The following is a 42,220-nucleotide window of genomic DNA, read 5'->3' on the forward strand; positions in this document are numbered from 1 at the left end:
CATAATACCCTCGACACCAAAATTCTCGATTCCTGTACTTGAACTTCAAATCTCCAAATCGCTCATATAGCATCAGGCTACTTTTTCCTTTCAAATACCCCATAAATGATGAAACACTCATCTTCGGTGGTATTTCTAAAAGCATATGAATATGATCTACGCAGCACTCCGCTTCAATAATATTCACACTTTTCCATTCACATAGTTTTCTAAGTATCTCGCCTACTGCCCTTCGTTTCTCACCATAGAACACCTGCCTTCGGTACTTAGGTGCAAAAACTACATGATATTTACAATTCCATCGCGTGTGCGCTAAGCTCTTTTCGTCCCCCATTGGGACCCCCTTTCAATTCTTAATTAACTCTTGCAGTTGCCAGACCACAAGACGTTTTTATCAAATTGAAAGGGGTTATATAACTGACTTATAGCTGTAAGCTTTACGGAACCCCCAGCCTAGCTGGGGGTTTTCTCGATACAAAAAAATACCAGCCAAAGGGCTGGTATCTCACATCAAGGTAAATAACGCCTAATCACTCTTGGTCGTCTTCATCTTCTTCATCGTCGTATAGCGCATCTTCACCTTCGTAGTAAGTGCCCCATCCGTCGTAAATAATGTCATATTTTTCAGCAAGTTGAATAAGCTTCACTGCCTGTTCATCGATCGCTTCGGCCTTCAGTACCGATTGCATAGTCGCGTCACAGCACAATAGTTTATTGCCGTCTTCATCTTCTGTTTCTTCTGCTTCAAGCACTTCAAAGCCCATTTTAAAGGCTTCAACAACCGCTTTTTCTAGCGTGTCAAAATCTTCAGCAAATAGGTGGTGCTCTATCTCATATAACGCATCTGGATCACTGCCATCTTCGAGCAGGGCTTGAATGATGTCGCGAGTATCTTCTTTTTGAATTTCGATTAACTCTTCAACGGATACGTAGTCATCTTGCTGAGGTTGAGACATAAGGTGCTCCAGATTTGGCTAAATGTAGACTATACTCCATCAACTTGGCGTTGCAGATAGGCGGCAATTAAGTTCATCCCCATGAACATAGATAAACTATGTGACTGGGGTGAGCAAACGTAGCCAGCACCGCTGCAACTTCACGTCGGAAGGGTATAAATGAATTTCGACGAAATATGGCATGGTTCGCCTAAAATTGCCACCAACAACGTACCGCGATCTTTATCTTTCTAAAGGATCACTGCTCAATCAAGTACAGATCAAATAAAAAACACTTTAATTTAACAATTTATTTTCATTTTGCTAATTCAGTAGATTATCTGCCTGATGATTTGCTCTTTCACCGCATTAAACTGCCTGTTTATCAAACATTCATGCATAGCAAAAAAGGTCGCTTTGGTTAAACCTGCCCGCATTATGCACTTTTTATGTAAATAAGCGCATAGAAAATCACTTATTCTTCATGCTTAATTCACCCTCCTCTGAGCCAAAAACGCATAACAAAGCACTTTGTCGTTATTAGGCTTATTTGGCTGGTTTTGGAGTTATTTTTTAATAAGTGCACACTTTAAAGCATACACAACTATAAGTTCACAAAATAACAGCTAATATCACCACTAAGTAGACTTGCATCGTTCGCTTAAGCTTGTCATAAAGAACATGAGAAATAGAAGAGTAGGGATACAAAATGAATAAGCTGTACGTTGGATCTGAAGTTGGGCAACTGCGCCGAGTATTACTCAATCGGCCAGAGCGTGCCTTAACTCATCTCACACCGTCGAACTGTCATGAACTGTTATTTGATGATGTGCTTGCCGTAGAAGATGCAGGAAAAGAGCATGATGCCTTTGCCAACACATTGAAGGACCAAGATGTTGAAGTGCTGTTGTTGCATGATCTCTTAGTCGAAACCTTAGCCGTTGCCGATGCCAAAGCGTGGTTGCTCGATACGCAAATTTCTGATTTTCGCTATGGTCCCACTTTGGCGCTCGATCTGCGCTGCTATTTAGCTGACATGGATAACGAACACCTCGCCACTCTGCTACTCGGTGGTCTTGCTTATTCCGAACTGCCCATCCACTCCTCTTCGATGCTACCTAAAATGCATCGTCCGTTAGATTTTGTGATTGAACCGTTGCCTAATCATCTCTTTACCCGCGATACCTCTTGTTGGGTGTATGGCGGCGTATCACTTAATCCGATGATGAAACCAGCACGCCAACGTGAAACCAACCATTTACGCGCCATTTATCGTTGGCATCCTGTATTTGCAGGAGAGAATTTTATCAAGTATTTTGGTGATGAAGATCTACACTACGATAATGCCAATATTGAAGGGGGCGACGTACTGGTGATCGGTAAAGGTGCAGTGTTGATTGGTATTTCCGAACGCACGACGGTGCAAGGGGTAGAAAATTTTGCTGCGAGTTTATTTAAACATGGGCAGGCCAAAGAGGTGATTGCCGTTAACCTGCCTAAACACCGCTCCTGTATGCATTTAGATACGGTGATGACACATATGGATGTCGACACCTTTTCTGTTTACCCCGAAATTATGCGTCATGATTTAGAAACATGGCGTTTAACGCCGAAAGGCGATGGCGGGATGAACGTCGATTCAATGCCAAGTTATGTTAATGCGATTGAACGCGCGTTAGGTTTGGACAAACTCAAAATCATCACCACTGGTGGTGATAGCTATGAGGCTGAGCGTGAGCAATGGAATGACGCCAACAACGTGCTAACGGTTAAACCCGGAGTTGTGATTGGCTACGAGCGCAATGTCTACACTAACGAGAAATACGATAAGGCGGGCATCAAAGTATTAACCATCCCCGGCAATGAACTCGGCCGAGGCCGAGGCGGCGCGCGCTGCATGAGCTGCCCGATCGAGCGAGATGATATTTAACCTTTTCAATTCAACGCAGTGAATAAAAGAGATAAAAAAGCGGCGCATCAAAACGCCGCTTTTTATTTGCTTACACTGCGCGATACAAACCACGTCAGCTCTGAGCGAGTAACAACGTTATTCGGTGCCACCAACAGTGAGCGAATCTAGCTTAAGCGTAGGTTGCCCTACTCCAACAGGCACACTTTGTCCTGCTTTACCGCACACTCCAACGCCGCGATCAAGGCTCAAATCGTTACCCACCATCGAGACTTGTTGCATTGCCTCAATGCCAGAACCGATCAAGGTTGCACCTTTGATTGGATAAGTAATTTTTCCGTTTTCAATCATATAGGCTTCAGAGGCAGAGAACACAAATTTACCCGAGGTGATATCCACTTGTCCACCGCCAAAGTTGGGCGCATAAACGCCTTTCTTCACTGTTGAAATGATCTCTTCTGGCGTATGTTCACCCGGCAACATGTAAGTGTTGGTCATGCGCGGCATCGGTAAATGTGCGTACGATTCACGACGCCCATTACCCGTAGGGTTCACCCCCATCAAACGTGCGTTGAGTTTGTCTTGTATGTAGCCTTTCAACACGCCATTTTCAATTAAGGTGTTGTATTGACCATTGACACCTTCATCGTCGACATTGAGCGAGCCACGCAGATCTTTCAACGTGCCATCGTCAACAATCGTACAAAGCGTTGAGGTTACTTTCTGGCCAATTTTACCGGAGAAAACAGAAGATCCTTTGCGGTTAAAATCACCTTCTAAGCCATGCCCTACCGCTTCGTGAAGCAAGACGCCCGGCCAACCAGAACCAAGCACAACAGGCATCGCGCCAGCGGGAGCTGCGACAGCTTCAAGGTTGACTAAGGCTTGTCGGATAGCTTCATCGGCAAACTGAAACGCAACTTTACGGCCATCTTGTTCGGTGAGGAAAAAGTCATAACCAAAACGACCACCACCGCCAGAGCTGCCTCGCTCGCGGCGATCACCTTTTTGTGCTAACACGCTGATCGACAAACGGACCAACGGGCGGATATCGCCTGCGTAAGTCCCATCGGTTGCAGCAACTAACATCTGTTCATGCACACCACTTAAGCTCACCGAGACTTCTTGGATCAACGGCTCTTTGGTACGAATGTAAGCATCCAGCTCTTGCAGTAATTCTGTTTTTTGCTTTTTTTCCCAACTGGCTAGTGGGTTATCCGCCGCATAATAGGCTTGATTATCGCTACGTTTAAAGGCTTGAACACAACCACGTTTGCCTTGCTGCGCAATGCCTCGTGCGGCTATTGCACTCTGTTTCAAACCTTCTAATTGGATTTGATCTGAATAAGCAAAACCCGTTTTTTCACCTGTGATGGCACGCACACCAACACCGCAATCGATATTAAATGAGCCGTCTTTAATAATGCTGTCTTCGAGCACTAAAGATTCATGCCAGCTCGACTGAAAATAGATATCGGCATAATCAATTTGACGAGTGGCAATTGTCGCTAGTGTATCCGCAATATCTTGCTCGGTTAATCCTGCAGGTTTTAATAGTGCATCTTCAATGCGGTTAATACTCATAGTTTGCTCTTATTATCTATAAACTGATTGGTGAATCGGGTGTGTGCAGCAATGGGCATTTTTTGTCGAACTTGCTCAACGTAAGCCAAGTCAATATCGGCGACTAAATTCCCCACTTGCTGGTTTAAGCTTGCAATAACCTCACCCCACGGGCTGATGACCATCGAATGACCCCATGTCTCGCGCCCACATGGATGAAGCCCAGTTTGCCCAACCGCAACAATCCAACACTGATTCTCTATCGCTCGGGCTCTTAACAAGACTTCCCAATGTGCCTTTCCGGTCACCGCCGTAAAGGCCGCAGGAACCACTAATATCTGAGCACCCTGCACTCTTAATTGGGAATAGAGGTGCGGAAAGCGCACATCATAGCAGATGGAAAGGCCAATTTGACCAAATGGTGTCGACGCAACACTCAGCTTTGTGCCGCAGGTAAAAGTTTCCGATTCTCGATAGCGCTGGTGGCCGTCAGCGACATCTACATCAAACATGTGTAATTTGTCGTAGTGCGCGACAAGATCGCCATTGGCATCAAACAGCAAGGAGGTAGTCGTTACCCCAACCTCACGACGGATAGGCATGCTGCCCACCAACAGCCACACCCGATGAAAGCGAGCCATAGCAGCCAATTGGCTCTGCAAGGGCCCTTGCCCCAATGGCTCGGCATGTTGGTGGTACTGTTGTCGCGTGCCAAACACCAGTGCATTTTCCGGCGTGACAATCCACTTCGCACCTTGCGCCACAAGTAGTGACACTAGCTGTTCGATATAGGCCAAATTCTGCGCAGGTTCAGAGCTTGACGTCATTTGAATAAGTCCAACGCGATCCATGCCTACTTCCCTATTTTTCAGTCAATTTTCTCAACTTTTCTGGCAATTTAAACTCGCCCCTACTACGTGAAAGCTCTTTAACAACCGGTGAATTAATTGGTCCTTTAACCTCATAGTTGACTTGTGTAAAGACCTCAACCACAGGTGCAATCACGGTCGTAATAGCTAGGACATACAGCGCTGTTTGCGGTGTCACCGCAAAAGCCGTCAAGACGGGAATTCCTGATGTGATGTCTGGTACAAAATTCACCTCAGCATCAACAGTACGGCTATTGAGATCCGCTAAGCCTTTAATGGTCATTTCACCGGCAACAGCATCCATTTTGATGTTGTTGGTAACAAAAATCCCTTGCGAAATTTCACCACTGCCCGTAATTGAGTTAAAGGCCATTCCTTTATCAAACACGTCACTAAAATCGAGCTGCATTTTACGGATAATGGAATCTAAACTGAATAATCCGAGTAAACGAGCGGCACCGCTGACATCAGAAACGACACCTTTACCCATAGTCGTCTCTATCTTGCCTTCTAAGCTGTCGATCTTCATTGACCAAGGCGCGCCATCCCATTCGGTTTGACTCGACATTTCAAATGGCGCTCTTTGGATACCGGAGCTGATGCCAAAGCGCTCCATCAAATCGCTATTATTGTCACCTTTCATGGTGAGATTCAGTTGAGTATGGCTACGCTCATCACCTTGTGCGTCTTTATTCAACGTCCAAGCACCATTGATAGTCACTTGGTTTGAACCACTACTGATATCAATCTTCTTCCATTGCAAAGTATCACCTTGCCGTTGGAAGTCCATATTCATCTTGCCCACCTTGTAACCCTGCAACCAAAGATCATCAATGGCCAAAGTTAAGTTTGGCACCAATCGATGAAACTGTCGGTCAAAACCAGTAATAAGCGGCTCAGACTGGCGATCTTGATCAACCAACAGTGATTTTTTGGAGCTGTCCTCCAGCTCAGGAATGTAAACGTGCAAACGTTCAAGCGAGACGGACAAATCATAAGGTTCAATATAACTCGCTTGACCTTTTGCTTCTTGGCTCTCGAGCTGTGCGTACCAACCGAGATTTTTACGTCTGGCATTAAAATCAACATCGTGCCATTCAATTCCCGCTAGTAGAAGTGCTTTGACGTTGATGTCCACTCTCTCTGGTGGTGGGATCTCGGGAGTATTCATCTCCGCTAGAGCTGATTTTTTCTTCGGCTGAGGCTCGTTGGCCAAACTCAACCATTCATCCAAATTAAAGGTATCGCTGCGGATCTGCGCATGGTGGCCAACCACTGGACTGATTTTGAAATTGCCGCTCCCTACTATGAGATTGGTGGCCGTCAGGCGTGGTTTTTTCGATGTGATATCGATTTCAGCTTGGTATTTCGCTTGTGGTAATTGTAGACGAGCGGTGATCGACTCTTGGTTACCCGACGCTTGCAAGTGGGCTTTGCCTGCCACGTTGAAGGCTTTTTTTAGCGGGTAAGGGTAATCACTTTCTACCATTTTTAAATCGGCTAAGGTGTCGATTTGATAAGTGAAACCGACATCATTGAGCTGAATATCAACGCCCATTTGCCAAGGAGCATGCCCTTTTAAACGGTTTAGCCAACGCTCACCGACAAAAGGCGTCAGGGGTTTAATATCCCAGTCTCCCACCACATCAATATTCACCGCGTAACCTTGGCTGGCATTTTCACCTTTAAAATCAATCGCGATCGGTTGAGTCAGCAGATCAGCCGACAAACCGGCTGCCGTCACAACGTCATTATCAAATTCAATTTTGCCAGAGACACCCTCAAGCACCATTGGCGGTGCATCAATTTCCACGTGGTTATTATTTAAATTCGCCCAACCCCATGCTCGGGGTTCCTGTTCACTATCAAAAGGAATACGAAGCTGAAATTCAGATTGCACTTCGCCACTGACTTGGATCGCCGTTAACGCCGCTCCCACCGAATCCACTAAAGGCGTTGAGGTCATATAGTCGCGTACGGCATTGCCTTGGGCTGTTGCACTGGCTTCGATTTCGATGTGTCCACCTTCGGCTAGCTCAGGTATTCGCCCTGTGATCCGCTGGGCAGTGACATCCATTAAGGTCGCAGAGTGTGAATCAAGGTACATCGCATCGTTTTCAAACAGCAGATCGAGTTGCAAATTGGTGATCGGCGGCCACGCCGTATCAAAACTAAATTTCGCCTCTTTTAAACCAACCCAAGCTTGGAATACACCATTGTTTTGTTGGTAGGGAAAATCGCCAAGTTCACCATACCAAAGCAGTTTAGCAGTGTTGGCTTTACCGCCTTGAATCGCAGTAGAGAGATAGTCTGTTAACTTGCGCCCCAATGCTAAGGTGGGCAAATAACGCCAAGTTTCACCTGCATTGTATAAGTCCGCTTCCGCATAAAATGAAAGTAAAGGGCTGCGTTTTTCAGGAAAATCGAGACGAAATGATCCAAGCACTTGTAAGTCAGGCGTCGCCGCAGTCACTTTACTGGCCCACAATGACCAGCCATCGTCTTGCTTTTGCCACACAACATCGGCTTCACCTTGACGAATATTCAATGGTGCTTGGAAAACATCACCATAAGGTAACACGTCATCAATCAGCGTTACTTTGGCGCGGGCACTCTCCATGCTACCTGCAATGGAGGCTTTGAGATGGTGTACTTGTGGCAATAACTGCCATTGCGCCATGGCGCCATCACTGAGTTCGGCAGAATAACGAAGCGATTGCAGGCTATCTCCTTTGCTGAGCCGAATATCTTCTAGGGTGCCCCCAAAATCCAATTGCTGCAAAAGCTCGTTCGTTTTGCTGGAATCGGGCATCATTTTCACAAAGGGAAGCAAAGTTTTTATGTCTAACTGCGACAAGTTCAAACGCCATTGCGTCGGTTGCCATTCAAACGCGACATCAAGTTTAGGCCACACTTCGTCATCCGTGCGCAACTGAAGTGAGTAAGCGTTAACTTGCCATCCTTGTTCAATAGGTAACAGTTTGATGATTCCCGACTCTAACAACAGTTCATGCTGACGCTCTTCACCCCAAACCAGTTCAGAGGGCTTAAGTTCGACATAGCTATCTTTGGGTTGGTTATGTTCTAAGGTCAGCCATGCATTAAAACTCACCTGTCCTTTCTTAATGCCGGTTTCGTCTTTGAGATAACGAGTCAACCACGGGTTTATTTTGATATTGTCAGCGCTAACATAGAAGCGACCTGAAATATCGCGTAGTGAACCATGATCTTCAAAGTTAGCACTCACTAACAGAGAGTTAATACTGGTATCAGCGATGCTCACCACGCCTTCAGCTTTATGTTGCTGAGCGTTATTTTTCCACCGAAGACGTTCAATATCTAACTGGCGAATCTCCCCCGCGACAGATTGATAGAAAACCGTCGAGTCGAGTAGCGCAAAATCATCCAATTGCCGCAACAGTAGGTTGTCTAAACGTTGAATGACATTGCCTTGTGTGCGGCTCTGTTGGTTATCTTCAGCCTGTAGATCAAGCCAGTTTACCGAGCGAATATCCAATTTGAGTTGATGAATACTGAGATCCGCGACCACAGGTTGCATTTGCAGTATTGACTGAATGAGGTCAAATTCAACATCGATTTGCTGCGCAGAAAAGTGAATTTGCGATCCATCAGGTAGCTTTGCTTTTAGCCCCTTAAGTGCAATTGACGGGTGAGTATTACGCCAAAAACCAGTGACCTCACTTAATTCAAATTCAAAACCTGAATTTTGGTTGATCAACGTTTGTATTTCGCCTTGGAAACGATTCATTTGTGGCAAAAACACACGCAAGGTGGTGACAGTAACAGCCAGCACCACTAGTACGCTAACGATAAACCACAATACTATTCGCCAAAGGCGCGTAAAAGTTGAGATCACAAAAGCCCTACTACATCATCACAACGTCAAATTGTTCTTGAATATAAAGTGGCTCCGCTTGGATACGCACTTCTTTTCCAATAAACACTTCCAACTCAGCAAGAGCATGAGACTCATCACCTTGCAAGGTTTCTGCCACCGCAGGGGATGCGTAAACCACAAATTTATCCGCATCGTAAGCACGGTTGACACGCGTGATTTCACGTAAGATTTCGAAACAGACGGTTTCAACGGTTTTCACACTGCCGCGGCCTTCACAGGTTGGACAACTTGAACATAACACGTGTTCAATACTTTCACGGGTGCGCTTACGCGTCATCTCCACCAAGCCTAACTGCGTAAAACCATTAATATTCGTTTTGACGCGATCTTTAACCAGGGCGGCATCTAAGGAGTTGAGCACTCGCTTACGGTGCTCTTCAGACATCATATCGATAAAATCAATAATGATGATGCCCCCTAAGTTGCGCAAACGTAACTGACGGGCAATGGCTTGGGTCGCTTCAACATTGGTATTAAAAATGGTTTCTTCGAGGTTACGACGGCCAACAAATGCGCCAGTATTGATATCAATCGTGGTCATGGCTTCGGTTTGGTCGATGATAAGGTATCCACCAGACTTGAGCTCCACTTTACGCTCAAGAGAACGCTGAACCTCGTTTTCGGTGTCGTACATATCAAAAATAGGCTTGTCACCTTCATACAGTTCAAGCTTATCGGTTAACTCAGGCACAAACTCTGAGGTGAACTCTTTGAGGTTCTCAAATTCAAGGCGCGAATCGACTAAGATCCGCGTCAAATCGGTGCCGACAAAATCTCGTAAAATACGCTGAGCTAAACCCAATTCGCCATACAGTGTCGAGCGTGTTTTGTATTTAACTCGACGCTCCAACACTTTCAGCCATAGCCGTTTAAGAAAGGCGGCATCTTGTGAAAGCTCTTTCTCATCAGCCCCTTCAGCGGCGGTACGAATAATGAACCCACCGTGCTCATCACAATAATGAGCCACGACTTTTTTGAGACGATCACGCTCTGATTCACTTTCAATGCGTTGTGAGACACCAACATGACTTGCGCCGGGCATAAAAACGAGATAGCGCGAAGGTAGGGTAATATCTGTCGTTAAACGGGCGCCTTTAGTGCCTAATGGATCTTTGACCACTTGCACCACGATATCTTGGCCTTGACGAACTAGCTCTGAAATATCACGAACTTGAAACTGCTGTTTTTCGTTCTCAGCCACACATTCAGTATGAGGAACAATGTCAGAAGCGTGAAGAAAAGCGGCCTTGTCTAAACCAATATCGACAAAGGCGGCCTGCATTCCGGGAAGAACTCGGCTGACTTTTCCTTTGTAAATATTGCCCACAATGCCGCGTTTCGCTTCTCGCTCAATGTGGACCTCTTGAAGAATTCCGCCTTCAATCATCGCCACTCGAGTTTCACTCGGGGTGACGTTTAGTAGCAACTCTGCACTCATGAGTACACCTCAATGTTTTTAATTATATAAATTCGTGCAAGAGCTGGTCAGTTTCGAATAATGGTAATCCTACAACAGCGTAATAGCTGCCTTCGATCTTCGTTACAAATCGTCCACCCAATCCTTGAATGCCATAACTGCCAGCCTTATCGCAAGGTTCACCCGATTGCCAATATTGTTCTATTTCTTCATCTGACAAAGGTTTAAACCATACATCCGTCGTTACCACGACGGATTTAGAATGATCATGTGTTGCTACGGTTACGGCTGTCATCACTTGATGTTTTGTACCAGATAAGCTGCGTAACATCTGTTGTGCTTGAGCAAAATCAGCAGGTTTTTCAAGTACTGTTTCACCTTGCACGACTATGGTATCAGACCCAATAACTATCGAAGCAGGGTTGGATAAAGCAACACCAGCCAGTGCCTTATCACGTGATAAACGTTCAACATACGCTGCTGGGGCTTCATGCTCATTACGGCACTCTTCAACGTTGGGCACCACAATATCAAACTGATAACCCAGTTGAGTCAGTAACTCTCGTCTTCTTGGCGAGCCAGAAGCTAATACAATTTTTTTATTCATCATCTAAGGTGCCAGTGGCGTCGCACACGACGAAGCAGTAGGAACATCCAAGGCCATAATATGCAATTGATCATACCAACCCATAGCGAGAGCGGGTTAAATGTCACATCTTGAATTAAATATTCGCCGCAGAAGATCAGCACTTCAAGCAACATAGATAACACGCCAATGATTACGGCTTGTTGCCATAACGCCATATTACGCAGCACTAAGAAGTTAATCGCCACTAAGTAGACAACAATGGCCATCATCATGCCACGAATGCCCAATGTTGAACCAAGCAGCAGATCCCATAACAAACCAAGGATCAAAGCCGACCCTACGTTGACTCGATGCGGCAACGCTAAAACCCAATAGCATGTCACCAGCAGTAACCACGATGGGCGCAGTAGATCCAGCTCACCCGGCCAAGGGATAGTTTGTAAAACCAGAGCAAAGAGAAATGATGCACCAATCACCAATTTACTTTTCACGACACTACTGGCCATCGGTTGCTTCCTCTAACATTTTCTCTGGCGTAACTTGCAATACTTTCTGCTGCCTATCTTCGTTAGGCCAGATCAACAGCAAATAGCGTAGACGATCAAAATCCACCACGGGATCGGCGGTGATCGACGCAAATTCACGCTGGGTATCTTTGTCGACCACCGAAACGTGTGCGACAGGATAACCTTCAGGATATACGCCCCCTAAACCTGATGTGACGAGCAAATCGCCCACTTCAATATCGGTGCTGGTGGGAATGTGTTCCAATTGAATACGATCCACCTGGCCATTCCCTGAAGCAATCACTCGAATATCATTACGAATAATTTGCACTGGAATCGCACTATTGGTGTCAGTCAGCAACAACACCCGGCTGTTATGCGCCGCCACAAAAGTCACTTGGCCAACAATACCTTTGTCGTTGATAACGGGTTGCCCTTCGTAAACGCCATCCGTTCGCCCTTTATCAATCACAACTTGATGACGATAAGGTGAGGTATCGACCGCCATCACCTCAGTGACAACCTTCTTTTCATCACGAACAAAAGAAGATCCAAGCAATTTACGTAACCGTTGGTTCTCTTCGCGGTATTGATCAAACAAGATCAAATCACTTTTCAAGGTGATCGCTTCTCGTTTTAAACGTTGATTCGATTCAATCAGTTTTTGATGAGTGGCGAATCGCTCATACAGATCATCAAACATGCTGCGCGGTAAATCCGCCATGTATTGAATGGGAGCCACTAAGCTATTAAGAAAAAAACGAACGTTGGAAAAAGCACCTAAACGACTATCAGCCAGCATAAGACTGGCTGATAAAATCACGGCAAAAAAGAGACGTAGCTGAAGAGATGGTCCTCGACCAAATATTGGCTTCATTCTATAAAAATCCTAGATGTCATGATGGGAGCTTTACGGCTCCCAAAGCCATTATTCTTCGCTAAATAGGTCGCCACCGTGCATATCGATCATTTCCAACGCTTTACCGCCACCAAGGGCAACACAGGTTAGAGGATTATCGGCAACCACGACTGGTATTCCCGTTTCTTCGGTCAAGAGGCGGTCGATATCTTTGAGCAGCGCTCCACCACCGGTTAATACCATACCATTTTCTGAGATATCAGAAGCAAGCTCTGGCGGACACTGTTCAAGCGCAACCATCACCGCAGAAACAATACCGGAAAGCGGTTCTTGCAGTGCTTCTAAGATTTCATTGGAGTTAAGAGTAAAGCTACGAGGAACCCCTTCAGCAAGGTTACGACCACGAACTTCAATCTCCATCACTTCATCGCCGGGGTAAGCCGAGCCAATTTCATGTTTGATTTTCTCTGCGGTCGCTTCACCGATTAAGCTGCCGTAGTTACGACGCACATAATTGATGATCGCTTCATCAAAACGATCACCGCCGATACGCACAGAGGAAGAGTAAACCACACCGTTCAAGGAAATAACGGCAACTTCAGTCGTACCACCACCGATATCGACCACCATTGAACCCGTTGGTTCAGAAACACGCAGACCAGCACCGATGGCCGCCGCCATAGGCTCATCAATCAAATACACTTCACGCGCGCCAGCACCGAGTGCTGATTCACGAATCGCACGGCGTTCAACTTGGGTGGAGCCACAAGGCACACACACAAGAACGCGAGGGCTCGGTTTGAGTACACTGTTGTCATGCACCTGCTTGATGAAGTGTTGCAACATTTTTTCGGTCACGTAGAAATCCGCAATCACGCCGTCTTTCATAGGACGAATTGCAGAAATATTCCCCGGCGTACGACCAAGCATCTGCTTAGCGGCATGACCGACAGCAGCAACGCTTTTTCCACCACGACCTTTATCTTGGCGAATAGCAACAACGGAAGGCTCGTCGAGGACAATACCTTGTCCTTTAACGTATATAAGAGTATTGGCGGTACCTAAATCGATCGATAGATCGTTGGAAAACATGCCACGCAGTTTTTTGAACATATTCTTCGCTCGTCCTGCAAGAATTAGAAGATAGAAAATTGCACTAAATGTACCAATGCCTTGCGATCACAGCAAGGCGTTGACGCATAAACATGGACTGAAACACGCAATTTCTAACAGATTCCTAACTTAGGTAGAAAAATCTCCATGAATTTGTGTGAATTATCCGGTTAATTTTTTTCACGCCACCAGATTACCCGGTCGCTGCCTCGGTACAATCCAAACTGTACTCGGCCTGAGATACTGTCTTCAAAGCTATCATTAGAATCAGCATCAACACGTAACCAAGGTAACAAAGTTGAAAGATTGTAGCTGTTCACGACAACACCAGTATTCGCCGAACCTGGCGGAGTATAATCCACACTGCTCTCTCCAGAACTTAAATCACCAGCCAATGTCACTTTTACTTCTGGCGGTATCGGTGTGCCATTTTTCAGCACAGTAAAATCAGAGGAATTGAAAACAAAATCATCAATTGTGGGGAGACTGGTACAACTGTCAGCTTTATTTAAAACAAAGCTATTTGAGGTGAAGTATTCACTGGTAATCGCTTGACTTAAGCCACTCGTTTCTGGGCCATAAGTGTCGTGGATCACCAGTTTTCCCCAGCGCTGATTCTGACTCTCTGAAGATGGAAAATCATAGCCAATACACCCCGAACCAGCGCTGGTTTGATAACACACACCGTCTAAATCTTTCGTATCATCAATTGAGAGGTGTAAAATCACTCCCTCAGCGATAGGCTCTACCGGAACGTAAGGCTTGTCATAGCGAATTTGAGCATTTTCAAGCCGAGCAATAAAGTTACTTGCATCAATCACCACACTTCCCGACCAAGCAAATCCCTCTTGCGGATTTAATAATCCCGGTGTTTCAGTATCAGTAATATTAAAACCTGAACTTTGCGCTGAAAAATTTCGATAGAGCCAAGGATTACTGTATCGCCACCAGCTACCAATCTTATAATTCTCCGTCTCACCTTCGCCATTAGTACCCAATTCATCGTAAAATCGCCCTGCTACCGCAACTTCAGGTAACCGATCAAATTTCATTGCCTGCCCCAAATAAGTGAAAGTGCTACATGCTTGAGAAAAACTAGGAGTATTACCCTCTATATGTAAATAATAAGGAGTAAAACGGCCGATAGACCCCGTTGAGGCGACCGAGATCGGCAAATTAGCCGCAGTTAAATCTAAGCCAAGATAGGATGTGGGCGGGACTAATAAAAAATCAAACACACCAACTTCAGTCACACTCTGTTGAACGGTTGTAACCTCTCCCAGCTCATGATCGTAATTCAGTGTACCAATAGAACCAGCAGAACCACTAGCTGGCTCTCTCAGTACATGATCCAGAGTTATTGATTGCTGTTGGTAATTAGTTAAACCCAAATTATTGGTAAAATCATTATCTTCATTGGGCTCAGCCGCAACTGCTTTAATATTGAGATCAAAAACCTCTCCAGCTCTGGCAAATACAGTACAACTGGTATCCGCACTTAAGCATTGCCCATCAGGTGGAGTGGCGTCAAATCGCTTATCCGTTCTTAACACCAACGCACGAGGAACTCGTATAAAAGTCGTTTGACCTGTTAGTTGCAAATCCTGCTCATCACCACTCCCCGTTAAACGAGCATTCAAAGCAAGGCTACCAGCCTCACGATAGGATACGTTAATGCTCGCCTCACCATTTTGGTTGAAATTGAGCACCACTGGCATCGCAGTATTGGATGACTGCCCTACCGTCACACTATTCACACCAACCGATAAAGCGCTAAAACCTTGTCCCCCATTAGGGCTCAAGTAATCACTCCAAAAGGAAACGGGTTTCTGTACATTTTGAAAACTAGGCAAACACAGTTGTGAAGCGTTATCTTTTCGTACCGCTTTAATGGTCCCAGTTACCGATTGATTGGCATAGGAATTAGGTACATCCAAAATGAAGCCACTGTCAGCAAAGTTCATCGTGCAGTTACTGGCCAAAAAGGGGCCGGCATTCCCATTGTGGCTGCATAAAGTGTTATTGAAAGACATAGCCGTGGGAACGGAACCAGAAACATCAACGGTGACATTACCTGCGCTATTACGCCTAAGTTGGGTGTTACCAACCCCATTGCTAAATGAGATAGTTGAACCATTCACCCAACCGCCCGTTGCACTAGGTAGAGAGTTAGGGACTAAATAAGCAATAACCGGATCGGTAAATAAGTTATTGCAATTTTCATCGGCACACGCCGTCACAGACACGTCAGAGGCAGCACAAGTTAAACCTTGTGCTGGCAAAGAGATGCGAAAGTGATTAATTTGCTCACCAACTGGACGAGAATTGAGCGCACAGACTTCGAAATTATCAATTTCATGGTTATTAGTCGAAGAGCCTGTAGAACCTGTGATGGACATAAACAGATCCGTAGGAACATTTTGTTGCGCCGCAAATGACATCACATTAACTGGCCCAATTAAAGTTTTCCAACTGTCAGTGCCAACTTTACGGCTTACGGTCACCAGCGACGTTGAAGCTTGAGTTGAGTCAATAACAATTCGGTAGCGGTGCTGAGGATTACCATTGGTATTGTCTACCCTCGGATTTAGGCAATCTCCATTGGTATTGGTTGTGCCGTTATTACACGTGCCTGCTAAATAGTTATAACCGCTATAGCCGGAACCAGAACCTCTTAATACAACAGCTTGCCGCCTGCGGCCTGGGCCATTCCCGCCACCTTCAATCGAATAATTACCATATTCATCCAATCCAATGCCTAACCAGCCGCCCGCAAATCCGGGTTTTTGCTCATTGACTTTATAACCAAAACCTAAAGGACCACCAAATGCTCCAACTTGAGGAGTGACAGAGGCATCAGAAAAAACAATCGCCACCCCATCAGCACCATTACCGCCATAGGCAAAATAGTCAAATTCAACCTCTACACGGTTCCCTGCCGCAGGGAAAATGCGTTGGAATGTTGAAGCGGTGGCTTGGTTTTGCACCGCTTGTGTTAATCGCATGCGATTATTGGTGATTGAAGGCGTAAAGTTACCACTGCTACTGAATACTCGCCACTGCTCATCCAATGGCTGACTTTGGAAATCATCGCTAAAACATTGCAGCCCTGAACTTTGGCACAGATGGCGTTCGTTATACAGATTGACAATCTGACTATCAGTGAGAGCTTTATTATAAATAGCCACCTCATCAAGCCTTCCGGAGAAAGTTCTGTTGTCGGAATTGTAATCTCGACCAATCTCCAAATTCACTGTATTGGTTTTGAGTGGTTGGTTATCGCTGTTTGTCGCCGCAACCACACCATTAATATAGATTTTTTGTCTCTCATTACTACTTGCTGAGCGGTTATAGCGAATGGTGATATGAGTCCAAGTATTTAGCGGAATAACATTGGATGTGGTTAGTGTACTGGCACCGCCAGAACTTCTCTCCCAATACCAAAAAACTCGCCCTTGGCTATCAAGGTGGAATTCGTAGTTAGTATCTTTCGCCACTATGGTATGCAAGCCACCATTCGCCGGGCGACTGACGGGGTACACCCACGCAGATATCGTTAGCTGGTCCGAGAAGGATAACTGGCTATCATGAGCCACTTGTACATATTGGTTTTGGTTGGCAACAAACTCGCCATAACCACAAGTACCGTAATTATTAATATTGGCGGGTAGCGCCGGTGATTGAGAGCTGGTAAGCGCTCCATTCATTGCGCGGCCGTTAAGAGAAGAGCCAAACGCATTCTTGACTTCATTGAAAGCCCCACTCCATTGCACTTCATCAAAATGATAGCGCGCTACAGGAGAGGGATCACAAGCATTCAATGGATTAGATATGGGGGAACATGTACCAGTAATTGAACTATTGTTGACATTAACTTGGCCACCAGCATTATTAATTGCCGCATTAAAATCACCATAAGCCGTTGAGTCATTTAAGGTGATATCGTTAGAGGTAGTACTAATACTGACCTGAGAATCAGGCCTTCCTAGCTGGCTATTGTTTGCCGTGAAATGACTTGCCCCTGATACAGAACCGGAAGTCATATCCACCGAATTAAACGTCACAGAGTTATTAGAGGTCATCGTAATATTGCCGCTATACGCACTTCCTGTAATGACAATGCCTGATTGCGCCGTAATATTACCAACCACGTTTGCTCCAGTAATAACAACCGTTCGATCATTACTGGTTAAATTACCCTGCACGCTACCACCGTTGATAGTGACGTTTCCTCCCGTCGTGACATTACCAATTAAATTGGTGTTATTGAAAGTTACGTTGCTGCTGTTGGCTGAAACATCCCCATAAATCGTATTTTGAGAGCCTTGGCTGGCTATCGCTCCGTAGTTCGCTTGCAGACTTATCCTATTTGATGCGTTACCCACTTGGTTATTAATCAAATAAAAACCGTCATTGGCGATCAGTGTTGAGTCAACATCGGCGACAATCACATCACCATCATTTAACGTCACTTGACCACTACCGCTACAGGTATAAGTGTTGTCAGATTTTTGCCACGAGGTATTACAAGGAGGATATTGATTATTGGATAAATTATATTGTTGGGCACAAACCCCACCGCTCATGAGCAGTAAGCTAATCAGCCATTTATAGTGGATCACTTTTTCACCCCTACTTCAATAACTCGCTGCAACATCCAATCGCCAGACTGACAGCGCCCGGTTGACGTGAGTTGATGGACAGTACGGCCATCATCCATTGTACCCACCAAATTACATTTAACCTGTGCGCTACATTGCGCTAATCCTTCACCTTCAAACGTGAGTGATTGTACAGAATGAGTATGGCAACTCCCGCTAGGTGGCGTTTGATAAAAACGACTTAGTTCAACGTTGATCGCCGATCGCGCCGCCATTTCAGCCCTTGTCCCTAACACCATCGAAACCAATTGCTGGCTATTGCGCTGTTGATTACGGTTCGCGACCGATGCAACAAAGCCGACCACCACAATGATAAAGATGACCAATACTAAGCCGCTGCCTTGCTGTTTACGGCGTGTTGTAGATAAGCGCATCATGGTCAAACTTTACCTCCTCGCCGCGGTCGGAAAATGTCAGTTCAATTTTCACTAAGCCGTTGCGTTGTAGCTCTGGCTGCGTGACGTGAAAGTTGGCTTGGCTAATGTTTTCAGCCATCAATACTGGAGTACCAAGCTGTGCAGGGCTGAGCGCACTGCGATTAAGCGTGTAATCCGCGTAACGATAAATACGACTGTTCTGATAACAAAAAGCCACTGGCGTGCGATAAAAATAGACTCGCTTAGCTGGCGATTGAATTACAAACCCAGTCGGTTGTGTCAAGGTAACATCGACCATGCTTGTGTTGTTGGGTGGCGTAAAATCCACATCCGCATTCACTTGGGCTGTTTGCCCGCTGGCACTTGGCGTTTGGCGTAGCGAAGCGGCGTTGGTTGGGAACACGACCAGACGATCGCCATTAAGTACCTTTTTGTCGATCGGCAATAAACGCACCGCAGCCGAAGGCGATTGAACGCTTGGCAGCTCGCTGTAGATCGCGCTGTCAGTAATCGGTAAAAACTCAATGCAACCATTTTCCACCAACACGCTGTTTGGCACCGCTTCACGCAGTTCTCGGCTCAACCGTTCAGTAACAAAGCGCCCTTGTTGGATCAAAGCTTCGCGAGCGGTGGTATCAACATAAATACCCATACTTTGGCGGATCACAGAGCCTAAAAATAGCCCGACCACCGACAACAGAATAATCGCAATCACCATTTCAATCAGGGTAAAACCACGCATCAGAAATTGCCCTTAATCGCCGCAAACGGGTAGCGGTTGCCCTTCGGGTCAATGATCACCACAGAAACCCGTTTATAGTGAGTCAGTTGGTTAGCATTCACTCCGCTGAGTTGCCCACCACTATCTTGCTCATAAAATACTTGAATCTCAACGTTATAACGTTGGTAATCAGCACTGATATCAATGCCTAATACGTCTTTAACCGATCCCGTTAGGCCATGGAAATCATCCACATCATTGTACAAAGTATTATTGGTTTCACTAGATTCGGGACCAAGTTGCGCAATGGACGTACACATTGTTCGTCCTGATGTTGTCACTAATACACACTCAGGCAATCCGCCATTGGGGCCGGATTTTTCGTCAAAGGCTCGGCCCATTACTTCATCCATTACCGCGCGGCCTAACTCGGCGGCTTTTACTGCTAGCACCTGTTCAGCGCTTTGTTGCGAGCGAGGATAAAGCGCGGCCGTGATGCCTGTCATGGCTATTGCCGTTACCGTGATAACGATGATCATCTCAATGAGAGTAAACCCGCGCGGCGCGTTAACACGCATAAATGTACCCCTCGCTATTGATGCACACTTGGCGAGATTCACCCGATTGCAGATTATTTAAGGTAACGGTGCAGTTTGCCGTTAAGCACTGCGCGGCGCGACCTAAACTATCAAAATCTAAAAAATAGCTGCCATCGTTATTGGTTAACGTCAGGGTGATATCGTTCGCCGCAGCATCGACAAAACTGCTGTCTGCCAGCGTACTTGGTAGTGAAGTGGTGCAAGCACCAGCAGAAACGGAAGGAGATACTTGCTGTGCTTGATTATTGCTGACCAACCAGCGATTACAGAGGCCGGTGCGCTGCATGGCGCGGTTTTGGGTTAAACGCAGTGAGGCTAACACTTCGCTTTGTGTAGTCACGCTTGAAAAGCCAGACGTTCCAGAATAACGACTGGCGGCATAAGCAGATAGAATACCGAGCAAGAGAATAATGACGATCAGCTCGATTAAGGTAAAGCCCAATGTTCGACCAATGGATTGGCGCATCGCTGCCTCACGGAGTTGGAATCTTACGGAAAACGAAATTCCATTATAAATAACACTAATAAAGACAAGTGACTTAAACGGTCACCTGTCTTATCTACTCATAAACCGCATATTCTCTATTACTTAGCAACCAGAGAATACTTGGGTACTCGGAGCCGCTGATGAAGTCGCTTCTGTGTAGATTACATTGCAGGCAGCGCTAGTTGTTCCCCATTTAGTGTTACCTTTGAATGAATAATGTATTGATAGAGGATCAGTTGCGGGAGTTGGCAAGTGAGCCTCCCAGTCTGACTCAAGGCCAATAACTGCTTTACCAATACCTGCCGAAGTAGCAGCAGGATAACCATAAACCAAACTAATACCATCAACCTCTTCTCCTGACGGTTCAGTTTCCTTACCTGTCAATGCTGCTTTACCATAAACAATACCCGCAGCACCATCAATAGCGCCCTTCAATCCTTGCAAGGACGCTTTACGAGCATCTCCCTGAAAATTCAAAAAACGTGGCGCAGCGGTGACGGCGAGAATGCCGAGAATGACAATCACAACCACAAGTTCGATTAGGGTGAAACCGTTTTGTCTTTTCATAGTTACTTTCTCTCTATGTTTTAATCAATGCGCAGACTTACTGCAAAGTGACGGTCACACGACCAGTTTTTATCTCATACACAAACTGGTGCGCGGTTCCACCCTCTTTTTGCACATAAGTACAAGTGGCTTGACCGTCATCGGCTTGTGCTGAATATTTTACATTAGCGTTATTGGCTGCATTAGCGACTGTGTCAACTTTTGGTGGGTTTTGCAGCAAATTATCCATTAAATCAATACATGACTGATCCGTAATAGCCGCTGGATAACTGGTATTATCGGTATTGAGCGCCAATGGATAACCGTCCCTAAAACCTGTTGCGGCCCCGCTGCTATCTGTAGAGCGAGTCAGCCAGAAATTGACACCATCATAGTTGACGGTGTTTTGTTTTTCCGAGCCCAAAGTCACAGAGGTTCTTGCCTGAGCTTCCCACTGAGCACGCGCCGATAGAACACCAGTAGCAAAACCACCGGCAACCCCTTCGATGCTGGCTTTTTTCGCTTCATCGGTGACATCTAAAAAGCGGGGTAGCGCTGCAACGGCCAATAAGCCGACAACCACAATCACTACGACTAATTCAACTAAGGAAAAGCCCGTTTGTTTGTTATCCATGCTCTACCTATCTCTTTGTTATTACCGTGTATTATACGCACTTGTTCTCGCATCGCTACGGGGCGAGTGCCCATTTCACTGTTTATGTCGAAAACTCATGCTGAAAAATCGACGCTTACTGTAAACTTATCCCTTAAAAGTTCAATGGTTATCACCTGTTTTTGGCTGTAAACATAGCGACATTGATACTGATTTGCTTGATGTGCCGATTCAATTGAAATCACTTTGCTTTCAAGCAGTTGTTCATCTGGGTATAGCAGGCTTAACCAATAACGACAATCTATACTTGATTCATTCTCAGCCAATGGTAATACCCAGCCCGTTGCGCTCATATTGAGTAATCGACCATTCGCGATTAAAGTTGAGGGCCGCCCCTTTAATAACCAATCTTGCTTATAAAAATTGGCACTTTCTACGATTTTACTGCTCGCCATCGCTAATGCGGTTTGATTGGCTTCTTTTTCTATCGACTGCCATGCTGATAGCAAAGCCATCAAAAGAACAAAGACAATCAACCCCCAAATTACGAACTGAGAACGCTCTATCGCCGTTTTCATCTGACAACCTTTATCCTTTGATCGCGTCGAGCATTCCCCACATTGGCAAAAAGATGCCAAGTGCCAGCACCAACACCATAGCGGCGACAATCACCAATAAAATCGGCTCTATGCGCGCGGTGAGGGTTTTGAGATCGTAATCCACCTCTCTATCATAGAAGTCCGCGACTTCAAGTAGCAACTCATCAATGCGCCCTGTCTCTTCACCCACCGAAATCATCTGAATAACTAATGGCGTAAAAATATTGGCGTTTACCGCGGTGGTGGATACGCTTGTTCCCGCTTCAATGGCAGCTTTCATTTCTAACAGGCGAGATTCTAGAAATTTGTTATCCAACGCTTCGGCAGATAATGCTATCGATTGGTTTAACGGCACCCCCGCTTTCAACATCAAGGCAAAAGTTCGAGAAAAACGCGCCAATTGCGCTCGGTTCACTATGCCGCCGACAATAGGCATTCTTAAGCGAAACTTATCCCACTTTTGACGCCCTGCGGCTGTGCTCAACCAAGCTCTGAAAGCAAATAAACACCCAAGCAATACGCCTATCATCATCGGCCAGTAGTTGACAAAGAAATCTGACATACCAATTAAAATGCGAGTTGGCAGCGGTAAATCAACCCCGAAACGGCTAAACATGCTAGTAAATTGTGGGATCACTTTAACGTTGAGAATGAACATCGCGACCAAAATAAAGCTGATGACAAAACTCGGATAACGCATCGCCGTTTTAATCCGTTTACGAGTTTCGACTTCTTGCTCGTAGTAATGAGACAATTGCAGCAAGGCTTCATCAAGCCGCCCTGTGTTCTCACCGACGTGGATCATCGACACAAACAACGGGCTAAAGACTTTCGGGTACATCTGCATTGAGCTCGATAAACTGCGCCCGTTGGTTAGCTCATTACTAACCGCTTCCAATGCTTCTTTAAGCTGTTTATTAGCACAATTTTGGATAAGTCCTTTCATCGAGCGCAGCAGCGGCACACCCGCCTTGGTCAAGCTGTAAAGCTGACGACAGAAGATCACCAACACCTCAAGTGGCACACTTGGGGTAAACAGCGATTTCCAATCAATCGAAAAATCAGCCCCTTGGTCTGACGAAATTAAGGTCGGAATCACGCCTTTGTTAAATAGCGCTTCCGCCGCGAGCTCTTCCGTCGGCGCATCAACATGCCCCGAGGTTTTGCTACCATCTAAATTTCGACCCTGATAACGATACGTTGGCATGAGTAACCTTAACTATAGATAGATGGCTTGAATGATGCCGGATGAATCACCTTCACCTAAGCTCATCACTTCATCTAAACTGACAACCCCTTGTAGCGCCAACTCCATCGCCGAAGCTAGCAGCGGTTTGTACTGCTTCGACTGACGAGCGGCTTGCGCAAAACTAACCGCATCGTTGGCGCGCAGCGCATCCATCATTTCATGTTCAAGTTCGAGCATTTCAAAAACCCCAATTCGCCCACGGTACCCCGTCAAATTGCAGTTCTGGCACCCACGCCCACGCGTAAAAGCCGCTTCAACTTGATTTGGGAAACGCACCGTCAGCCACTGTTTACGGGCTTCATCAACCTCATCAACCGCTTTACAATCGGGGCAAACTTTACGCACTAAACGTTGGGCAACCACCGCCCGCACGGCGCTGGCCACTAAATAACCCGGCGCGCCCATGTCCATCATGCGCAAGGCGCTATCAACCGCATCATTGGTGTGTAAGGTGCTCAACACTAAGTGGCCAGTTAGGGCCGCGCGCAAACCAATTTCAACCGTTTCTTGATCGCGCATCTCCCCGACTAGAATAATGTCCGGGTCTTGACGCAAAAAGGTTCTCAGCACCGTTGAAAAATCAAGGTCAATTTTAGGGTTGATCTGCACTTGGCTGATGCGTGGCAATCGGTACTCAACCGGATCTTCTGCGGTAATGATTTTTTTACCGGGAACATTGAGCTCTGATAACGCGCCGTACAGCGTCGTCGTTTTCCCTGAGCCGGTTGGGCCGGTCACTAAGATCATGCCGTGTGGACGTTTAAGTTGATGACGTAAACGCTGTAAAATATCATCGGGAATACCTGACTCTTCCAGTTTACGAACTCCGGATGATTGGTTGAGCAAACGCATCACCACCGACTCACCGTATTGTACTGGCATGGTCGACATACGAATATCGACCGATTGGCCTTTGGCTCGGATATTAAAACGGCCATCTTGTGGGAGGCGTTTTTCTGAGATATCAAGATTGGCCATCAATTTTAAACGCAGCACTAAAGCCGAAGCGATGTTGGTTTCATTGAGTAGGGTTTCGTGTAATACCCCATCAATCCGCTGGCGTAAACGCAATACGTTAGCATCAGGTTCGATATGAATATCAGACGCCCCGACCTGAATCGCATCTTCAAATAGAGAGTTGATGAGCTTAACAACGGTCACTTCATCACTGTCATCATCACCGATATCGAAATCAAAGGCGGTATTGCCTTGGTGTTCCAGTTGTAGCTGCTCGGCAAAGGACGCAATCTCTTTGGTGCGGCGATAGTAACGATCAAACCCTTCAACCAATTGTTTTTCTGGAGCAATAACAAATTCAAAGCTGTATTGAGGCAATTGCGTAAGCAGTGATTCTTGAGCAAACAGATCCGCCGGATCACTCATTGCGATGCGCAGCGTGTCGCCATTTTTGCCAATGATTAAGGCGCGTAAACGGCGTGCATGTACTTCCGGGAGGATCTGCACTGCATCAATATCGACATTGGCTCGGCTGAGATCGATCAGCGGCAGCGAAAGTTGCTGCGATAAGAAGCTCAGCATCTGCTGCTCTGACAAAAAGCCGAGTTCGATCAGCGTGTCACCCAGTTTACGTCCACTGCGTTTTTGCGCAGCGAGCGCTTGTTCAACTTGATTTTCAGTGATGATCCCTTCTTCAACCAGCAGATCACCTAAGCGTTTTCGTAGCTTAATTTGCACTCGTACTCTCCTCTAAACTGCTTAGTACGACTAGGCGATCACGAATAAACAGTTGTGACTGGCTCGAGAGGCCAACTTTCGCAAGCGCTTGTTGGTAGGTATATTTGGCCGCCTGAAAATCCATCGTACGCTCTTGTGCTATCGCAAGCCCTAACCACCAGCGTGCGTTCTCAGCATCAAGCTTGACTAAGCGTTGATAGCTTTCTAATGCGAGTGAATCTTGCTTGGCTTTTTGTGCCAAGGCAGCCCTTAGCGAGAGATAATCGATCGAAGCATTGTCAGGTAAATGAACTAGAGGGGTTAACGCCGCTTCACTCTGCTTCTCTTTAATCAGCAATTTAGCTAACGCGATCCGCAAACTTTCTCCGTTATGATTGAGCTTTATACCGCTTTGTAAAATTTCAAAAGCTTTGCGCGCATCACCTTTGCCGTAATAGAGCGCGGATAATTTTTGACGGGCGAGTTCATTTTCTGGGGTAAAGCGTAGCACTTCACTGTACGCATCCAGTGCCTCTTTGAGCTCATTGCTGTCCACGGCTTTATCAGCGCGGCTCATTGCTTTTACCGCCAGTTGCTCTGGCGTCAAATCCACTTGTTCAATCAAAACACTTGAGATTTCTTGGTCACTTTCAGCACCGAGCGCGACCACACGGTTAGAATGCAACGGCTGTTGATTGGCTAAGGCCGAATCCTGTTTAACCGCCACTGTGGGCGTTGCTGAATTTGACGTTTTTTTGTCTACTGCAACAACGGCAGTTTGGTAAACGGGACGGTGAACCGGAACAATTTTGGTGGTCGGAGAAACAAGCGCAGGCGAAGAGCTTCGCTCATCAACCTCTAACAACAGGCTCTCAGGTTCATTCACTATCGCTTGATTGACCAGTGTCTGACTGACCACTGTTTGGCTGACCATAGTTTGGTCAACCGCAGCTTGGTTAACCGTAGCTTGCTGCTGTGACACCGCCCATCCACCGACCGCTAAGCTGGCAGCAAACCCGGCTACCATCCACAACCAAGCGCGGCTGCGTTTTACTTTCGCAACTTGCGCTGGTTGCAAGTTCACCACCGATTGGCGTTGCGCTTGTGCCAGTTTTGATAGTGCATCGTTCATCGCACTCATGATTGACTCCATCCCCACATAAAAGGGCGTTTAAACTTAGGCTTACAGGTATCAAACGTATCGTGAATCGCTGTAAATAGGTGCTGATTGCGAATCGTGCTGTCGTTTTGCGTAAAAGCCAGTAACAGAGCTTTGTGACACACTTGGTTAATCAAACGAGGGATACCATAACTGGCTCGCCACAACGCTTTTTTCTGTTCAAGATTAAACAGTTGCGCATTGCCTCCGGCTTTGCTCAAGCGGCTCTCGATATAAGCGACTGTTTCATCTAAAGAGAGCGGCCGCAGATAAGCGCTAAAAGTAATTCGTTGGCGAAATTGGCGCAGATGGTGCTGCGCTAAACGCTCATCGAGCTCTGGTTGGCCGATCAACACCAGTTGCAACAACTTTGTGTATTCTGTTTCTAAATTGCCGAATAAACGCAGCACTTCTAATGCATCGTCTGGTAACGCTTGTGCTTCATCAACAATCGCGACTACTCGTTTCCCCTGCTGCTTTAGCACAATCAATTGTTGCTGAATACGATCAACAATATCCGCATCATCTTGCTTACTAAGGCCTAGTTCGCTGGCGACAGCTTGGCGAAGTTCTCGACCATTAAGCGCTGGGTTGGGTAAATAAATCAGTGCAATATGATCATGTAAATGATTGATCAACATACGACACACCATGGTTTTTCCGGTTCCGACTTCTCCGGTTATCTTGATCACCCCTTCGCCTAAATCAATGGCGGCACTCACTGTCTGAATCGCCTCGTAATGTGGCGCTAAGCCTAAAAACAGTGATGTATTAGGCGTGAGATGAAAAGGCAGTTGCTCAAAACCAAAGTGCTCAAGATACATGATGTTTATTCTTCGTCTGGGAACCACTCCTGTAGTAGTTCACGCGAGCGTTCGAGCTCTTTTTGCCACGTATTAACACCCACAACCGTTGGTTTCAGCAAAATCACCAATTCGGTCTTCTCAGTCAGCTCAGAGGTGTTACGAAACAGATACCCTAAACCGGGTAAATCCCCCAAAAAAGGGACTTTAGATACTTGATTGGAGGTGTTGGATTTCATTAATCCACCAATCACCACCACGTCACCATCTTGTGCGCGGATTACCGAGTCTGATTCGCGGATCGTACTGCGCGCTAATGGCAACACAATTTGGTTGCCTGCATATTCAATTTGTTTCGTCTGCTCGTCGACTTCAATCACAGCGGGGTGCACGTGCAATAGCACATTGCCTTGGTCATCAATTTGTGGCGTCACGTCAAGCGAGATACCCGAGAAAAATGGCGTGAGTTGGATATCTGGTGCAACATTGGAGTTATCGCCATTACCAACCACACCCGTTACGTCAGTGACATAGTATTCATCAGTGCCGACTTTGATCACCGCTTTTTGGTTGTTAGCAGCGGTAACTCTTGGGCTGGATAGGACATTCAAATCCCCTTGAGTTCCCATAAAATTAAGCACCGCTTCAAAACTACCATCTGAAATGGTGACATTGGTTTGGCCTTGCAGCAGAGTGCCAATCGCATCCATCCCCGGCAGTAACGAAGCCGCACTACCGACCTTATTAATCACAACATCACCATTGCCAAAGGACATATTTGACCAATTGATCCCTTGCTGGTAACCGTCACTCAAGGTGACTTCTAAAATTTTCGCTTCAAGGATCACTTGTCGCTGCAGACGTTGCTGAGAAATGCCTAGAAACTCTCGCACTTCACGTATTTCATCTGGGTAGGCTCGAACAGTGATTACGCTCGCTTGTGGCGTGACAACAACGCCTTGACCTTTGCCCGAGCCAATCAGCTGTGCAACGGCTTTTTCAAGCTGCGGCCAGAAATCGCTTTCACTGGTGGTTTCAATTTCCGTTCCACCTTTAGAATTACTGGATGAGTTCCTCGAATTGGAATTAGAACTGGAATTTGAGCTAGAACTACTCGAAGAACTAGAACCGGTATCCGTATTAGTGATCGTACCGGTGGTGATGGAAGTTAAAGAACGGCCCGTACGTTTAAGTTGTAAATAATCGACCGGGATAGTCACAGTACGCAGGCCTGACGGGTAAACCTGAATCACTTTACCCTTTTTGATAATTTCATAGCCATACATGTCACGAACGACGGCCAATACATCATCCAAAGTCACGTCGGTTAGATTTACCGTTACACTTCCAGTAACTTCAGGGTGGATGGCGGCACTAAACTCAGTTCCTTTCACTAAACTGGCAAAAAATACCCTTGCATCCACATTATCAGCTTGGATACGAAAGCGTTTAACCGTTTCTTGACTGCGCGCTGTGATTCCCTCAATGTCAGGCATCAAGTCAGCTTCTACGGAGGCCGGTAGAACGGCTAGATTTCGGCTGTTGGCTTCATTAATCGCCTGATTCAAAGACTGTTTCATCTCAACTGGATCACGATGTCCCATAGAACAGCCCATTAAGGATACGATGACTACGCCTAATACGATTTTACGCATACGATTTCTATACCTTACTGCTTGATGTCCAGAGAAAAGAGGCCTAAATCCCACATCTTTCCTCTGCGAGAAAGGGTCACTTGCTGTGGTTCAATGGCTTCTACTGTGTAGCCAAATAGCGACTCTCCGATGCCAACCACTTGATCGTTAAGCACTGCCACACAAGGTATGGTTTGTTGGCATACAATACTTTGCAACCTAGGTAGCGGGTAACTCTCTATCTTATTGACAGGTGATGCGCTCTCACTCGCCCAACCTAATGGCGCGGTAGGATCTTGCGCTGCCCAACTACTGCATACAACACACATCAACAGCAGTGAAAAAACGGATCTAACCACCAATAAACTCCTGTCTAATGCCTAATGTGTACACTTCCATAATGACTCTGGCTTGGGGGTAATTTTCTACCTTGTATTGGAAATGACGCCAATAATACTTCATCGGTAAACTTTCTAAATTGGTCAAATAATTCAATATCGCGAAGTAATTACCGGTGAACTCCAATCTCACAGGATGAACATAATAGCCTGAATATTCAGATGATTGGTTGTTATTTGCAATCGGCTCTGCTGCTAATGACTCCATGGAGACCAACGTCAACTCTGGGCTGGTTGCCAACACACTTTCAAGCAATTGCGCCATCTTCGCGGGTGTAATCAGTGAATCAACCAATGCTGCCAGCTCAAGCGAGAGAGTTTGGCTCTGCGCCATTAACTGTTTGAATTCTAGATTGATCTCTTGATTCGGATCTTTATTAAGTTTAGCAGTCAATAACAGAATTTCACCTTGCATTCGCTGGTTCATCTGCTCAACAGACTGAAGCTGTAACCGATTAGCCGCCACCGATTTCATCGCGGGTTCAAGTAACAAGCTAAACAAGAGCAGTGTAATCACCACTAAGCCACACAGGGCGATCAACATTTTTTCACGCGAACTGATGGCTAAGAATTTGTTGCTGATGCTCTGCCAATTCATTGGCTATCCTCCGCTTTAGTTTTAAGATCAAAGATGAGAATGCCTTGCTCATTGCGCGCAATTTTTAACTTTTCAAAACTACGTCCCACTAGGTTCAGTTCGCTTTTAAACTGACTTAACCAGTTTGGAATATCTTTCGCCTCTCTAGCCAAGCCTTGCAAATCGAGCTGCTCATGATGGATGGTAATGGTCGTTAATGAAATATCATCACGGCTGAGTGTGGCGAGCGAACGCATGACTCCTGAGTAACCGACCTGTTGTGATTGGTCAAACTCATTAATCGAATCCAATGTGGCTTGTTTGCCCTTAATTTGCTGCTTCAAACGCTCAATCGCCGCTATTTTTTCAACCGATGGCTTATGCTTATCAACTTTCTGTTTGGTCGTTTCTAATTCAGCAGCAAGGACTTTATTTTGCGCCTGTTTAGCTTGTAGCTGCTGTTGCAATTGACTATTTTGCCATTGATAACTGGCATAGGCTAATAGCATCACTAAAGCGACAATGCCCCAAATCGCGCAGACCATGGAGAGTGAAAAATACTCTTTCTTCGGCTTAAGATGCGCCGGGTATAAGTTGAGCATTGAATCGTCAATGCGAGTCACTTGCTCCACCAGCAGATGCGCCGAACTCGGTAACCGCTCATCAAGCAGGGAAACTTTGACATTTAGGCGTTCATTTAATGCATCAACCAACTCTTGCTGCGCTTCTTCATCACACAGCACTTTTAGCTGATGTAATGAGGCACCTTTAAGCTGCGAGGAAAGGTAATCAATCGAACGTTGCAGTTCTAACGCTAAACCATCGAGCTGTAAAACCGAGCTGGCGACGCCAGTAATGGGAGAGACAACACCTCTCATCGTTCGTTGAAAACAGCATTTTTGGTCCACAAATGCGTCAAACTTAAAACTGCTGTTTTTACTGCGCTGTAACAGCAAAAAATGCTCAAGATCACCGGCACTCCTCGCCCACACTTCATCTTCGGGAATTACTTTGCCTAACTCTAAACCCATCGCACTCAGTTGCGACGCCACTTCCAATACCGTGCGTTTTGAGACCACGTAGGCTTGAATTTTATTATCTGCGGGTAACGGAAAAGCATCAGCGATGATGTCAGTGACTTTCTCTGTCACCAGATCTTTCAATAAAAATGGCAGGGCGACTGACCACTCTTCTTTGGGTAACTGCGGTTTTTCTATTTGATAAGTTTGATAAAAATGAGCATGGAGGACAAGGTTAATTACCGTGCCCTTGATGTTGAGCGGTTTGAGTGCGTGAAAGAGTACCTGTTGCCACGTTGCACCATCAAGCGGGATCTCTGTCGGCAAAGTCGCATCATCCAAAGCCGAGAAATAGAGAGCATCAGGTCTTACGACAACGAACAATTGCCGCAACGTCGCTTTAGATGGTTTTAATTTATCAATCAGTGACTGAAGATTCATATAGGTTCGCTTTTATTTTTTACGCCAACGATTTCTTCGCCCTAAGGTCACGCTAGGGCTAATTATTTTCTCAGGTAACAAAGGCTGTTCTTCTTCAAACAGTCGGCCTTGCCCACCATGAATGCCTAGGTTTTTTAGCGTTTGCCACTCTTGCTCTGTTTCGACACCGACCGCAATAACTTGAGTCTGAGTACCGCCACAAGCACCGATCATGCTACGAACAAACAGCTGATTTTCATGCCGTTGGTCTATTTTCTTCATCAAACTGCGGTGTAACTTAAGGAAATCAATCTTAAGATCTTTTATGTAGTGAGTGCTGACAATCGTTCTGCCAGCCTGCCCTACGATTACCTTAGCACCGAGGCCGGAGATCATCTTAATAACGGGGCGCATATAATCGAGATGCTGTACTAATCGCCCCTCTGGAAACTCAAAGGATAGCAGTACTCTGCTACTCGAGGTCAGTTGCAGCAATTCATGTCGAAACCACTTAAAATACGACTTATCGGCGAATGGGACGACATGCAAGTTCACTGACACATTGACCTTAACTTCAGAGCGTTTGAGCAAACGAACCACCTGCAGCAACACGGCTCGATCCATCACCATTTCATAACCTACAGTTTCTAAAGCAGAATGAAAGCGAGAGGCTTTTATGACACCTTGTTCTGGATCATCAATACGCGCAAACAACTCATCGTGCAGCCATACTAAATCATTCGTCTTTTCAAGCAAATAGCAAGGTTGACGGAATAAAATTATTTTCTCAGGCGTCAGCACCTGATCAAACAAAGTTCGCCAACGCACACTGCCGCGTTCCTCTTGGAAAAAAGTACTCTTTTTAAAGCGGCTCCACGTATTCACTCGCTGTAACTGAGCACTTTTTAAGGCCGTTTCTGCCTCATCCAACACTCGACCACGCCGCTCGCCTTCGCTGTACATACTGATACCTATATGGCACCAGTTTTCTTTATCGAGCGGCTCTGGAGGCGATATGCGCGCTAAAAGCTTCAAACATTGTGTAGCAATAGAAGCGACCTCTTTTACCCCTTGGTGCGGCACAAAAATGGCAAAATCGGTATCGTAATAGCGAGATAAAATAACATCCGGGTAACGCTGTATGACGTTAGAGATGTTCTCCCCGACTTCCACAACGAGATCATCCGCTGCTTTTTTATCATTTTCTTCGCACAGAGAATCCCAATCATCGATACGCACTAACAAAACGCCACCACGCGCGCCATTCTCTAACAAGGCTGATTCCAATTTGCTATCAAAAAGGACACGGTTGGCCGTACCCGTCAACTTATCTAAGAAGGTTTGGGTCCGGATAAAAGTATCAAAGCGGCTACGCTCTTGACGAGCATCTTGCAGTTCATCAATCAGGACATCAAGCGCCTCGCTCGCCGTATAAGGCCACTCGCGGTGATCACCTTTGGCGTACTGCTCCACTCGACCGGCGAGAATCATTCGCCCTCGCTCCTCCAACAATTCAGATCCAAGCAATTGCTCTTTAAGCCACTTTACCCCACGAATCAAACAAAACACGATGAGACCAACTGCCAACGTAATAGACCACATGGCACCCAATGAGTAGCTATAACTGAGATAGGGCGGAACGGCTTTAAAGCTGATGCTGTAGCCTGGATTACGTTCAAGGATAATATCAATATGGTACAAACGGGCAGGGTCGACTTTGGACGAGGTATCTTTAAAACGGTAAATAACGCCAGCTGGTGAAGAGAGCTGCATTTCAACAATGCTACTGGCTTGCAACATTTTTGGCATCCAACGTTGCAATGAATAAGCGGCATCAGGATCTTCTATCTCTTTATCGACTACCTCCACAATTCCTGCTAGGTAGTGATTGAGATATTCTTGTCCAAGCCGTTGAAAAGACAAAGTTCCACCAATAAACAAAATGAACATTGCACTGGTTACGATGAGCGTAACAAAAGCTACTAACCGAGTACTCAGTTTCAGTGTTGGTGTATACCGCATGAATGCTGAATTCCTTTTCAACGTAAACTTTGTCGATCACTAAGCTGTGCTGACAAATAAGAAAATGCTAATAGTGATAACTATATAAAAAAGCCGCGGTTTTCGCGGCTTTTTTCGACATTAGAACGTTTAGAATGGGATGTCGTCATCAAAATCCATTGGTGGTTCATTATACTGAGGTTGAGCCTGTTGAGGAGCTGACTGCTGTTGCTGTGGTTGCTTTTGCATCGCAGGTTGCTGAGGTTGCCCCCATCCGCCACCTTGTTGCTGTTGTTGTGGCATTCCACCTTGCGCTGGAGCACCACCTTGAGCACGGCCACCCAACATTTGCATCACACCATTAAAACCTTGTACGACAACTTCGGTGGTATAACGATCTTGTCCGCTTTGATCTTGCCACTTACGAGTTTGTAGCTGACCTTCAATGTACACTTGTGAACCTTTACGTAAGTATTCACCAGCCACTTCGGCTAATTTGCCAAACAGCGCAACACGGTGCCATTCGGTTTTTTCGCGTTGCTCGCCAGTTGCTTTATCACGCCATGAATCTGACGTTGCAATGGTGATATTTGCCACAGCAGCGCCACCAGGCATATAACGAATTTCTGGGTCGTTACCTAGGTTACCCACTAAAATAACTTTATTTACTCCACGGCTTGCCATGTTTTGCTCCGTCTTCCATCATGAGTGTTCTTTAAATAGCTGACTAGGATACCACGCTTTATGCGAGGCACAAATCTTCACAGAAATAGTTGTCAAAATTCATCTCACAATCTTGCTCAATTTCCTATTTTTTAGAACCACTACCTCTAATTTAAGGATGACAAAACACTCAGTTACCTTACTATATGAAACTAAGCGCAATTTTATTTATCTCGTTGGCTTTATAACCTAATTTCCGTCATTTTCTAGACAGTTGTCTAACATTCTCGTCAAAAGGAAGTGACCATGAGAAAAGCAAACTATACCCGCACCATTTACTTTCTCTGTTTAGATAAAGAACAAGAACACCCTTATATTGACCATTTAACCGATCGGCTTGGACTGCCCATTCCGAAAATTGAGCCTGAAATCCTGCGCCAAACGTATTGTCCAGATAAACACAAAATATTGATGATTGACCATGCCGATTATGCGCTACTGCAGCAACGCTTGGGAAACTGCCCATTAAGCAGTCAGCATCATGAAACGATCCTTATCAATGTGTTGCAAAGATTAACCACGAATGACTTATTAACCTTTGGCCATTTAAAGGGGCTATTTTATAAAAATGACACCCTAGATAAAATTGCATTTGGGCTTGGTGAAATCATTAACGGACAAAATTGGCTACCCAGACACGCTGTAAGCCAGTTACTGCACTACTATCGCTACGCGTTTGAATCCCATACTGCTCAAGTGATTACAGACTTAACCGCCCGCGAAATACAGATCCTCCGCTGCTTACAAACTGGCGCATCGAATAACCAAATGTCGGAAGATTTATTCATCAGTGAATTCACGGTCAAATCACATCTCTACCAAATATTCAAAAAGCTATCGGTCAAAAATAGGGTCCAAGCGATTGCGTGGGCCAATCAAAATATTCTGTCTTAATTATGTGCTTTCACGCAGAATTTAACTGAGTTCACCGCTTTAGTGGTGATAGCGTTTCATAAAGCATGATAAGGTTGCGCCATCAATTAACAATTCAAATAAAAATAAGGTTATAGCATGATCAAAAAATGCCTATTCCCAGCCGCTGGCTACGGTACACGTTTTCTTCCAGCGACCAAATCAATGCCTAAAGAGATGATGCCAGTCGTCAATAAACCCTTGATCGAATATGGTGTTGAAGAGGCGATTCAAGCTGGAATGACCGGGATGTGTATTGTGACTGGGCGTGGAAAACACTCGATCATGGATCACTTCGATAAAAACTATGAGCTAGAGCATCAAATTAGTGGCACCAACAAAGAAGAGCTACTGGTTGATATTCGTGAAATCATTGATACCGCCAACTTCACCTACATTCGTCAACGTGAAATGAAAGGTTTAGGCCATGCTATTTTAACGGGTCGAGAGTTAGTCGGCGATGAACCTTTTGCGGTGGTGCTGGCCGATGACTTATGTGTCAATCAAGAAAAAGGGGTTTTGGCACAAATGGTCGCTCTGTATAAACAGTTCCGCTGCTCAATTGTTGCCGTTCAAGAAGTGCCTGAAAATGAAACACATAAATACGGTGTTATTTCCGGTGAAATGATCAAAGACGATCTGTTCCGAGTGGATGACATGGTTGAAAAACCAGAACCAGGCACCGCACCAAGCAATTTAGCCATCATTGGCCGCTACATTTTAACCCCAGATATTTTTGATCTGATTGAGCAAACAGAGCCGGGTAAAGGTGGCGAAATTCAAATTACCGACGCGCTACTCAAACAAGCGCAATCAGGCTGTGTATTGGCGTATAAATTCAAAGGCCAACGCTTTGACTGTGGTAGCGTAGAAGGCTATATCGAAGCCACTAACTACTGCTTTGAAAACATGTACAAAAAGAACGAACAAAAAGTCGCGTTGGATAAACATTCGACTCATAAAGCTTAAGTAACCGAATGCGTTAGTAACCTAATGCGTTAGTCACCTAATGCGTTAGTAACCTAGCGCCTCCCCAATAAAAACCACGGCAAGTTCCGTGGTTTTTATTTACTGTTTTTTTATCCAGTACCTATTTGCACAAAACTCACACTATGCAATACTTGCTTAACTTGTGTTACATAGAGCCTAGATGATGGACAAAATTGAAGTTAGGGGCGCTCGAACCCACAACCTGAAAAATATCAACCTGACCATTCCACGCGATAAACTAACGGTGATTACAGGGCTATCAGGCTCGGGGAAGTCGTCTCTCGCCTTTGATACACTCTACGCAGAGGGCCAACGCCGCTATGTCGAATCTCTTTCTGCCTATGCTCGCCAATTCTTATCTTTAATGGAAAAGCCCGATGTAGACCATATTGAAGGGCTTTCTCCAGCTATATCTATTGAACAAAAATCAACATCACATAACCCACGTTCGACAGTCGGCACTATTACTGAAGTCTACGACTATTTACGTCTACTTTATGCTCGTGTTGGTGAGCCTCGTTGCCCGGAGCACAAAGTGCCACTTCGCGCCCAAACCATCAGCCAGATGGTTGATAAGGTATTGGAGTTAGCTGAAGGTTCAAAACTGATGCTGCTTGCACCGATTGTGAAAGAGCGCAAAGGTGAACACGTTAAAACGCTGGAAAACTTGGCCGCGCAAGGTTTTATCCGTGCCCGAATTGATGGTGAAACGTGCGATCTGACTGATCCACCAACCCTTGAACTGCACAAAAAGCACACCATTGAAGTGGTGGTTGATCGCTTTAAAGTTCGTCCTGACCTACAGCAGCGCCTAGCCGAATCCTTTGAGACAGCGCTCGAGTTGTCAGGCGGTATTGCCGTTGTTACTGACATGGATGGTGAAGGCGAACAAATTGTATTCTCAGCCAATTTTGCTTGTCCACACTGTGGCTACAGTATGCAGGAGTTAGAGCCTCGGCTGTTCTCATTTAATAACCCAGCGGGCGCATGTCACACCTGTGATGGTTTAGGCGTACAACAATATTTTGACCCTGAACGCGTTATCCAAGATAGCCAACTCAGCCTCGCGCAAGGAGCGATTCGTGGCTGGGATCAGAAAAATTACTACTACTTCCAGATGCTCACGTCACTCGCTGCGCATTATGATTTTGATTTACATACCCCATTTAACAAACTGCCCAAAAAGGTTCAGGAAATCATCTTGAAAGGCTCGGGGAAAACTGAGATTGAGTTTAACTACATTAATGATCGTGGTGATATTCGGGTTAAACGCCATCCGTTTGAAGGCATTCTCAATACACTTGAACGGCGTTATCGCGATACAGAATCTAACTCTGTCCGTGAAGATTTGGTGAAATACATCTCGACTAAGCCTTGTACCAGTTGTAATGGCACCCGTTTACGCATCGAAGCTCGCAACGTATTTATCAATGACACCGCGCTCCCGGAAGTGGTGGAACTGAGCATTGCCGATGCCTTGCAATTTTTTCAATCTCTTGATTTAGAAGGCCAACGAGCACAAATTGCTGAAAAAGTAATGAAAGAGATCAATGACCGTTTGCATTTCCTCGTCAACGTGGGGTTGAATTATCTCAACCTTTCTCGGAGTGCTGAAACCCTGTCAGGAGGCGAAGCACAACGGATTCGCTTAGCGAGCCAAATTGGCGCTGGACTCGTTGGGGTAATGTACGTCTTAGATGAGCCATCGATTGGGCTCCACCAGCGTGATAACGAACGGCTATTAAAAACGCTCACGCATTTGCGCGATCTAGGCAACACGGTATTGGTTGTAGAGCATGACGAAGACGCAATTCGTATGGCCGATCATGTAATTGATATTGGCCCTGGCGCTGGTGTGCATGGTGGACAAGTCGTCGCAGAAGGGAATGTGAATGACATAATTTCCAACCCTAATTCGCTCACAGGACAGTACCTGAGCGGCACGAAAAAAATTGCGATTCCTACCGTGCGTACCCCGAGAGATCCCAAGAAAACGGTGGAGCTTATCGGCGCGTCGGGTAACAACCTCAAGACGGTTGATTTATCAATTCCTGTTGGCTTATTTAGCTGCGTAACCGGAGTTTCAGGCTCCGGTAAATCAACCTTAATTAATGACACCTTTTTTAAAATTGCTCATACGGCCTTAAATGGAGCCACCACAGCAACGCCTGCTCCATATCAAAAAATCAAAGGGTTAGAGCATTTTGATAAGGTCATCGACATTGACCAGAGCCCGATAGGCCGAACTCCCCGCTCAAACCCGGCCACCTATACGGGCATTTTCACACCGATCCGTGAGCTATTCTCAGGCACTCAAGAGTCTCGCTCTCGAGGCTATAAGCCGGGTCGTTTTAGCTTTAACGTACGCGGTGGACGCTGCGAAGCATGCCAAGGTGATGGTGTGATTAAGGTTGAAATGCACTTTTTACCCGATGTTTACGTGCCATGCGATGTGTGTAAGGGCAAACGCTATAATCGTGAAACATTGGAAGTCCGCTACAAAGGCAAAGCGATTGATGAAGTGTTGGAGATGACCGTCGAAGATGCTTACGCTTTTTTTGAGCCCGTACCGATGATCGCTCGCAAACTCAAGACTTTGATTGACGTGGGTTTATCCTACATACGCCTCGGACAAGCGGCGACGACATTGTCAGGGGGCGAAGCTCAACGCGTCAAACTGGCTCGTGAACTATCAAAACGCGATACAGGAAAAACCTTGTACATTTTGGATGAGCCAACGACAGGCTTACACTTCCATGATATCCAACAGCTCTTGACCGTACTGCATCGCCTACGCGACCACGGCAATACCGTGGTGGTGATTGAACACAACTTAGATGTGATTAAAACCGCAGACTGGGTGATCGACTTAGGGCCAGAAGGTGGACAAGGCGGCGGCGAAATTATTGCTCAAGGAACGCCCGAAGATGTGGCGCAGATCGAAGGTTCACACACAGCACGCTTTCTTAAGCCTATGTTGAAATAGAAAAAAACGGTAAAGTAAAGAAACCAGCAAGTGGTTGCTGGTTTCTTTTAATTGGAACGCGAGACCTATGGCAACATTGCATCTAAGCGGTACACAACTTGAAGCACAAACACCCGCCATCCCCTTAAACAAACCCTTTTTGCTTTCGATTGGCATTCTCTATTTACTGGCAATGCATTTTTTTATGCCCAACCCTGGTGGCTCAGGTCTAGCTTTATCTTTTAATCCAACCACTTGGCTTGCCCTTAGTTTTACGCTCTCATTAGGTCTGTATCAACTCGCATCTAACCGTAGGTTACGCTATTCCAAACTGACCATCGGTCTTTTCATCAGTTGTACCATCATGACGATTCCGCTGCTTTATACGAATGCTCAAATTGAGTCGTCGCTGAGTCGAATGTTAGGACTATGGACTGGGCTGCTTTTTTTTGTATTGCTGCAACAATTTCGTTTTAGTAACAAACATAAGCAGCGATTACTCTGGTTTATCGTACTCGCGGTATTGATTGAAACTCTATTTGGTCTGTACCAATACTTTTTGCTTTCACCCGATAATATTTTTGGCTACAACACCCTCATCAACCGCCCTTACGGCATTTTTCAGCAACCGAATGTGATGGCAAGCTTTCTCGCGACAGGGCTGGTTATGTCCGGCTATTTACTGGCTCGTCAACCGAAAAAGTACAATCAGCATGTTAGCGAAGTGAGCCTACTTTATGTCACTCCACTGCTCACTGCACCGTTGCTGGTGATATTAGCCTCGCGCACTGGCTGGATTGGCGCGGTACTCGGCACGCTTTTTGTTCTGCCTTACCTATTTAAATTTTCAACGCCTAAACGGTTTTGGGGATGGAGCGCTGCGACGCTATTGGGTATTGCTTTAGGGTTTGTCGCTGTCTATTCCCAAGGCACGGGCGATTTTCTAGAGAATAAGGCTGATTTAGAGAGCCCTCGCCGTTATACCTTTCCTCAAACCATCGATATGGTCATAGAAAAACCCTTCACGGGTTATGGCTATGGCAAGTTTGAATCTGAATATTTGCTTTATACCGCAAGGCAACACCAATTAAACCCGAGCTACCAACCGGGGTTGGCGTCGATGGATCATCCTCATAATGAATTACTATTCTGGGCGGTAGAAGGCGGTTTGTTACCTGTGCTAGGGATCACACTGGCCATGCTTTTCGTGCTCATGCGGATGTATTCGGCCAAGAAAGGGACCAGGCTTGCGATGTTCGCCCTTTTCATCCCTATCGTGTTGCACAGCCAACTCGAATACCCATTTTACCATTCTGCCATTCATTGGATAACCTTCATTATTCTGCTTTTTTGGGTTGATCAACGCGTGGCTAAATACCGTTCGGCCCCTTTTGGCCTTATCAGTAAATCCCTGTTTCGAGTATTGAGTTTAGTAGTGCCGATTTTGACTGGCTTTTATATGCTCAGCGCACTGCACAGTAATTACGTGCTTACCCAATTTGAGAAATCTCAACCCAAGAACCCGGATATCCTACAAAAGGTGACGAACCCTGTGGTTTGGAAAGACCGTTTTGATTGGGATGTCTACAGCACTTACCTCAACATTGGTCTGTATAATCAAGATCCTAAATTGATTACGCCATACATCGACTGGTCATTGGCCATCATAAAACATAAACCGCGTCCTGCTTTTTACAATAATCTGATCTTGGCTTACCAAGGTATTGGTGACGAAAGCCGCGCCGAGCAAATTCGCTCCGAAGCCGCATTTTTGTTCCCCAATATGGATTTCAGTGAGGTGCAGTATAGCCCACCAGCCAGTTCGGCTGATCGTTCGTCTGCCAATTAAATCGAGCATATGAGCCTTATTCATAAAAAAAGCTTTCCCAAAAATAGAGAAAGCTTTTGACCGTTGGGCTTATTTCACACTCCAACCAGTAGATCTCACTGCCAGATGAGTGGCTTACGTCACTGGTGGAAAATCCAACACCATGGTAGCAACGCTGAAATAGATGATCACCCCGATAGAATCCGCAATGGTCGTGATCAACGGAGCACTGGCTGACGCAGGATCGAGCTTAAACTTATTCAGAATGAACGGAAGGAGCATTCCAACAACACAACCAATAATCACCACAATTTGCATCGTTACCGCAACGACAAAAGCGATATCACTGCCGCCTCGCCAAAAACCCAATAAAGAAACAGCAATGGCCATTGTTGCCCCTAATAACGCCGCAATCCCTAACTCTCGCACCAACATGGATAGCCAATCTTTCATCACCACTTCACCAGTGGCTAAGGCTCGAACCATCAACGTTGCTGACTGGGATCCTGCATTACCGCCGCTATCAATCAACAGTGGTAAGAAGAAGACCAAGGCGACATAGGTTTGAATCGTCTCCTCAAAGTACGCAATACCGGCACCAGAAAAAAGATTACCAAAGACTAACAACACCAGCCAAAACACACGTTTCTTGTACATTAGCCATACGCTGGCTTCTTTAAGGTTACCGGTAAAACCAACCGCAGCGACTTTATGAAAATCCATATCCGCTTGCTGCTCGGCCACGTCCATCGCATCGTCATAAGTCACAATACCGACCAAACGGAATTGCTCATCAAAAACAGGCACCGCAAGTAAATCGTATTTACTGATGGCTTGCGCTGCACACTCTTGATCTTCATCGGCTCGCACAAACACTGTCTCTTTGGTCATGATGTCAGAGACAAGCGAGGTCGGTTGTGCCAGCACTAAATCCTTAAGCGAAAGTGTACCAAGTAAGCGATTCTGTTTATCAATCACATACGCTTGATAGATGGTTTCCCTCTCGTTGGCCATTTCACGTAAACGCGCAATCGCCTGCTGCACATCATCATCGGCGTTTAACGTCGCATAATCTGTCGTCATGATAGAGCCGACCGAGCCTTGAGGGTAGGCTGCAAGTTGTTGTACATCTTGCCGCTCTTGTTGATCCAGTAGAGCAAGTAGCGGCGGTTGGCGCGTCTCATCCAAGTGAGCATATAAGTCAGCCCTTTCATCATGGGGCATAACTTGAAGCACTTTCGCAAGCGCTTCGAGCGGCATTCTCTCCACCACTTTTTCTCTGATAGGCTCAGAAAAATACCCCAATAGCGCCGCTTGACGAGCGATTGGCATCAATTGCACCAGCTCAAAGACATCCTCTTCGCTCAAGGTCTGATTAGCCAACTGCTCAGCGAAGACTTGAGCAATATCAGCGATAGGATACTGTTCCATTAATTGATTTAAGTTTAATGGGTCACGATTAAAATTAATCGCAGCGAGTTCTAACGCTATTTTTTGTAATTTCATTATCATATCTCAGCCGATATTTAACTTTAAAAATAAACATAATAATTTTAAAGCTTATTTTTATAATCAATGTATTCAAT

Annotated in this window: 34 protein-coding genes; 5 read left to right on the forward strand and 29 right to left on the reverse strand. The window is 45.8% G+C overall.

What is annotated here, in order from left to right; genetic code table 11:
- Both tnpA and rraB read right to left on the reverse strand, forming a co-directional pair.
- The coding region (tnpA, locus tag AACT18_RS09120; protein ID WP_094146653.1) for an IS200/IS605 family transposase at nt 1–334 on the reverse strand (334 nt) is incomplete at its 3' end.
- Between the two features lie 196 nt (nt 335–530).
- The gene (gene rraB, locus AACT18_RS09125; RefSeq protein WP_094143629.1) at nt 531–956 is read right to left on the reverse strand and encodes a ribonuclease E inhibitor RraB; all 426 of its coding nucleotides are present in this window, start codon (nt 954–956) and stop codon (nt 531–533) included.
- Between the two features lie 688 nt (nt 957–1,644).
- Between rraB and arcA the strand changes: the two genes are divergently transcribed.
- A complete protein-coding gene (arcA, locus tag AACT18_RS09130) occupies nt 1,645–2,865 on the forward strand; it encodes an arginine deiminase (RefSeq protein WP_094143627.1) in 1,221 nt (406 codons plus the stop codon).
- Nucleotides 2,866–2,982: 117 nt separating this feature from the next.
- On the opposite strand, the gene tldD is transcribed toward arcA, so the two are convergent.
- The 26 genes from tldD to AACT18_RS09260 all read right to left on the reverse strand — a co-directional run bounded on the left by tldD (nt 2,983) and on the right by AACT18_RS09260 (nt 33,900).
- Nucleotides 2,983–4,428, reverse strand: coding sequence for a metalloprotease TldD (gene tldD / locus AACT18_RS09135; protein WP_094125131.1), 1,446 nt, complete (start codon nt 4,426–4,428; stop codon nt 2,983–2,985).
- A complete protein-coding gene (locus AACT18_RS09140) occupies nt 4,425–5,258 on the reverse strand; it encodes a carbon-nitrogen hydrolase family protein (protein ID WP_094125130.1) in 834 nt (277 codons plus the stop codon). The genes tldD and AACT18_RS09140 overlap by 4 nt, the downstream gene beginning before the upstream one ends.
- Nucleotides 5,259–5,268: 10 nt before the next feature.
- Nucleotides 5,269–9,153, reverse strand: coding sequence for a YhdP family protein (locus tag AACT18_RS09145; protein ID WP_094125129.1), 3,885 nt, complete (start codon nt 9,151–9,153; stop codon nt 5,269–5,271).
- A 10-nt stretch (nt 9,154–9,163) separates the two neighbouring features.
- Complete coding sequence (gene rng, locus AACT18_RS09150) at nt 9,164–10,633, reverse strand: ribonuclease G (protein ID WP_094125128.1); 1,470 nt, start codon at nt 10,631–10,633, stop codon at nt 9,164–9,166.
- A gap of 22 nt (nt 10,634–10,655) precedes the next feature.
- The gene (locus tag AACT18_RS09155) at nt 10,656–11,222 is read right to left on the reverse strand and encodes a Maf family protein (RefSeq protein ID WP_094125127.1); all 567 of its coding nucleotides are present in this window, start codon (nt 11,220–11,222) and stop codon (nt 10,656–10,658) included.
- The gene (gene mreD / locus AACT18_RS09160; RefSeq protein WP_013857872.1) at nt 11,219–11,707 is read right to left on the reverse strand and encodes a rod shape-determining protein MreD; all 489 of its coding nucleotides are present in this window, start codon (nt 11,705–11,707) and stop codon (nt 11,219–11,221) included. Before mreD ends, AACT18_RS09155 begins: the two co-directional genes overlap by 4 nt.
- Complete coding sequence (gene mreC, locus AACT18_RS09165) at nt 11,697–12,584, reverse strand: rod shape-determining protein MreC (RefSeq protein WP_013857873.1); 888 nt, start codon at nt 12,582–12,584, stop codon at nt 11,697–11,699. Before mreC ends, mreD begins: the two co-directional genes overlap by 11 nt.
- A 51-nt stretch (nt 12,585–12,635) precedes the next feature.
- Nucleotides 12,636–13,679, reverse strand: a complete 1,044-nt coding sequence (locus AACT18_RS09170; RefSeq protein WP_013857874.1) for a rod shape-determining protein — start codon at nt 13,677–13,679, stop codon at nt 12,636–12,638.
- Between the two features lie 170 nt (nt 13,680–13,849).
- Entirely contained in the window at nt 13,850–18,301 is a 4,452-nt protein-coding gene (locus AACT18_RS09175; RefSeq protein ID WP_094125126.1) for a DUF6701 domain-containing protein, read from the reverse strand.
- On the reverse strand, nt 18,298–18,717 hold the full coding sequence (locus tag AACT18_RS09180) for an MSHA biogenesis protein MshP (protein WP_094125125.1): 420 nt from the start codon (nt 18,715–18,717) through the stop codon (nt 18,298–18,300). The genes AACT18_RS09175 and AACT18_RS09180 overlap by 4 nt, the downstream gene beginning before the upstream one ends.
- Entirely contained in the window at nt 18,689–19,459 is a 771-nt protein-coding gene (locus AACT18_RS09185) for a PilW family protein (RefSeq protein ID WP_094125124.1), read from the reverse strand. Before AACT18_RS09185 ends, AACT18_RS09180 begins: the two co-directional genes overlap by 29 nt.
- On the reverse strand, nt 19,459–20,016 hold the full coding sequence (locus AACT18_RS09190; protein WP_176428312.1) for a type IV pilus modification PilV family protein: 558 nt from the start codon (nt 20,014–20,016) through the stop codon (nt 19,459–19,461). Before AACT18_RS09190 ends, AACT18_RS09185 begins: the two co-directional genes overlap by 1 nt.
- On the reverse strand, nt 20,006–20,503 hold the full coding sequence (locus AACT18_RS09195; RefSeq protein WP_094125122.1) for a prepilin-type N-terminal cleavage/methylation domain-containing protein: 498 nt from the start codon (nt 20,501–20,503) through the stop codon (nt 20,006–20,008). The genes AACT18_RS09190 and AACT18_RS09195 overlap by 11 nt, the downstream gene beginning before the upstream one ends.
- A gap of 123 nt (nt 20,504–20,626) precedes the next feature.
- Complete coding sequence (locus AACT18_RS09200; RefSeq protein WP_094125121.1) at nt 20,627–21,091, reverse strand: type II secretion system protein; 465 nt, start codon at nt 21,089–21,091, stop codon at nt 20,627–20,629.
- 37 nt (nt 21,092–21,128) lie between these two features.
- Nucleotides 21,129–21,704 carry a prepilin-type N-terminal cleavage/methylation domain-containing protein gene (locus AACT18_RS09205; protein ID WP_013857881.1) on the reverse strand — a complete coding sequence of 192 codons (576 nt, stop codon included), beginning with the start codon at nt 21,702–21,704 and terminating at the stop codon, nt 21,129–21,131.
- A 95-nt stretch (nt 21,705–21,799) separates the two neighbouring features.
- On the reverse strand, nt 21,800–22,261 hold the full coding sequence (locus tag AACT18_RS09210; protein ID WP_017050659.1) for a hypothetical protein: 462 nt from the start codon (nt 22,259–22,261) through the stop codon (nt 21,800–21,802).
- Nucleotides 22,262–22,271: 10 nt separating this feature from the next.
- Nucleotides 22,272–23,489, reverse strand: coding sequence for a type II secretion system F family protein (locus tag AACT18_RS09215; RefSeq protein ID WP_013857883.1), 1,218 nt, complete (start codon nt 23,487–23,489; stop codon nt 22,272–22,274).
- 12 nt (nt 23,490–23,501) lie between these two features.
- A complete protein-coding gene (locus AACT18_RS09220; protein WP_064624286.1) occupies nt 23,502–25,226 on the reverse strand; it encodes a GspE/PulE family protein in 1,725 nt (574 codons plus the stop codon).
- The gene (locus AACT18_RS09225; protein ID WP_094125120.1) at nt 25,216–26,346 is read right to left on the reverse strand and encodes a tetratricopeptide repeat protein; all 1,131 of its coding nucleotides are present in this window, start codon (nt 26,344–26,346) and stop codon (nt 25,216–25,218) included. The genes AACT18_RS09220 and AACT18_RS09225 overlap by 11 nt, the downstream gene beginning before the upstream one ends.
- Nucleotides 26,343–27,188, reverse strand: coding sequence for an ExeA family protein (locus AACT18_RS09230; RefSeq protein WP_161439658.1), 846 nt, complete (start codon nt 27,186–27,188; stop codon nt 26,343–26,345). Before AACT18_RS09230 ends, AACT18_RS09225 begins: the two co-directional genes overlap by 4 nt.
- A gap of 5 nt (nt 27,189–27,193) precedes the next feature.
- On the reverse strand, nt 27,194–28,822 hold the full coding sequence (mshL, locus tag AACT18_RS09235; RefSeq protein WP_094125118.1) for a pilus (MSHA type) biogenesis protein MshL: 1,629 nt from the start codon (nt 28,820–28,822) through the stop codon (nt 27,194–27,196).
- Between the two features lie 14 nt (nt 28,823–28,836).
- Nucleotides 28,837–29,163 carry an MSHA biogenesis protein MshK gene (locus tag AACT18_RS09240; RefSeq protein WP_094125117.1) on the reverse strand — a complete coding sequence of 109 codons (327 nt, stop codon included), beginning with the start codon at nt 29,161–29,163 and terminating at the stop codon, nt 28,837–28,839.
- On the reverse strand, nt 29,153–29,797 hold the full coding sequence (gene gspM / locus AACT18_RS09245) for a type II secretion system protein GspM (protein WP_017047102.1): 645 nt from the start codon (nt 29,795–29,797) through the stop codon (nt 29,153–29,155). Before gspM ends, AACT18_RS09240 begins: the two co-directional genes overlap by 11 nt.
- Nucleotides 29,794–31,236 (reverse strand): MSHA biogenesis protein MshI, encoded by a 1,443-nt coding sequence (locus AACT18_RS09250; protein ID WP_094125116.1) that lies wholly within the window; start codon nt 31,234–31,236, stop codon nt 29,794–29,796. The genes gspM and AACT18_RS09250 overlap by 4 nt, the downstream gene beginning before the upstream one ends.
- A 12-nt stretch (nt 31,237–31,248) precedes the next feature.
- On the reverse strand, nt 31,249–33,237 hold the full coding sequence (csrD, locus tag AACT18_RS09255) for an RNase E specificity factor CsrD (RefSeq protein ID WP_094125115.1): 1,989 nt from the start codon (nt 33,235–33,237) through the stop codon (nt 31,249–31,251).
- 129 nt (nt 33,238–33,366) lie between these two features.
- Nucleotides 33,367–33,900: a single-stranded DNA-binding protein gene (locus AACT18_RS09260; protein WP_013857892.1), complete on the reverse strand. Its 534-nt coding sequence runs from the start codon at nt 33,898–33,900 to the stop codon at nt 33,367–33,369.
- Between the two features lie 285 nt (nt 33,901–34,185).
- Here AACT18_RS09260 and AACT18_RS09265 point away from each other — a divergent pair, with 285 nt between their 5' ends.
- The 4 genes from AACT18_RS09265 to AACT18_RS09280 all read left to right on the forward strand — a co-directional run bounded on the left by AACT18_RS09265 (nt 34,186) and on the right by AACT18_RS09280 (nt 40,655).
- Complete coding sequence (locus AACT18_RS09265; protein WP_026027842.1) at nt 34,186–34,833, forward strand: LuxR C-terminal-related transcriptional regulator; 648 nt, start codon at nt 34,186–34,188, stop codon at nt 34,831–34,833.
- A 117-nt stretch (nt 34,834–34,950) separates the two neighbouring features.
- Nucleotides 34,951–35,820 (forward strand): UTP--glucose-1-phosphate uridylyltransferase GalU, encoded by an 870-nt coding sequence (gene galU / locus AACT18_RS09270; protein WP_013857894.1) that lies wholly within the window; start codon nt 34,951–34,953, stop codon nt 35,818–35,820.
- Between the two features lie 184 nt (nt 35,821–36,004).
- Nucleotides 36,005–38,827 carry an excinuclease ABC subunit UvrA gene (uvrA, locus tag AACT18_RS09275; protein ID WP_094125163.1) on the forward strand — a complete coding sequence of 941 codons (2,823 nt, stop codon included), beginning with the start codon at nt 36,005–36,007 and terminating at the stop codon, nt 38,825–38,827.
- Between the two features lie 34 nt (nt 38,828–38,861).
- A complete protein-coding gene (locus AACT18_RS09280; protein WP_094125161.1) occupies nt 38,862–40,655 on the forward strand; it encodes a PglL family O-oligosaccharyltransferase in 1,794 nt (597 codons plus the stop codon).
- A 114-nt stretch (nt 40,656–40,769) separates the two neighbouring features.
- On the opposite strand, the gene mgtE is transcribed toward AACT18_RS09280, so the two are convergent.
- Nucleotides 40,770–42,146 (reverse strand): magnesium transporter, encoded by a 1,377-nt coding sequence (gene mgtE / locus AACT18_RS09285; protein WP_094128230.1) that lies wholly within the window; start codon nt 42,144–42,146, stop codon nt 40,770–40,772.
- Between the last annotated feature and the right edge of the window lie 74 nt (nt 42,147–42,220).

Origin of the sequence: Vibrio sp. V04_P4A5T148, assembly GCF_963875605.1 — a bacterium.
Lineage (GTDB): Bacteria > Pseudomonadota > Gammaproteobacteria > Enterobacterales > Vibrionaceae > Vibrio > Vibrio anguillarum.

What these genes read in the sequence shown, in the direction of transcription:
- AACT18_RS09260 (WP_013857892.1), bottom strand. Translation starts at nt 33,900, where the DNA reads ATGGCAAGCCGTGGAGTAAATAAAGTTATTTTAGTGGGTAACCTAGGT.
- AACT18_RS09170 (WP_013857874.1), bottom strand. Translation starts at nt 13,679, where the DNA reads ATGTTCAAAAAACTGCGTGGCATGTTTTCCAACGATCTATCGATCGAT.
- csrD (WP_094125115.1), bottom strand. Translation starts at nt 33,237, where the DNA reads ATGCGGTATACACCAACACTGAAACTGAGTACTCGGTTAGTAGCTTTT.
- mshL (WP_094125118.1), bottom strand. Translation starts at nt 28,822, where the DNA reads ATGCGTAAAATCGTATTAGGCGTAGTCATCGTATCCTTAATGGGCTGT.
- AACT18_RS09140 (WP_094125130.1), bottom strand. Translation starts at nt 5,258, where the DNA reads ATGGATCGCGTTGGACTTATTCAAATGACGTCAAGCTCTGAACCTGCG.
- AACT18_RS09155 (WP_094125127.1), bottom strand. Translation starts at nt 11,222, where the DNA reads ATGATGAATAAAAAAATTGTATTAGCTTCTGGCTCGCCAAGAAGACGA.
- AACT18_RS09225 (WP_094125120.1), bottom strand. Translation starts at nt 26,346, where the DNA reads ATGAGTGCGATGAACGATGCACTATCAAAACTGGCACAAGCGCAACGC.
- AACT18_RS09185 (WP_094125124.1), bottom strand. Translation starts at nt 19,459, where the DNA reads ATGCGTGGTTTTACCCTGATTGAAATGGTGATTGCGATTATTCTGTTG.
- mreD (WP_013857872.1), bottom strand. Translation starts at nt 11,707, where the DNA reads ATGGCCAGTAGTGTCGTGAAAAGTAAATTGGTGATTGGTGCATCATTT.
- uvrA (WP_094125163.1), top strand. Translation starts at nt 36,005, where the DNA reads ATGGACAAAATTGAAGTTAGGGGCGCTCGAACCCACAACCTGAAAAAT.
- AACT18_RS09215 (WP_013857883.1), bottom strand. Translation starts at nt 23,489, where the DNA reads ATGCCAACGTATCGTTATCAGGGTCGAAATTTAGATGGTAGCAAAACC.
- AACT18_RS09210 (WP_017050659.1), bottom strand. Translation starts at nt 22,261, where the DNA reads ATGAAAACGGCGATAGAGCGTTCTCAGTTCGTAATTTGGGGGTTGATT.
- AACT18_RS09250 (WP_094125116.1), bottom strand. Translation starts at nt 31,236, where the DNA reads ATGAATCTTCAGTCACTGATTGATAAATTAAAACCATCTAAAGCGACG.
- AACT18_RS09230 (WP_161439658.1), bottom strand. Translation starts at nt 27,188, where the DNA reads ATGTATCTTGAGCACTTTGGTTTTGAGCAACTGCCTTTTCATCTCACG.
- AACT18_RS09200 (WP_094125121.1), bottom strand. Translation starts at nt 21,091, where the DNA reads ATGAAAAGACAAAACGGTTTCACCCTAATCGAACTTGTGGTTGTGATT.
- gspM (WP_017047102.1), bottom strand. Translation starts at nt 29,797, where the DNA reads ATGAATTGGCAGAGCATCAGCAACAAATTCTTAGCCATCAGTTCGCGT.
- AACT18_RS09265 (WP_026027842.1), top strand. Translation starts at nt 34,186, where the DNA reads ATGAGAAAAGCAAACTATACCCGCACCATTTACTTTCTCTGTTTAGAT.
- AACT18_RS09180 (WP_094125125.1), bottom strand. Translation starts at nt 18,717, where the DNA reads ATGATGCGCTTATCTACAACACGCCGTAAACAGCAAGGCAGCGGCTTA.
- AACT18_RS09190 (WP_176428312.1), bottom strand. Translation starts at nt 20,016, where the DNA reads ATGCGTGTTAACGCGCCGCGCGGGTTTACTCTCATTGAGATGATCATC.
- AACT18_RS09205 (WP_013857881.1), bottom strand. Translation starts at nt 21,704, where the DNA reads ATGGATAACAAACAAACGGGCTTTTCCTTAGTTGAATTAGTCGTAGTG.
- rng (WP_094125128.1), bottom strand. Translation starts at nt 10,633, where the DNA reads ATGAGTGCAGAGTTGCTACTAAACGTCACCCCGAGTGAAACTCGAGTG.
- tldD (WP_094125131.1), bottom strand. Translation starts at nt 4,428, where the DNA reads ATGAGTATTAACCGCATTGAAGATGCACTATTAAAACCTGCAGGATTA.
- arcA (WP_094143627.1), top strand. Translation starts at nt 1,645, where the DNA reads ATGAATAAGCTGTACGTTGGATCTGAAGTTGGGCAACTGCGCCGAGTA.
- mreC (WP_013857873.1), bottom strand. Translation starts at nt 12,584, where the DNA reads ATGAAGCCAATATTTGGTCGAGGACCATCTCTTCAGCTACGTCTCTTT.
- galU (WP_013857894.1), top strand. Translation starts at nt 34,951, where the DNA reads ATGATCAAAAAATGCCTATTCCCAGCCGCTGGCTACGGTACACGTTTT.
- mgtE (WP_094128230.1), bottom strand. Translation starts at nt 42,146, where the DNA reads ATGATAATGAAATTACAAAAAATAGCGTTAGAACTCGCTGCGATTAAT.
- rraB (WP_094143629.1), bottom strand. Translation starts at nt 956, where the DNA reads ATGTCTCAACCTCAGCAAGATGACTACGTATCCGTTGAAGAGTTAATC.
- AACT18_RS09195 (WP_094125122.1), bottom strand. Translation starts at nt 20,503, where the DNA reads ATGCGCCAATCCATTGGTCGAACATTGGGCTTTACCTTAATCGAGCTG.